This is a genomic window from Streptomyces sp. NPDC037273 (assembly GCF_055603625.1).
Genome location: NZ_JBVJVO010000005.1, coordinates 349,148 through 405,511, shown reverse-complemented (window position 1 = coordinate 405,511; position 56,364 = coordinate 349,148). Strand labels below are relative to the sequence as shown.

Here is a 56,364-nt window from a genome sequence, read left to right as displayed (position 1 = left end):
GGCCGTCCAGCGCCGCGGAGTCGGGGCCGTTCTTCGGCAGGATCGCGCCGTACGACTCCCCGGTCGCGTACTGGCCCACAACGCTGAACACCCCCTTCGACTTGGCCGCCTGGCCGAGCAGGATCGCCGTGTCGGTCAGGGCGGCGTCGATGCGCCCGGACTGGAGCGCGGCGAGCATCTCCGGGTCGCCGGGGAAGACCGACACGGGCTTCCCGGGCTTGAGTTCGTCCTTGACGAAGGCCGCGCCGGAGGTGGCCTGCTTGACCCCGAGGCGCAGCCCGCGGATGTTCGCGGCGGTGACGGAGCCCGGCTTGGCGAGCACGCCGATGTTCGAGTCGAAATACGGGGTGGAGAAGTCGACCACCTTGCGCCGGGCGTCGGTGATGGACACCTCGGCGAGCGCGAGATCGTAGCCTTGCGCCTTGCCCGCGACCATCGCGTCGAAGGAGACATTGCGGATGGCGAGGCTGTCGAGGCCCGCGCGGTGGGCGATCTCGGCCGCCAGACAGTACTCGAAGCCGCTCTTGATGTCGGCGACGGTGTTGCCGTTCCACCACCCGGGGGAGGGCAGGTCCCCGGCCACGGTGAGGGTGCCGGGGGTGACGGTCTTCAGCTTGATCTCGCCCCGCTTGCCGCTCACCGTGCAGTCGCCGTAGCGGTTGCCCTGCGCCTTGGTGACCGCGCTGGTGGCATCACCGCCGGGGCCGGAGGAGCAGGCGGTGAGTGTGAGGGCGGCGGCTGCGAGGAGAGCGGCGGCGTGGGCTGGGGCGCGAAGGAAGGCGGGTCGGGGACGGCGCACGGGGGCTCCCGGGGCTCGAAGCGAGAGAAGGGGATGAAGGTCCCAAAACCTTTTGGGTGCGGGAATGTCGAGTATGCTGACCCAAAAGGTTTTGGGAGTCAAGGGTGAGGGGAGACCCGCGATGCACGGACCCGAGGACGCCACCGGGCGCCCGGCGGGCGGGAAGCGCGGCCCGCGGCGTGCGGCCGACCGGCCCGCGGACGCGGAAGGGCTGCAGGACGCGGGGCTGCCGGACGCGGGGGGGCCGGCGGGCACGGAGCGGCGGCCGGAGGCGGGGAGGCCCGCGGACATGGAGCGGCCTACGGGCACGGAGCGGGGGCCGGAGGCGAGGCGGCCCGCGGACACGCAGGGGCCTGCGGACACGGAGCGGCTGCCGCACGCGGGGCGGCCCGCGGACACGGAGCGGCAGCCGGACGCGGGTCGGCAGCCGCAGGCCGGGCGGCCTGTGGAGGGCGCCCGCACCGTCGGTATCAAGGACGTCGCCCGGGCGGCCGGACTGTCCATCACCACCGTCTCCCACGCCCTTAACGGCAAGGGCCAGGTCAGCGCCCGTACCCGTGAGCGCGTCCGGCTCGTGGCCGAGGAACTCCGCTACCGTCCCAACCCCGCCGCCCAGGTGCTGCTCTCCGGCCGTACCGGAGTCATCGGCCTCGCCGCCGGACACCAGAGCTCCGAACCCTGGGAACGCACCTATCGCCCCTACTACGCGGCCATCACCGCCGGCGCCACGGTCGAGGCCGTGGACCGCGACTACGCACTCGTCGTCGTGCCCGTCGGGCCCGGCACCGACCTCTGGACCCGCATCCCCATGGACGGCCTCATCGTCGTCGACCCCATCGCCGGCGACCCCGTCATCGACGAAGCCCTCCGGCGCGGCCTCGCCGTCGTCACCGACGGCCGCCCGATGGACCCCTCGCACGCCGAACTCCCCTACGTGCAGAGCGACATCGTCACCGGCATCCAGAGCGTGATGGACCACCTGTACGAGGCGGGCGCCCGGCGGACAGGACTCCTCACCGGGCCCGAACTCGACTCGTTCACCGTCGACAGCGAGCAGACCTACGCGGCGTGGTGCGCGGCGCGGAACCTGTCCACCGCAGTCGAGCGCACCGGCCCCGGCGAACCCGCCCTCGACGCCGCCCGCCGCCTGCTCGATACACGCCCCGACGCCGTCCACGCCCTCAACCGCACCTACGGCGAAGCCGTCCTCGCCGCCGCCCGCGAACGCCGGCTCACCATCCCCGACGACCTCATGGTCACCGTCGTGGACGAGGCCGAACCCGGCACCGTCCCCGCGCTCACCACCCTCACCCTCGATGCCCGACAAGTCGGAACGATGTGCGCGGCCGCCCTCATCGACCGCCTCACCGGCCGCAACCCGGCACCGGTCACCGTCCCCTCCCGACTCGTCCCCGGAAACTCCACGCGCCACCTCTGAACGAACCACGGCGACGGCGGGCAGGCCCTGGGCCGCGCACCCGATCCTCACCGCCGTTGCCGTAGAGGAAGGAACACATGCATCATCTCGACGTCCTCCGGCTGCTGGGTCTCGACGCCCCTGTGCGGCCGGAGGGAGAGGGATACGGCCAGATCGTCCCCCAGGACTTCGAGTCGCTGGTCCAAGCCCTGCCACAGGGGGTGATCGCGTCCTCCGTGCTGCTCGGAGGAGCCGACCATCCGGTGCGCTCGCTGGAGGACTTCACGCGAGACACCGCACTGCGCCTCGCGGACATGAAGGCGGCTCTGGAGAGCCGCGAGCAGAAGGTCTGGCTGCCCCTACACCCGCGCCCCCGCGGCATGGTGCCCTGGGGGCGCACCGCCAACGACGGCGTGCTGCTGTGGGACACCACCTCCGCGGACACCGCGGACTGGACGACCGTCCTCACCGACTCCGACTTCCAGTTCTGGCTGGACCTTCCCTTCTCCGCATCGGAGTTCGTCGCGCGGGCCGTCGCGGGACGCGCGGACGGGACACCCGCCTTCGAGACGTACGAGGAGTACCAGGAGTACGAGGCCGGCACGTTCTGGAAGGTGGCCGAGGACAAGCGCGCGACAGCCATGGTGCTGGCCGACCGTGACATAGGGGCGGTCGAGGAGATCGTCACCCGCGTGCGGAGCATCGGCGTTCCCGGCGTCCGGCAGTACGCGGAGGAGCTGCTCGGCCGGGCGGGCGAGTCGTTCGGCGCGCTTCCGGCGGACTACCTGGCGATCATGAGGGAGTTCCCCGGCGGCGTCGTCGCCGGTGTACGGGTCTTCCCCGTCGCGGCCGGTCCTGGCACCCCGGGGCTGCGCCGACTGGACGAGGACGGGCTGTTCCTGCAATGGGGGGAGGCTGGTGGTCGTGCGCTCGGCTGGCTCAGCGCCAAGGGTGCTCCCGAGGAATGGCGCGTGGCCTACGTCGAGCCGGAGACGTCGGCGCTCACATGCCTGGAGGACCAGACGTTCGCCACGTTCCTGCGACGCCGGCTCCGGGGTGAACTCTCGCTGTTCTGACCGCCGATCCCCGAAGCTCGCGGTCCTGGCGTCAGGACCCCCACTACGGCGCTTCCGCGACCGTCTTCAGATCGTGGATCGCGAAGTGCAGCTGTGTGTCGTCCAAGGAGTCTGCCCAGAGGCCCTCCGTGTCGAGCACGGAGGCTGCGACCATTCGTGCCTCGGCGCCGAGTTCGGGATCGGAGCGGAAGCCTGGCCACGGCAGCACCGGAAAGCCGTTCTCATGAGGGTCTGCCGTGAGCGGGCCCGCTCACGAGCCGCGAGCACAACCCCGTCCCAGTCGGGATGGTCGTGCGGCGAGCCGTCCTCCACCTTGCCTCCTCGCGCCGGAGTTCTCGGCAAGATCTTCCCATCCCCCTTCGGGCCGAGCCTTACAGGGGGCGAGCCTCATGCCGCGGGCGCGGGCGCGGCCGCGGGACCGACCTGGACCTGAGTTCTTCTAGGGTCTGCTGGCGGGGTGCGACGTCAAGGCAACTGCATGGGCCTCGAAGAACTCGACCCGTGGTCGGTATGGATCACCTCGACGCGGAACGCCCCACCGGCGCGCTGCTGGAAGATCGACCGGACTTCGAGGTGAGGAGCAGGGGCCACGCGCGGCGCCACGCGTGGCCGTCCCGTCCTCGGTGTGTCACCGCCGAAGCGTCCTCCCGGCCAGCCAGTTGCCCAGGAACTGGGCCAGTTGGACGAGGAGGACGATGGTGAGGACGGCGATCCAGGTCACCGTCCAGTCGAAGCGCTGGTAGCCGTAGGCGATGGCGAAGTTTCCGAGGCCTCCGCCGCCGACGGCGCCGGCGATGGCGGTCGCGTCGACGACGGAGACGAAGACGAAGGTGTAGCCGAGGATGAGTGGGCCCAGGGCTTCGGGGATGAGGAGGGTGGTGATGATGCGTGTGGGGCCGGCTCCCATGGAGCGGGCGGCCTCGATGACTCCGGTGTCGATGGTGACGAGGTTCTGTTCGACGATGCGGGAGATACCGAAGGTGGCGGCGATGATCAGGGGGAACGTCGCGGCGGCGGTGCCGATGGTGGTGCCGACCACCTTGAGGGTCAGTGGGCCCACGGCGGTGATGAAGATGATGAAGGGGATGGGGCGGATGAAGTTGACGAGGACGTTCAGGGTCGCGTAGAGCGGGGTGTTCTGCAGGAGTCCTCCGCGGCGCGTCGTGTACAGCAGGATGCCGAGGAGCAGACCGAGGAAGCCGCCGACGACCATGGTCACGGCGACCATCCAGAGGGTCTGGCCGATGGAGGTCGTGAAGACCGGCCAGAGGTTGTCCCAGTCCGTGCTCACGTGAGTACCTCCACCGTGGCGACCGTGCGGAGCCGTGCCACTGCCGATTCGATGTCCGGCTCCGCACCGGACAGTGCGAGCGTGACGCTGCCGTACGAGCGTCCCTGGAGGGTGTCGATCCCGCCGTGCACGATTTCGAAACGGAGGTCGTGCCGCCGTACGGCGTCCGTCAGGACGTGGCCCATCACGGCGTCTCCGTCGACGGTGACGGACACGAGGGAGCCTTCGTACTGCTTCCTGAGCCGCGCCACGTCGTCCGCGTCCGGGCGGTTTCTCAGAACCGTGTCCACGAAACGGCGGCCGGTGTCGGACCGGGGGGCGGAGAAGACGTCGTAGACCGTGCCGAGCTCTGCGAGCCTGCCCGAGTCCAGTACGGCGACCCGGTCGGCGATGCTCCGTACCACGTCCATCTCGTGGGTGACGACCACGACGGTCACTCCCAGTTCGGAATTGACGCGCCGGAGGAGCCGTAGAACGTCCTGGGTGGTCTCGGGATCCAGTGCGCTGGTCGATTCGTCGGCGAGGAGGATGGCGGGGTCGTTGGCCAGTGCCCGTGCGATGCCGACGCGCTGTTTCTGTCCACCGCTGAGCTGGTCGGGATAGGCCCATGCCTTGTCGGTCAGGCCGACGAAGGCGAGGAGTTCGGCGACCCGGGCCCGCCGGGTCTCTTTGGGCCAGCCCGCGAGCTTCAGCGGGTAGGCCACATTGCCGAACACCGTCCGGGAGCGGAACAGGTTGAACTGCTGGAAGATCATGCCGATCCGCGAACGGACGCGGCGCAGCTCCCGCTCGCTCTGCTCGGTGATCACCAGGCCGTCGACGCTGACCGTGCCCGAGGTGGGGTGTTCGAGCGCGTTGATCAGCCGCACCAGCGTGCTCTTCCCCGCGCCGGAGTGTCCGATGATCGCGAAGATCTCCCCCGCTTCGATCTCCAGGTCGATCGAGTCGAGCGCGGTGACGGTCGTCGACCGTGAGGAGAAGGTCTTGCTGACGTCGCGCAGTTCTATCAGTGGTGGTGCCATGAGTCCCTGTTTCGAGTCGGAGCCGGGGGAGACGGGGCGACGGGGGAGAAGGGGGAGGAGGGGCGTCCGCGTCGGACGCCCCTCCTCCGCGCTGATGTCAGTGCGCCGCGCGCACCGTCTCCTCCAGAGAGGCGAGGATGCGTGCGAGGTCGGCCTGCGGACGGTCCACGGCCACCGCCGTGCCCTTGGAGGCGTCGATCGCCGCCTTCTTCACCGCCGCTTCGTGGTAGAGCTTGGCGATCTTCAGATAGGTGGGGTTGTTCTTGTCGGCCGCCCGGGAGACGAAGACGTTGATGTACGGCTCGGCCTCGGGCTTCGACGGGTTGTCGCCGTACAGGGCCTTCGACGGGTCCAGCTTGGCGTCCAGGGCGAAGTTGTTGTTGATCACGGCCGCGTCGACGGACGGCAGCGAGGCGACGGTCTGGGCGGCGTCCACGGGGGTGACCGCGACCTTCGACGCGGCGGTGTCCACGTCCGCGGGCGTCGCGAGCACGGACCCGCCGCCCTTCAGCTTCAGCAGGCCGGCCTGCTGGAGCACGAGGAGCGCCCGGGCCTGGTTGGTCGGGTCGTTGGGGATCGCGATCCGGCCGTGCGCCGGGATGTCCTGCAGCGCGGTGTGCTTCTTCGAGTAGAGGCTCAGGGGTACGACGACGGTCGAACCGATCGGCGTCAGGGTGTCCTTGTCGGCGACGTTGTGGTTGGCGAGGAACAGCAGGTGCTGGAAGAGGTTCAGGTCGATCTGCTTCTGCGACAGCGCCGGGTTGGCCTGCGTGTAGTCGCTGAAGTTGACCAGCTCGATGTCGATGCCCTCCTCGGCGGCGCGCCGGGTGAGGACGGGCCAGAAGTCCGAACTCTGGTCGGTCGTACCGATCTTCACGGTGACCCGCCCGGACGCGTCGGCCCGTGAGGAGCCACCTGTGAGGTGGGAGATCAGTACGGCCACCGCCGCGATCACGGCCACGGCGGCGATGGAGAGCCAGGTGATCAGACCGTTCCTTCTCGCCGCCGGGTTGTCGGGAAGGTCGGGGACGGAGTCGGAGTCGGGCTCGGTCGGGGTGTTCGTCATGGGGGCTCCTTGGGCTACTTGTGCCGGGTGAGAGGTGTGCGTCCCGTCCGTGACGGGGCCGTGGTGGGATCGGGCGTGATTCCGTCGGTGACGGGGCCGTGGTCGGATCAGACGTGATCCCGTCCGTGACGGGGCGCGGTCGGATCAGACGTGCTGCGCGGGCCGGCCCGCATCGGCCGGGAGAGCGTGCGGGAACGCGGCCAGTAGTTCCCTCGTGTAGGGGGCGGCCGGTGAGTCGAAGACGGTGTCCCGAGGACCCACCTCCACCAGCTCGCCCTGGTTCAGGACGGCGATGCGGTCGCAGAAGTGCCGTACCACCGCCAGGTCGTGGGAGATGAAGAGCAGCGACAGGCCGAGGTCTTCCCGCAGGTCCATCAGGAGGTTGAGGACCTGCGCCTGGACCGACACGTCCAGTGCGGACACCGGCTCGTCGGCGATGACCAGACGTGGCCGGACGGCCAGCGCCCGGGCGATGCCGATGCGTTGACGCTGACCGCCGGAGAACTCGTGCGGATGGCGCGAGAGGTGGGAAGGGGACAGGCCCACCTGCTCAAGCAGTTCCGCCGCCCGCTTCCGGCGTTCCGTCCGGTCCAGGTCCGTGTGGATGCGCAGGGGCGTGGTGACGATCTGCTCCACCGTGTGGCGCGGGTTGAGGGACGCGTACGGGTCCTGGAAGACCAGCTGGACGTCCCGGCTCAGCTCCCGGCGCAGCCGTGTGTCCGTCGCGGCGCCGGAGACGTCCCGGCCGTCGAAGCGGATCTCCCCGCTCGTGGGACGGCGCAGGCCGGTCAGGGCTCGCGCGATGGTGGATTTGCCCGAGCCGGACTCGCCCACCAGGCCGAGGGTCTCCCCGTGTGCCACGTGGAGGCTCACGCCCTTCACCGCTGTGTGGGGGCGGGAGCGGCGGCGGCCGGGGTAGTCCACGCGCAGGTCGCGTACTTCGGCCAGGACTCCGGGGTCGGGGGCGGCGCGGAGACGGGCCTTGGCGCGTGGCTTCGGTTCCGGGGCGTCGACCGTGGGAAGGCGGGTGCCGGGGACGGTCGCCAGGGTGGGGGCCGCTCCGATGAGGGCCTTGGTGTAGGGGTGGGCGGGGGAGGTCAGGAGGCGCGCGGTGGGGCCTTCTTCGAGCGCCTCGCCGTCGCGCATCACCAGCATGCGGTCGCACGTCCTCGCCACCACGCCCACGTCGTGCGTGATGAGGAGCATGGCCGTCCCGGTCTCCGACTGGAGTTCGCGGATCAGGTCGAGGACCTGGTGCTGGACCCGGGCGTCCAGTGCCGTGGTGGGTTCGTCGGCGATCAGGACGGCCGGATCGTTGACCAGTGCCATGGCGATGACGACACGTTGGCGCATGCCGCCGGAGAGCTGGTGGGGGTGGTCCGAGGCTCGGGCGGCCGGGATGCCCACCCGCTCCAGCATCGCCGCGGCCCGTTCCCTCGCCGCCCCGCGGCCGGCCCGTGGGTGATGGATGCGGTACGCCTCCGCCACCTGGGCGCCGATGGTGTGGAACGGCGACAGCGCGTCCAGGGCGTCCTGGAAGACCATCGCGACACGGGAGCCCCTGACCGTCTTCAGGACCGATTCGGGCGCGCTCACGAGGTCGAGGCCGTCACCGCCGAGCCGGATGCTGCCGTCGACGTGGGTGCGTACCGGATCGTGCAGGGCCAGGGCGGCCAGGCCGATCGTCGACTTGCCCGAGCCCGACTCCCCGACGAGGCCCAGGACTTCGCCCGGTGCCACGTCGAACGAGATGTCACGGACGGCGGAGACGGGGCCCCGCGCCGTGCGGAAGGCGACCGCCAGGTCGCGGACGCTCACTGCGGGTCTATCGCTCATGCGAGCCTCACTCGGGGATCAAGCCAGGCCACCACCAGGTCGGCCACGGCCACGAACACGACGACGAAGAACGCGGCGACGAGGACGGTGCCGACGACCGTGGGCAGGTCGTTGCCGGTCACCGCGTCCACGGCCAGCTTTCCGACGCCGCCGAGACCGAACACGGTCTCCGTGATGAACGCGCCTCCGAGCAACGCCCCGACCTCAAGGCCGAGCAGCTGCACGAGCGGGCCGGCCGCTCCGCGCGCCGTGTACCTGAGGTGGGTGCGCAGGGTGCCCAGGCCCTTGGCGCGAGCCGTGCGGACGTACCCGTGGTGCATGGTCTCCAGCATCTGCGCGCGGGTCAGTCGGGCGTACACGGCGGCGTTGACGAAGCCGAGGACCAGCCACGGCAGGATCAGGCCGAGGGCCCACTGGCCGGGCCCGTCCGCGAAGGGGACGTAGCGCGGGGGCGGGAACAGGCCCGTGGAGTAGACGAGCAGGAACAGGACCACGTAGCCGAGGAAGTAGATCTGGACGCTGGCGCCCAGCAGGTTGAAGCCGGACAGCAGACGGTCGGTCGCCCTGCCCCGGCGCAGGGCCGCCGCCAGGCCCGAGCCGACCCCGAGGAGCAGGATCACCGTGAGCGCGCCGACCGCGATGGAGACGGTCACCGGGAGGCGGTCCTCGATGGCGGTGAGCACGGGCTGGTGGAGGGTGTAGGAGTAGCCGAGGCACGGGGCCGGGCAGGGGATCGGGGTGCCGTCGACGTCCGCGATGGTGCGGCCGGCGACGATGCCGCCGACGTAGTCGGTGAACTGGGAGACGATCGGCTGGTCGAGCCCCATGCTCGTGCGGACGGCCGCGAGCTGTGCGGAGGTGCACCTGGGGCCGCAGGCGATCAGAGCCGGGTCGGAGGGGGCGGCGTGGAAGAGCCCGAAGGCCGTGGCGGTGATCGCGAAGAGCACCGCCACGGCCTGCGCGACCCTCTTGAGGAGGTATCGGATCATGGTCGCGGAGGTCAGGAGTTCTTGACGTACACGTTGGCCAGGGCCGTGACGCCGTAGATCGGGTGGATGGCGGCGCCGCCGATCCGCTCGCCGCGGAACTGGGAGACGCTCTTGTAGAGGAAGGGCACCAGCGGGACGTCCTTCATGACCGTCTGCTCCAGGGCGATCAGCTCCTCGGCCTTCTTCTGTGCGTCGCCGATCTCCGCGATGCGGGCCAGCTCCTTGTCCACCTGCGGGTTGCCGTAGCGGATGGTGTTGGACACCGCGTCCAGGTGGCTCTCGTAGCCGAGGGGGAGCAGGGTCGACGGGGTGGGCCAGTCAACGGAGTTGGTGGAGAGGAAGAGGTCGTACGGGCTGTCCTCGCCGCCGAAGACCTGGTCGTTGAAGGCGCCGGGCTGGAGGCCCTTCAGCACGAGCTTGATCCCGGCCTTGGCGAAGGCGTCGGCGAGGACCTGGGCGACCTGGTCGTCCGCGGGGCTGTCGGTGGGGTAGGCGTACGTCAGCTTGGTGACCTTCGTCTTCGCCTTGGCCAGGTGTTCCTTGGCCTTGGCGATGTCGCCGGTGGGGGCGACGGGGTAGAGGTCGTACTTCTTCCAGCCGACGACGGCCGGCGAGGAGAGGGTGGTGGCGATGTCGCCGGCGTAGCGGCCGCCGAGGACCTGGCGGGCCTGCTCGCGCGGGAAGAGGTAGTGGATGGCCTTGCGGACTTCGGGGTCGGTGACGCGGTCGTTCCTGATGTACAGGTCCTGGGTGTAGGCGCCCTTGCTGCCGGAGACGACCAACTCGCGCTTGGCGGGGTCTCGTTCGACCGTCGAGATCAGCTCCGGCGGCAGCAGGTCCTTGGTGGTGAGCGTGGTCGGACCGGTGCCCTGGCCGGCCAACACCTCCTGCGCGGTGTTGAGGGCCTCCTTACCGAAGGTGAACTCGAAGCGGTCCGGGTAGGCGTGCCGGATGGAGTCCGTCTCCGGCTTCCAGTACGGGTTGCGCTCCAGGGTGAGGCTCTGGTTCTGCTTGTGCTCGACGATCTTGTACGGCCCGGTGGCGAAGGGCTTCACGTCGTAGCCGGTGCCCGTGTCCTTGTCCTCGCGGACCGGGGAGGAGGAGGACTGCGCGGCCATGTACGGCACGTCGGACTGCGGCTGGGGGAAGTGGAAGACGATGGTCTTGTCGTCGGGCGTCTCGATCGCCTTGAGATCGCCGTCCTTCTTGGGGCCGCCGTACTTCTTCACCGCCGCGGTGAGGTCCTTGGTGCCGGTGAGCCAGGGCTGCCAGTAGGCGGGGCCGACCTCGAAGCCGGGCGCGAAGGTGCGCTCGATGCCGTACTTGACCTGCTGTGCGGTGACGGGCTTGCCGTCCTCCCAGGCGATGCCGTCCTTGAGGTGGTATGTCCAGGTCCGGCCGCCGTCGGAGGAGGTGCCGGTGTCGGTCGCGAGGTCGCCCACCAACCGGGGCCTGCCGTCGACGATCTGGTACTGCGTCAGCTGCCGGCCCCATAGCAGGGAGGTGCTGTACCGCTCGCCGGCGTAGATCTTCTGCGGGTCGAGGTGCGGGAAGTCCGCCTGGTTGGCGACGGTGACGGTGCCGCCCTTGCGGGCGCCGGGGACCTCGGGGGCGGGGCCCTGGCTGTCCTTCGCGGTGCCGAGGGTGGTGGTCAGCCGCTGGCCGCTCTTGGCGGCGGTGTTGCTCTTTCCCTGCCCGGCGCCTGTGCCCGCGCCCGCACCCGCGGAGCAGGAGCACAGCAGTAGGGCGGTGGTGGTGGCGAGAACCGGTACGGCTGCGGCGCGCAGGGTGATTGCGGGCATGACGAACTCCGTTATGTGGTGCGGGTGTTGCCGATGAGGGTGAGAGAAGGTACGGGGCTCAGCGGACGGTGTGCGGGTCGAGCGCGTCCCGCACGGCGTCGCCGAGGAGGTTGAAGGCGAGGACGAACACGAGGAGCGCGGCGCCGGGGAAGACCATGTAGGTGGGGTCGTCGTAGAAGACGTCTGCGCCCCGGGAGATCATGCGGCCCCAGTCGGGGATGGGCTCGTTGATGCCGACCCCGAGGAAGGACAGCGCGGCCTCGGTGGTGACCATCGCGGGCACGGTGAGGGTGATGTGCACGAGGACCGGCGCCCAGACGTTCGGCAGCAGCTCGCGGAACACGATGTGCCGCCTGCTCGCGCCGAGGGCGCGGGCCGCCTCGACGAACTCCCGCTCCCGCAGGGACCGTACGACCGTGCGCAGCACCATCGCGAGCGGCACCCAGCCGAAGGCGGAGAAGACCAGGATGAGGACGGTGAACTGCATCCAGGAGGGCTCGTTCTCGTCGGGTGCGACGAAGCGGGTCTGGATGACCGGTCCCAGCGTGAGCAGGAACAGCAGGCTGGGAAAGGCGAGCAGGACGTTGCAGACGAAGGTGAACGCCCGGTCGGCGAGTCCGCTGAGATAACCCACGGCCACTCCGACGACCACGCCGATGACGGCGACAATGGCGGCCGAGGTGACGGCGATCAGCAGCGAGGTGCGGATGCCGTACAGGAGTTGGGCGAGGACGTCCCGTCCGAGGCCGGGCTCGATGCCGAACCAGTGCTCGGCCGAGATGCCGCCGTTGGGCAGCAGGGGCAGGCCCTCCGGACTCAGCAGGCCGACCCCGTTCTGGCCGTAGTGCTCGGTCGGGTTCTTGCCGTAGAGGGTGGTGATCAGGGGCGCCGCGAGGGCGAGGAGCACGAAGAACCCGACGACGTGGAACGAGACGATCCCGACCCGATCACGCCGGAACGCGTCCACCACCGATACCGCTGCCACGCTGCCGTACTCCCGCTCGTTCGGGGCGCGCCGACTGTGGGGGAACGCCCTGGATCACCTCGGAGACGGGGTGACCGCTCCGGACATCGAGCATTAGATCGAAAGATCGATGCGGTCGCAAAGCGCCAGATTCGAAGGCTGGCAAGCGATATTGCCTTGGATGTCCAGAGTGTTTCTCTGTTCATGTCGCCGCAATGGAAATCCCCTCCAATCAGCGCGAATCGCCCCAACGTGAGAGACGGGCATCACAGTCCGCATCCCTGCCCGGGGTCCGCCCGCGCACCGGGCGCGGCGTGCGCCCCTCCGCAATCCTTTCGCCGGCGTTTCCGAATTCCGTGCCAGCGTGTCCGCGTGTGTCGCGAGCTCGTCCATCTCGTGAAGCGAGCGGCGGCAAAACAGGCGCGACCGGGTCGAATCTCCTTATGTCACCCGTGACATGTGCGCGACGGGCTGCGAATGTCCCTGCCCAGCAAGGCAATCCGCCTCGAACGGGTGGGCGGCGATCCCGTCCAACTCCCCACGAATCCCTGGAGAAACACATGTCCTCGCTTTCCCCCGCCAGCGGCACCGCGCGGCGTCTCGCCCTCACCTCCGGCGCCGTCGTCCTCACCGGCGCCCTGATCGCCGCCGGTGCCGCCACCGCGTCGGCGGGTGCCGCGCCGCAGCCGCACGACGGCACCTCCGTCACGGCCACCCCCTCGCCGCTCGGACTCGGAGCCAAGGAGCAGCTGGTCGTCAAGGACGTCGTCACGGACGCCGACGGCACGGTCCACACCCGCTACGAGCGCACCTACGCCGGCCTTCCCGTCCTCGGCGGCGACCTCATCGTCCACCGCGCCGCCGACGGCGCCGTCAAGGACGTCACCAAGGCCGTCAAGGCCGCCATCAAGGTCGCCTCGCTCACCCCGAAGCTCACTCCGACCGCCGCCAAGTCCGCCGCGGTCAAGGCCGCCAAGGCCGCACGCGCCACGGACTCCGCCACCGGCGACGCCCCCCGCAAGGTCATCTGGGCCGCCGACGGCAAGCCCGTCCTCGCCTACGAGACCGTCGTCAGCGGCACCCAGGACGACGGCGTCACCCCGAGCCTGCTGCGCGTCGTCACCGACGCGAACACCGGCAGGAAGCTGTACGAGCAGCAGCTCATCGACGACATAGCCGACGGCATCACCACCAACAGCGGCTCCACGGCCGCCAAGCCGGGCACCCCCCAGGCCGGCGCGACCGGCACCGGCGCCAGCCAGTACAGCGGCACCGTCGCACTCGACACCACCACGTCGTCCAAGGGCTTCAGCCTCGTCGACGCCGTGCGCGGCGGCTCCAGCGTCCTCGACTTCCAGCACCGTACGGGCGGCAAGGGCGTCCTCTTCACCGACGCGGACAACGCGTGGGGCGACGGCACCCCCGGCAACAACCAGACCGCCGCCGTCGACGCCGCCTACGGAGCCGCCAAGACCTGGGACTTCTACAAGGACGTCCTGCACCGCAACGGCATCAAGAACGACGGCCGCGCCCCGGTCTCCCGGGTCCACTACGGCAACGCCTACCAGAACGCCTTCTGGGACGACCGGTCCTTCACCATCACCTACGGCGACGGCGCGAACAACCAGCACCCCCTCACCCAGCTCGACGTGGCCGGCCACGAGTTCAGCCACGGCGTCACCTCCGCCACCGCCAACCTGACCTACTCCGGCGAGTCCGGCGGACTCAACGAGGCCACCTCCGACATCTTCGGCACCGCCGTGGAGTGGAACGCGAACAACCCCCAGGACCCCGGCGACTACCTCCTCGGCGAGAAGATCGACATCTTCGGCAACGGCAAGCCCCTGCGCTACCAGGACCAGCCCAGCAAGGACGGCCGCGGCTCCGCCGACTACTGGACCTCCGGCGTCGGCAACCTCAACGTGCACTACTCCTCCGGCGTCGCCAACCACTTCTTCTACCTCCTCTCCGAAGGCAGCGGCGCCAAGGACATCAACGGCGTCCACTACGACAGCCCCACCATCGACGGCTCCACCGTCACCGGCATCGGCCGCGACAAGGCCGTACAGATCTGGTACAAGGCGCTGACCGCCTACTTCACCTCCACCACCGACTACCACGGCGCCCGCGAAGGCACCCTCAAGGCCGCCGCCGACCTCTACGGCGCCGGCAGCCCCGAGGCCCGCGCCGTCGACGCCGCCTGGGCCGCGGTGAACGTCAAGGCCTGACCCACCCGGCGGTGAACCGCCGGACGCGTAGGAGGCGGTGGCCACGCCACCGGCCGCCGCCTCCCTGTCCACCGGCCCGGCGTCGAGCAACGCGTCGACCGCGACCGCGCCCGCGACCGCGATCAGGGGATGCAGGCCTGGGGCCGGAACGCCGGGTCCCGCACGCCCCAGACGGCCGGAGTCGCTTTGTCACCGAGCCGCGCGGGCACCTCGCGGGCGAGTTCCTCCAGCAGGGGCCGCGCGGCGCGGATCTCCCCGGGCATGACCGCGAGGCCGCGCCGGGCCTCCTTCGTGGGCTGCACCATGCGGTAGTGGTCGGCTTCGGCCGCGGTCAGAGCGGGACCGGTTCTGCCGAGCAGGAACTGTTCCACGAGAAAGTTCCGTTCGAGGATGCGCCGTTGCATGGGGCGGCTGCTCATGATCGCGCTGAACGCCCGGTTCGCCCGCTGCTCGATCGGCCAGAACGCCGTGTTGCCCAGCACGATCCCCCTGACGCGGTCCGTCCGCGTGATCGCCGCACCCAGCCCGATGGGACCACCCCAGTCCTGCCCCATCACCACGAAGTCGTCAAGGCCCAGATGGTCCATCAGCTCTCCCAGGACCGCCGTGTGCTCCGCGACCGTGTAGCCGAAGCCGTCCGGGCGCTCGGACATCGACGTAGTGGACCCGGCCCGCGGACGAGTCGAACCACCGTGACGCGAACGGGTAAAGCTCCGGATCGGGAACGAAGTCGATCATCATGGCGCTCTCCTCCATGTCCGGTGCACGTGTCCTGCGGGCGAGGCGGCACACGCCCGCGACAGATGTAGAGCCCCCGGGAGGGAGGCACTACGCCTGTAGTGTCGAGTCGTTTCCCGGACGTGCCAAGGTGAACAGGCCTTCTCCCCAAGTGACTTGTGCGACAGGGCGGTGTCGGACCTCCTGCCCCAGGCTTCAGCGAGGGTCGCCGAAGGCGAACTCCACCCAGTTCGAGAACTCGATGGCCAGGTGCCGACGGTGCGCGGAGAGCATGTGAGGGAACGTCGCCCGGGGGAACTCGACGCACAGCCGCGCGTGGAAACCTCCCGGGACGTCGCGGAACTCGTGGCGTACGCCTCCGATATGGATGCCCTTGCCGCTGATGGCGACGCCGGCGGCCTCGGTGTCCGCACCCGGGTCGCGCGGGGTGCTGAGCGTGGAGAGGTCGCTGTAGTCGACGAGGAACCGGGTCGCCAGAGGGCTGCCGCCGGTGGTCTCGATGACTTCCTGCCTCCCGTCCGGGAGAGCCTGGATGAGGAAGTGCTCGGGGTGGGCCGCGGTCATGGAGCGGGCGTAGTCGTCGCGCGAGGTGTCGTCGAACCACTGGACGAAGTCGTTCGCGCTGCCGCCGGCCACGTGGAGCTCGCAGACGGACGTGGCGCGCCGGCCGCGGGACAGCCAGATGCTGGCGTCCGCCACGATTGCGCTGGTGCGGAGGTCGCGTGCCAGGCGACGCTTGATCTCCTCGGCGCCCAGGGAGAGCTTGCTCTCGGCGAACGCCCGCCGCTGGTAGGCGAGTTCCCCAGCCGGTACCGGAAGGCCGATCTTCGAGGCCGCGACGGGCAGCCGCTCGGCCTCCCAGCCGAGCACCCGGTCGCGGGTGAACCGGCGGCCGTCGATGATCGCGTAGACGGTGGGTGGTGCACTGCTCATGGGTGGTGCTCCGTTCCTGTGAAGGGCGGTCAGCGGTGGTCGTCCGCGGCCTCGGCTCGGCGGTCGGTCGACGGTGATGCGCGAGGCCCGGAGCCCGCCGTGCTCCGGATGCCCTGCCGGTTCAACGCGAGCTCGACGGAGCGATCGACGAGACGGCTGTCGAGCGGACGGCCCGTGACGAGAACCCGGAAGTACGCGGGAGCCGCGAGATCCTCGATCAGCTCGTAGGGGTCGACGTCAGGCCGGAGTTCACCTCGCTCCACAGCCCTGCTCACGATGTCGGCAGCACCGGCGAACCGCGCCTCCCAAAAAGCGTCCTTGGCCCGCACCACCTCGTCGTCGCGCGCCGCGAGAGACACGACGGTCAGGATCACCCTGTGCACCTCGGGGCGTTCGACCAGCGCGATGACCTGGCTGAGCAGTGCGCGCAGATCACCTTCGAGCGTCCCGGTGTCCGGAATCGGATTCTCGTCCCTCGCCAGCTCCGACAGCGCGTCGGCCACCAGGTGCACCTTGCTCGGCCACCGGCGGTAGACAGTCGTCTCCGCCACTTCCGCCGCGGCGGCGACCCGGGCGATCGTGAGCTGCTCGTACCCCTCGTTCAGGAGCAGGTCGGCGGTCGCGCGCAGGACGTTCTCACGATTCCTGGCAGTGCGTCCGCCGGGGCGCTGCCGGCCGGGCTTCTCAGTCATGCGTTCCCTCGTGTACGCCGCACGGCGACCACCGGCCTGGCGACGACCGACAGCCTTAATGAAAGACATCTTGCATTAGGTTACCCATGTGCAGGCGCTCGGCACCAGAGCTGCGGCTCGTCGCCACGGGAACGGCGCTTCGGGTCCGCTGAGTCGCTGCCTCATGGGCTACGAGTTCTTCGGGGGTCAGGGAGCGGGGTCCGCGGACAGGTGGATCCGGGCCGCCACCGGAAGGTGGTCGCTGGCCGTCGCGGGGAGGGTCCAAGCCGATGCGGCCCCGACGCCCCCGAGAAGGATCTGGTCAATCCGTACGGCCGGCAGGCGCGCCGGCCAGGTGAAGCCGAAGCCCGCGCCCGCCGCGGCCTGCGCCGAGACGAGACGGTCAGTGAGGGGCCGCAGCGCGCGATCGTCGGTGGCGCCGTTGAGGTCGCCCATGACGACGACGCGCCGCACGGGCTCGGCCCGTACCTCCGCCGCCAGCAGGCCCAGCGCCTCGTCCCGCGCCCCGGCGGTGAATCCGGCCGGACCCACGCGGACGGACGGCAAGTGGGCGACGTACACGGCCAGCCGCCCGCCGGGCGCGTCCACCGTGGCCCGCATCGCCCGCGTCCACGGCATGATCGGCACGGCCCGCGCGTCCCTGAGCGGATGGACGCTCCACAGGCCCACTGTGCCCTGGTAGAAGTGGTACGGGTAGGCCTCCGCCAGTGCCCGCTCGTAGGCGGGCGCCCTGGCCGGGCTCAGCTCCTCCAGGGCCAGTACGTCCGCCCCGGCGGCGAGCAGGCTCCGCACGGTTCCCTCGGGGTCGGGGTTGGCCTCGTTGACGTTGTGGCTGACCAACGTGAGGTCCCCGCCGGGGGACGTCTTGTCGGCGAGGGCTCCACCGAAGACCGCCAGCCACGCCGCCGCCGGCACCACCAAGGCCACCGCCGCCGCCACCGGCGCCCGCCGCAGCAGGGCCGCGGCCACCAACACCGGCACGGCCAGTGCGCTCCAGGGCAGCAGGGTCTCGGCCAGACTGCTCAGCCGACCGGGCAGTGTGGGCAGCAGCCCATGGCCCGCGACGCTCACCGCGAGGAGGACGGAGCAGCCCATGACCGCCGCCCCGCGGCGCCGCCACCACCGCCGACGCGCCCCGGCGTCCGTCGGGCGGTCCGTGGCCCCGGGGGCGCGGTCCGGGCCGACTGCCGTGCCGTCCGGCCTGGGGGAGGGACCGGTCTGTGTCGCCGTGCCGTCGGGCTTGGCGGAGGGACTGGTCGCCGTCGCCGTCGCTGTCGCCGTGCGGTCCGGCGGCGCGGCGGCAGCGTCTGGGCGTGTCGCCGTGCCGTCCGGCGCCGTGACGGCGGGGTCCGGGCGTGTCGTCGCTGTCATCGTGCCCGGCCCGCCGTTCCGGCGGTGGCGAGCCGGTCGCGGACGGCGGTGAGCAGCCCGCGGCTGGAGTCGACGGCGGCCCGGAGTCCCTCGGCGGGCGTCGTGTTCGCCCGCTGGTGCAGGACGGCTCCCACCAGCAGCCGGGGCGTTCCGCCGACGCGCACCTCGCAGGCCCACAGGAGGTTCCCGCCCGCCGGAGTGCTGGAGCCGGTCTTCACACCGAGGACGCCCGGGGTGTCCAGCAGGGGATTGGTGTTGGTGATCGTCCCGAGGCCGGGGACGGTGGTCTCGCGGGTGGCCACGACCGCCCGGAAGACCGGGTCCTCCATCGCGGCCCGCGTCAGCCGCACCTGGTCGACCGCGGTGCTAATGGTCGTCGGCTCGATGCCGCTCGCCCCCGTGTAGACCGTGTCCTTCATGCCGAGCCGTCCGGCGGCGCGCCGCATCTTCGCCACGAACGCCGCCTGGCTGCCGGAGTCCCAGCGGGCCAGCAGCCGGGCGACGTTGTTTCCGGAGGGGATCAGGAGCAGTTGCAGGAGCCGGCGTTGGGAATAGCGCTCGCCATGCCGTACAGGGACGGTCGACTCGCCGCCGACCCCCACCTCCTGCGCGGCCGTCCGATCCACTTCGATCAGCGGGCCTTCCTCGCCGGGCCGCAGCGGGTGCTCCTTGAGGATGACATAGGCGGTCATCACCTTCGTCAGGCTCGCGATCGGTACGGGCCGCCGCCCGCCCCGCTCGCCCAGCGAACCGGTCCCTTCGAGCTCGACGGCGCTCTGGCCGTCCTGCGGCCACGGGAGCGCGCCGATGCCGGAAACCGGCAGGCGCGCGTCACCCGACAGGCGCTCGTCGCCCTGCACCGGAGGCGCGCCCGAGGGGGAGGCGACGGCGATGCCCAGGGCCGTCAGCAGGGCCAGGGCCAGGGCACCGCCGACGAGGCGATGCCGGGGGGTACGGGGAAGGGACACGGGCCGCCTCCAGGGGCTGCGGTACGGGATCGGTACGGCAGCAAGACTCCGGGGACGAGGTCTCCGCCCCACGGTCGGCAGAGCGCGGCCCGTGCTCGGGAACCCATCGGTCGTGTATCAGCGGGGGCGGCGGCGAGCGGACGCGCGTCGGCCGGCGAGTTCGACGCATTGGTGGGCGGCGAGTTCGACGCATCGGCGGGCGGGGCGGGGGGCCCGGCCGGGGACGCGGAAGGAGTCTCCGAGGAGCGGGGACGTACCGACGGGTGACCGTCCCGGGACGGCGAGGGTCGTGCGCCGGCAGGCAGGCAGTCCCGGTGCGGCCGGGCGACCCGCCCCGGTGCGGCTGGGTCCCCGGTGGGCCACCCCCGTTGCCGGGGCAGGCCGTCCCAAGGACGGGGTCACGCCTCGGGCGCCGGCGGCCCGTCCTGGGGCAGGGTCAGGGTCGCGACCGCCCCGCCGTCCGGGGCGTTGGCGAAGTCCAGGGTCGCCCCGATCACCCTCGCCTGGCCGGACGCGATCGTCAGGCCCAGGCCGTGCCCGTGCCCCCGCTCGACCGTGCCCGTACGGAACCGCTGGGGGCCGTGGGACAGCAGGTCGGCCGGGAAGCCGGGGCCGTGGTCCCTGACGGTCACTGTCCGGCCGGTGACGGCGATGTCCACCGGGCCGGCGCCGTGCCGGTGGGCGTTGACGACGAGGTTGGAGACGATGCGGTCGAGGCGTCGGGGGTCCGACTCGACCACTGCCGTATCCCGTTCGGTCACCCGCGCCGCGAGGCCCGTCCGCGCCACCGAGTTCCGGACGAGGGCGGCCAGGTCGAGCGGTCCCGGCTGGGACGTCTCGGCGCCCGCGTCGAGCCGGGAGATCTCCAGGAGGTCCTCGACCAGGTCGCGCAGTACCCGCACCCGGCTCTGGACCATGTCCGTCACTTCGCCCTCGGGTAGCAGTTCCGCAGAGGTGACCAGACCCATCAACGGGGTGCGCAGCTCGTGTGCGACGTCGGCGGTGAAGCGCTGCTCGGTGTCGATCCGCTGCTGGAGGCTGTCGGCCATCGAGTCGACAACGGCCGAGATCTCGGCGACCTCGTCGCCCCCGCGGACCGTCCCCGTCCGGGCGCCGAGGTCGCCCGCCGTGATGCGGCGGGCCGTGCGGGCCACCCGGCGCAGCCGCCGGGCGGGAAGTTCCGTCGCCAAGGCCGTTGCGGGGATGACGACGGCGAGCGTGAGCAGCGAGTACTTCCACATGTGGCGGTCCAGGGCCTGCCGGGTCAGCAGGTCGGCGGTCATGTCGACCTCGACCGCGTACAGCTTTCCCCCCTCCCGCCGGGCCGCCCAGAAGACGGGGGCCGGGGGCCCGTCCTCGTAGAGTGTGGCCTCGCCGCCGTGCTCGACCTGCCGCAGCAGCGCCTCGGGCAGCTCCCCGGGGGTCACCCGGGGCCCGTCCCCACCCGCGGCCGTGGCGTCCTCCAAAGCCGTGGCCAGCGCCACGTGGGCCCTGCCCGCGCCCTCGTTCATGGACCGGCGCAGCACCGAGTCGTGCACCAGCACCCCGACCGTCAGCGCCATCGACGCGCAGGCCAGCGCCGCCAGGAGGACGACCTTCCAGCGCAGCGAGCGGAAGTGCGGCACCAGGCCCGTGACCGCCCCCCAAGGACCCCGGCTCACCGCTTCCACTTGTAGCCGAAGCCCCGGACCGTCTCGACGCGCTCGGCACCGATCTTCTTACGCAGTCGCTGCACGCACAGGTCGACGACCCGGGTGTCGCCGTCCCAGCCGTAGTCCCACACTTCCCGCAGCAGGGTCTGACGGTCCAGCACGATCCCGGGGTGCGCGGCGAACTCGAGCAGCAGGCGCAGCTCGGTGGGGGCGAGCGCGATCCGCTCGCCGCCCTTGCGAACCTCCAGGGCCGCCGGGTCGAGGGAGAGGTCGCCGAAGACCAGCGGGCCGGCCGGCTCCGCGGGTCCGGCCGGTTCGGCCACCGGGACCACGAAGGACGCCCGGCGCAGCAGCGACCGGATCCGCGCCACCAGAACCGCGGTGTCGACGGGCTTCACCACGTAGTCGTCGGCCCCGGCCTCCAAGCCGGACACCACGTCGAGGGCGTCGCCGCGCGCCGACATCATCAGGATCGGGTCCGTCGCCGTCTCCCGGATCCGCCGGCACAGCCCGATGCCGTCCAGGCCCGGCAGCATCACGTCGAGCAGCACCACATCATGCCGCCCCTCCCGGAAGAGTTCGAGCCCGGTCAGCCCGTCGGCCGCGACGAGCACGCGGTAGCCGTAACGCTCCAGCGCCATCGCGACGGACCGCCGGATCACCTCGTCGTCCTCGACGAGCAGGACCGTCACGGGCGCGGGCGCGGGCGCGGACGCCGACACGGAATCAGACATGTACATCTCTCGGGCACGGGACGGGACAGGTCCTTCATCATGCCTCACCCGCACCCACCCCCGACGCCCCCGGACGGCTGTCGTCACGCCCCCGACCTGCGCTGATACCCGCCTGATACACCACCGCGCGGTCACCGACACACATCCGAGCCGGTACGGAAACGGAGACGGCGCGCCCTGGGGAGCCCTGGTCCGGAGACGGTCCGGATCTTGGTTCGGCGGGGCCGCCTCCGGTCACGTCGTGACTGCGATGCACGGCGTGACGGTGTGGTCCCGCATGAGGGTGCGTTCAGGCGCGGGCCCGGTGCGTCGCCCGGGGCGTCGAGCCGTCCGGTGGTATCTGCTGGTCCTTCGCCGGCCTGCCTGGCCAGGACGAGGCGCTGCGGTGGCTCACGGAGCGGCTGCCGGCCGGGGCCCGCGTCCTGGACGTCGGCTCCGGCACCGGGCGACCGGTCGCCCAGGTGCTCGCCGAGGCGGGCTTCCGGGTGACCGGCATCGATGTCTCCGCCACCATGGTCGAGCTGGCCCGCTCCCAGGTGCCCGGCGCCGAGTTCCGGCTCGCGGACGCTCGCACGTACGAGCTGGCGGAGCACTTCGACGCCGTCTGCGCGTTCTTCCCGCTGCTGCTCATGTCGCAGCGGGACGTGGTGGCCTCGCTGGAACGCATCGCGTCCTGGGTGGCCCCCGGCGGCTACCTGCTGTTCGCCACCGTCCCCGGCGACCTGGACGACACCACACTGACGTGGATGGGCCACCGCGTGAACGTCAGCAGCCTGCCCGCCGACGAGTTCCCCGCCCGCCTGGAGAAGCTCGGGCGGACCGTGCTCCACCGGCACGTCGCCGCGTTCCAGCCCGCCAGCCGCATCGCCGGCCCGGAGGAGCACCTGTTCCTCCACGCCCGCCGCGCCGGACCGGTCACCCCGCCCGCCCACGCGCTCCTCGGCCCGTACCCCCATCCCGACCGCTACCGCGGCCCGCACGCCCTCAGCACCGCCGCGTGGGCCGCCTTCGAACCCCACTTCCGACGCCACGACGTCGACGCGGTCGTCGACGCCCTCACCGGCTGCCGCCGCATCCTCGACGTCGGCGGCGGCACCGGCGCCGGCGTCCGCGCCATCTCCCCTATGGGGGTACGACGCGGTCACCGCCAGCTGGGTCCTCCACTACACCGCCGATCCGGGGGCGGCGATCGGCGAGATGCTGCGCGTACTCGACCGCGACGACCCGCACGCGCGGATCGTCCTCATCCAGGGAGCTCCTGACAACCACATGGTCGAACTCCTCAACCGGCACTGCGTCACCACGGTTCAGGAGCAGATCGACCACCAGGGCCACCTGCTCCACCTGGCCGCCGAGACGGCACGAATCCTCGCCGACTTCTGGCACGCCCACCACCCGGACAACCAGTCCATGCGGAAGTCCCTGGAGCAGGACCTACTGGCCCACTACGCTGCCGGACACCAGGCCGTCGACGACAGCGCCGTACTCCTCACGGCCCGACGCCCCTGAACGCCGGGGCAGCCGCCTGCGACCCCTCATCGCCCCGCCGGCGTCGGCGGCAGGAGGCCGGCCCGTGCGGTTGGCGCTGCTGACGTACGGCACCCGGTGGTCGTCCAGCAGGGTGTGCGGCGGCTGATGGGCCGGGCCCACAGGGCGACGGGCTGGCCGGCGGGCAGCGACGGCGGTGACGACGCGAGTGCCGGCGAGCTGGGTGAGGACGACGCGCGGATCGTTCCCCAGCACCTCGCGTGGATCGTGCGGCTGGAACAGCTCGGGGCGGACGAAGGGCGCCAGGCCGAGACCGGGGTCGTCGTGCCGGTGGGAGGCGAGTACCACGTCCGGACCGCATGCGGCCCGGACGTGGGTGAACATGTCGCGGCAGGCGTAGGAGAGTTGGCATCCGACGGTGTCCGCCAGGGTGCGGTGGACCCTGACCTGTGCCATCGCGCCCGAGGCGGGCACCACGACCCTCACCCGCGCGTGCCGGCCGCCGCGTACCGAGGCGACGGCCTGCTCCACGTCGCGGTCCACGCCCCGACAAACCGCGGCCACGCTCACCGTGCCTTCAGCCTCCACGGCGACCGGGCGTACGGCCTCGAACTCCTCGGCGCACACAGTCGGGAAGCCGGCGGGGAAGACCGCGTGCCGAGGACCGTCGGCACCGAAGATCCGGCCCGTCTCGCGGGCCGGCCGCACCCGGAACCCGCCCCGCGTGGGTGACAAAGGGCGCGAGGTCAGCCGTTCTCCCGGCCCGGCAAAGACGCGCCCTCCAGGAAGGAGCGATAGGCCTCGACGGCTTCCGGCTCGATTTCAGGGTGGGAGGGGCCGTAGCGGGTGTCGGTGCGGTCCCGCTTCGGCCCGGAGACCCAGAACTCCTCGTCGGTCTGGACGTCGTAGAAGTTCGCATCGAACATCCCGCCTGCCCGGCGCAGTGTCCTCCCGCGAAAGTACGCAGTGCTCCAGGTCTTCGAGAAGTCCACCCAGCCGATCCACGAGGGTCCGCGGTCGGTGTTGTAACCGGTCTTCAACTGCACGAACATGAGACGTCGAGGCATACGCTCAGGGTCCTGCACGGACCGCACCGGTGACCAGCCATTTTGCGGGCGCTTACGAGACCCCTCGCCCGCTTCGCTTGATCCGCTCGTGAGGCGGGGCTGAAGCCGAAAGGCGCGATCAGGAGACGCGCTTGAGGGTCCAGGCGTTGTTGTTGAAGCCGGAGTTCGGGAAGGCGACGCAGGAGCTGGAGTAGTAAGAGCTGGTCGCGGTCCAGCCGGCGGGGTAGTACGTGGACCCGCATGCCTGGACGACGGTGCCTATGGGCAGGCCGGTGAGCTGCTTGATCTGCTTGATGTTCGGGTTGAAGTTCTGGGTGCCGCAGCTGGCGCTGTAACCCCAGCTGACGTCGACGTAACCCGCCGGGGTGACGGTGTTCGCGCAGGTCGTCGTCACGTCACCGGGAGCCGCCTGGGCCGGCGCGGCGGCGAGAGCGAGCATCGCGGCGGCGGCGAGGGCCATGGTGGTGGTCCGGAAACGGGCCATGGTGGGCTCCTTGGGTCGGAAAGCGATCAACGGGAAACAACAGCTCGTTTTTACGGTGCGGCCGAGAGCCGGAAAAGTCCCTTTCCGGTCTCAGAGATCAGGCCACGACAACGGCCGCGCAGCCAGGAGCGCTGCTGACTCGCCCGCCGCACTCGGAGGACTCCAGGCACTCAGGGCTTCTGTCACCCTGACGTCGTCGATCTGGAACGGACCTGGCCGATCGGGGCTCCCCTGTCCCCCTGTTGGCAGACCCTTCCGGGGCGCCTCGCCGAAGAGGCTCAGAAGAAGCTGAGCTTCTTCGGCGAGTCGCCTGAATGATGGGGCGCCGGCCACGCTGATCGGCCGGAAATCCCACTACCGCAGGCCACACCACGCCCTAGACTGCGACCGCTCCAAGACCTGGAGATCATCGGGAGGGCGTGCAAGATGAGACGAGCACTGATCAGTGCGTTCGCGGCCGCGGCGTTAGTGGTGTCCGGGGGGAGTGTCGCCACCGCTTCCGACAGTGCTCCGCCGCGCACCACGCACGGTCCTTGCCAGTACAGCGAGACCCCGGACGAGCCGCCGGCGCGCCGTGTTCCGCTGCCGCCCGACCCACGGCGCACCCCTGGTCATGGCACGGTCGACTTGGCCGTACCGACCAGTCAGGGCCCGCTTCCGCTGCGCTTGGACCGGGCCAAGGCGCCGTGCACGGTGCAGAGTTTCCTGCACCTGGCACGGCACGGTTTCTACGACCGTACGGTGTGCCACCGCCTGACGGCGTACCCGACGCTGAAGGTCCTGCAGTGCGGCGACCCGACCGGCACCGGTGAAGGCGGGCCCGGGTACAAGTACAAGGACGAACTGCCGGTGGACCTGCCGCCCGCTGCCACCGATCCCACGGGCGCGCGCCGGCTCTACGGACGCGGCTTGCTGGCGATGGCCAACGCCGGCCCGAACACGAACGGCTCACAGTTCTTCGTCGTCTACGGCGACTCCGCACTGCGACCGAACTACACGGTGTTCGGCACGGTCGGCCCCGCCGGTCTGGCGACACTCGACAAGGTAGCCGCAGGAGGCATCGAGCCGACCGCGGAGAACCCGGCACCAGTCGACGGCACACCCACCCTGCGGACCGAGCTGCTCCACGTCCGGCCGTCCTGCCGGCACTGACGCACCGCGATGTCGCCGCGTCCATGACCAACATGCCTGGCGGGCATGCGGGGTCGGCTTGCGGCGACACTCGCAGGCCCAGGGAGTCCCCTGGCTCCTGCGCCGGCTCCCGCGCACGGATCACGGATTCCCGTGCCCGCCGGGTGGGGCTGCCCGGCTCTCGGCGGTGCCGGGGGAACCCGGTGAGGACTCGCCCGCCGCGAGGTGCTCCAGGACCTCCGCCAGTTCCTGGCAGGCGCGGCGTACCGACCGGCGGGTCGCACGCTGCTCGGTGATGACGGAGGCGAGAAGCAGGGCGGTCAGGGCGGCGGAACCGTTGAACGCCTGGAGCTTGACCATGATCTCGACGTCCGTGAGGTGGAGGAACGCGCCCCGCCCCGCGGTCGCCTCGAACGTGGTGAGCACGGAGGCGAAGAGCGCACACAGCATGCTTCCGGCGAGCTGGAAGCGGAGCGCTGCCCAGATCAGCAGGGGGAAGACGAGGAAGAGCATGCTCATCGGGCTGAGCACGGCCATGGGCATGAGGACCAGGGTCGTCAGCCCCAGAAAGGCCGCCTCCTTCCAGCGCCGTACCCGAAACCGTCCCGCCGGCCCCGCGAGGACGAGCAGGAGCGGGGCGACGAGCAGCACTCCCATCGTGTCGCCCACCCACCAGGCCAGCCAGACCGGCCAGAACTCGCTCTTGTCCAGGGAGCCCCTCGCCACCTGCAGTCCGACCCCCGCGGTCGCGCTGATCAGCATGGCGCCGAACCCGCCGAGGAAGACCAGGAAGAGTCCGTCCCGCAGACCCGCCATGTCGAGCCGGAAGCCGGCCCGTCTCAACAGCAGGAACGCGCAGAGCGGCGCGACGGTGTTGCTGGCCACGATGACCACTGTGGTGGGCCCGGGTGTGGTGAGCGAGGCGATGACGAGGAACGAGCCGAGAGCGATCCCAGGCCAGACCCGCGCGCCGAGCAGCAGCAGGGCGGCGACGGCGACGCCGGTGGGCGGCCAGATGGGGGTGACCACCACGCTTTCGACGACGAGGCGGCCCAGCAGGCCGATTCGTCCGGCCGCGTAATAGCAAACCGCCACGGCCAGCGACATCAGAGCCGCCCCCGCAGAGGACCGGAACTGCCGAATATCCAACACGTCAGCCATCAGACACCGGCCGGGCCGCCACGACCGGGCAAGGCCCCTGCGTGTCGGGCGGCGTCGCCCGGCATGGTCCCGGGCGGGTCCGAGGACCGGTCCGGCCCGAGGACTGGCTAGGCCCGAGGACTGGCCCGGCCCGCGGACCGGTGCGGCCCGCAGACCGGCTCGGCCCGCGGCCTGGCTCGGCCCGAGGACAGGCCCGGCCCGAGAGCCGGCTCGGCCCGAGGCGAGCCCCCTCCCCTCAATCCTCGGCCGCCGGCCGGGCCGGAGCGCCGTCATGGCCGACGACCAGGACGGCCGCGTCGTCCTCGTGCCCCACCGTGGCCGCCAGCTTCATGACGGCGGTGGCGAGCGCGTCGACGTCCAGCCCGGCGACGGCGGTGATCCCGGCGAGCCTCGTCACCCGGTCCAGACCCTCGTCGACGTGGAGCGAGGGCCCCTCCACCACTCCGTCGGTCAGGAGGACGAAGACACCGTCGGTGGTGAGCCGGTGGCGCGTGGTCGGGTAGTCGACGCCGCGGAGCACACCGAGAGGAGGCCCGCCCTCGCTGTCGTCGATGCCGGAGCGGCCGTCGGTGGTGGCCCAGATGTGGGGGATGTGACCGGCCCGGGCGCACTCCAGGGTGCCGGCAGCGGGGTCGAGCCGCAGGAAGGTGCAGGTGGCGAAGAGGTCGGCGCCCAGAGAGATCAACAGGTCGTTGGTGCGACCGAGCAGCTCTCCAGGGTCTCCGGTGACGGAGGCCAGCGCGCGCAGGGCCACGCGGACCTGTCCCATGAAGGCGGCGGCCTCGATGTTGTGTCCCTGTACGTCGCCGATGGACATGCCGATCCGCCCGCCGGGCAGGGAGAAGGCGTCGTACCAGTCACCGCCGACGTTGAGACCGAGGTTGGCGGGCTCGTAGCGGACGGCCAGCCGGGCGCCCGGAAAACTGGGCAGGTCCGAGGGCAGCATGCCGCGCTGCAGGGCCACGGCGAGCTCGACACGGGAGCGCTGCGTCTCGGCCAACTCCCGCGCCCTGGCGGTCAGCGATCCGAGCCGGACCAGAAGGTCCTCGCTGTTGTCGGCCGGCCGTCTGCGGAACATCGATCACTCCGGCGTCACGACAATCCACGCATCCCTTCGTCCCGGTCTCCAGCACGCGGGACCCCAGGGGACCACCTCGGTACGAACAGGTCCTTCCCACTCTGCCTGGAGGGGACAGGGTCCGCATCTCATCGGCGGAGAACTCGGCGGCCCGAGGACGCCAGGCACTCGCACGAACCGCACCCTCGTCCCCCGGCGCGAAGAGTTCTGCGCCGGTCCTCGTTGCAGCCGGTGCGGCTGCGTGCCTCCTCGGTGACCACCCGCAACCGGGTCGATGTCGTACGTCTGGACGGGGACGCGCGCCCCCGTCGCGTCCAGAGTGCGGCCGTCCGTGCCGAACGCGAGCGACAGGACGGCGCCCCCCCCCGCACCGGGCAGGGTGGTGCCCGGCGGCTGCTGGGGGCCACGTCCCACAGCCGCACGGTGCCGTACGACCCGACCGAGGTGCGGACGGAGCCGTCGGGCGAGAAGGCCACGCCGCCCGAAGGCAGTAGACCCGCTGCCGGTGCTCGTGCTCGGGCGCCCTGCGGATGCGACGCGGGGGCGCTGCTTGGCCTCGTCAGCCCTGCCGTCCCGTCCGGCGGCCGCCGTCCCTGCTCGCCGTGCGCGCGGGAGCCCTGCGATCCCCGTCAGTGGGACGCGCATGCCACGAGTGCCGCCTTCCATGTCGGCACGGGCCAGACCGGCCGCCCGAGGCGCAGGCTTTGGCCGTATGCCTTCGTCGGGGCTAGGGTGTGCCGCCGTACTCGGCGGAACGCTCCCTGGAGAAGGTGGGAATGGGGCTCATTGACGCAGACCACGTGGGGCTGGTCGTCGCGGCGCAGGCCGGTGACGATCGGGCGCGCGAGGAGCTGATCGCCGCGTACCTGCCGTTGGTCTACAACATCGTCGGGCGAGCGCTGGACGGACATGCCGATGTCGACGACGTCGTCCAGGAAACGCTGTTCCGCTTGGTGCGCGACCTGCCCGCCCTGCGTGCCCCCGAGAGCTTCCGGTCCTGGCTGGTGTCGATCACGCTCCGCCAGATCAATACCCATTGGCACCGGCAACGCGTCTTCGCCGACCGGACCACGGTCATCGACGAGGCACGCCAGATACCGGACGCGGGCGCCGAGCCCGTGGACGTGACGATCCTGCGGCTGCATGTGTCGGACGAGCGGCGCCGGGTCGTCGAAGCCGGCCGGTGGCTCGACCAGGAGCACCGGGTGCTGCTGTCGCTGTGGTGGCAGGAGTGCGCCGGTCTGCTCAGCCGGGAGGACATGGCGGCCGCGACGGGGCTCACGGTCGCGCACGTCGGAGTGCGCCTGCAACGCATGCGCGAGCAGTTGGAACTGTGCCGGACGATCGTCGCCGCGCTGGAGGCCGATCCGCGCTGTCCGGAGCTGAACGGGACGGTCGTCGGCTGGAACGGTGACCATGCGTCGGTGTGGCGCAAGCGGATCGCGCGGCACACGCGTGACTGTCCGGTCTGCGGGGTGACGTCGGCAGAACGGGTTCCGGCCGAACTGCTGCCCCTCAGCCTCACGACGCTGGCCGTGCCGGCCGCACTGATCGCCGCGCTGGCCGCCAAGGGCTTGCTGTCGGGTACGGCAGCGAGCGCCGCCGGGCTCGCCGCGGCCCCTGTCGCCGTCGGCATGGCGACGGGGGGAGGCGGTCTGCACGGCGCTCTGATCGGCAAATTCCAGGCGGTGACCGCTCATCCGCTGGTGAGCCTCGCGACCGGCGCGGTGCTCATCGCCGGAACCGCCACGTATGCGACCTGGCCCGAAGCGGCACCTCGAGTGCCGGGCGTCATCGCCGCTCCCACGGTCGGCACTCCCACGCCCTTTCCCTCGCGCACCACCACCTCGGCCGTACCGTCCCCGGCGAGTCCGTCTCCGGTGAGTCCGGCCTCGGCGAGTCCGTCCCCGGTCATCCCGCCCTCGCTCGGCCCGTCCGCCGTCGCGGGCACCGTTCCGCTGGGGGCGCGGTCGCTGGAGGCCGCGGACAGTCCCGGCCTGTTCGTCACGTACACGGGCGATTTCGCGGCGCTCGGCAGCATCGCCGCGTCCAGCGGCGCGCAGGAACGTCAGCGGGTCACCTTCACGGTCGTCGGGGGACTGGCCGACACACGGTGCGTCACCTTCCGCGCCGCGGACGGCCGGTACCTTCGCCACTACTACCTGCGGCTGCGGCTGAGCGGCGACGACGGCAGCGCACTGTTCCGTGAGGACGCCACCTTCTGTCCCCGTCCCGGGGCGGTCGCCGGGTCCGTGACCCTGCACGCGCACAACTATCCGGGAACGGTCCTCCGCCACCGCGACGGCGGCATCTGGCTCGACGGCTCCGACGGCACGCGGGCCTTCGCCGGCCAGGCTTCCTTCATCGTGCGCAGCCCCGGGGCCTGAGCACCGCTCCTCGGGCGATCCCGACCGAGTCGCACAGTCACAGCCCGGCGCTTCTCCAGCCTGATCCTCCTCCAGCCTGATCCTCCTCCGGCCTGGTCCCCGACGGTTCCTGTCCCACGCCACGGCCGACGTTCCCCGCGGATCAGTGCGGCGCCCCTTTTCCACGGGCGCGACCAGGCAACGGCGTCCCGCATAACGCTTTGTGCCTGCGAGATGCATCACGGGGCAATCCTGCGGACGGCGCGACTTTTCTGTTACGCGACCGCGAGCTCGGAAGCCTCCACTTCAGGGGTGTCCTTCCCGCCGCCCGTCACGACGTGCCGGCGCGGCAGGGTCCCGACTTCCCCCACTGACGTATCCCCTGAAGAAAGCCCCTCACATGACGCACCACACCCACGAACCCAGGGCGACCGGAACGCGGAGCCACCGAGGCATGAAGGGCCTGCACCGGCTCCGCCGCCGACGCCGGACATGGGCGATAGGACTGTCGGCCACGGCGCTGGTGGCCGGGGTCGTGACGCTCCTCCCCAGCTCCGCCGGAGCCGCGGGCCTGGGCACCCAGGCCGCTCCCTCGGGCAGGTACTTCGGCACGGCCGTGGCCGCCGGCAGGCTCGGCGACTCCGCGTACACCGCGATCGCGGACCGGGAGTTCAACATGATCACCCCGGAGAACGAGATGAAGTGGGACGCCATCGAACCGTCCCGCGGCAATTTCACCTTCGGCCCCGCGGACCGGATCGTCGATCGCGCCCTGGCGCGCGGCCAGCGCCTGCGCGGACACACCACGGTCTGGCACTCGCAGCTCCCCGCCTGGGTCGGCTCCATCCGCGACGCGAGCACCCTGCGCGGCGTGATGAACCACCACATCACCACGGAGATGACCCACTACAAGGGCAAGATCTACGCCTGGGACGTCGTCAACGAGGCGTTCGCCGACGGCGGCAGCGGCGGGCTCCGCGACTCCGTCTTCCAGAAGGTGCTGGGCAACGGCTTCATCGAGGAGGCGTTCCGCACCGCCCGCGCGGCCGATTCCGCGGCCAAGCTCTGCTACAACGACTACAACATCGAGAACTGGTCGGACGCCAAGACCCAGGGCGTCTACCGCATGGTCAAGGACTTCACGTCCCGCGGCGTTCCCATCGACTGCGTCGGGTTCCAGAGCCACTTCGGGACGAGCGGCCCGCCGGCGAGCTTCAAGACCACCCTGGCCGCCTTCGCCGCCCTGGGCGTCGACGTGCAGATCACCGAGCTGGACATCGCCCAGGCATCACCCGCCCACTACGCGAACGCGGTCAGCACCTGCCTGTCCGTGGCCCGGTGCACCGGCATCACGGTGTGGGGCGTCCGTGACAGCGACTCCTGGCGCGGCGGCGAGAGCCCGCTGCTGTTCGACGGCGGCGGCAAGCCCAAGCCCGCGTACACCGCCGTCATGAACGCTCTCCACTCCGGCTCCGGTACCACCCCTGGCAAGCCGACCGACGGTACGGGGGAGATCAAGGGCGTGGCCTCCGGCCGCTGTGTCGACATCCCCGGCTCCACCGCCGCCAACGGCACCCGCGCGCACCTGTGGGACTGCGGGGGACAGGCGGGCCAGCGCTGGACCTACACCGCCGCCAAGCAGCTGAAGGTGCACGGCGACAAGTGCCTGGACGCCCAGGGCAAGGGCACCACCAACGGCACCCCGGTGATCGTCTGGGACTGCAACGGCGGCGCCAACCAGCAGTGGAACGTCAACAGCGACGGCTCGATCGCCGGCGTCCAGTCGGGGCTGTGCCTCGACGCCGTCGGCGCCGCCACCGCGAACGGCACCACGATCCAGCTGTACGCCTGCGCGTCCGTCGACAACCAGAAGTGGACCCGGACCGCCCCGGCCGGGACGGGCAGCGGCACGTGTGATCTCCCGACGACGTACAAGTGGCGTTCGACGGGTGCCCTCGCCCAGCCGTCCAACGGATGGGCCGCGGTGAAGGACTTCACCCACGTGACGCACGACGGCAAGCACCTCGTCTACGCGTCGAGCGCGTCGGGAACCTCGTACGGCTCGATGGCGTTCCGCCCCTTCACGAACTGGTCCGACATGGCGTCGGCCGGCCAGACGAAGATGAACCAGAACGCGGTGGCGCCCACCCTGTTCTACTTCGCACCCAAAAAGATCTGGGTGCTCGCGTACCAGTGGGGTGCCGCGCCCTTCAGCTACCGCACGTCGAGCGACCCCACCAACCCCAACGGCTGGTCCGCGCCGCAGCCGCTGTTCACCGGCAACATCCCCCGCACCGAATCCGGCACCGGACCGATCGACCAGACCCTGATCGCCGACGAGAAGAACATGTACCTGTTCTTCGCCGGTGACAACGGCAAGATCTACCGGGCGAGCATGCCGATCGGGAACTTCCCGGGCAGCTTCGGCTCGTCGTACACGACGGTCATGAGCGACACGGTGAAGAACCTCTTCGAGGCGCCGCAGGTCTACAAGGTCCAGGGCCAGAACCGGTACCTCATGATCGTCGAGGCTCGGGGTGCGAACGAGCGGCGCTACTACCGCTCGTTCACGGCCTCCAGCCTGAGCGGTGCGTGGACCCCGCAGGCCGGCAGCGAGAGCAACCCCTTCGCGGGCAAGGCCAACAGCGGCGCCACCTGGACCGACGACATCAGCCACGGTGACCTGATCCGCACCAACCCCGACCAGACCATGACCATCGACCCCTGCAACCTGCAGTTCCTGTACCAGGGCAAGTCCCCCACCGCGAGCGGACCCTACGACCAGCTGCCCTACCGGCCGGGCGTCCTCACCCTGCAGCGCTGACCTGCCCGATCCACGGTTGCACAAGGAGTAACACCCCCCATGAACAACCCCACCAACGCCGGACGCCGCGGACGTCACCGCCGTCGCGGGACCGCCACCGCCCTGCTGCTCGGCGTGCCCGCCACCGTCGTGCCGTACCTCCTGTTCGTGCAGGACGACTCGCAGGCCGCGACGGTCGACGGCAGTGCCTACTACAAGCTGGTCTCCGTGCGCAGCGGAAAGGTGCTGGACGTCAACGCCTTCTCCACCGCCGACGGCACCCGTATCCAGCAGTGGACCGACCAGAACACCGCCAACCAGCAGTGGAGGTTGCGCTCCACCGGCGACGGCTACTACGAGCTGGTGAACCGCAACAGCGGCAAAGTGCTCGGCATAGCCGGCGATTCGACCGCGCAGGCGGCTGCCGCCGAACAGCAGACCGACAGCTCCTCCGCCTCCCAGGAGTGGCGGATCGACGAGGTCGGCGGTTCCGACGCCGTCACTTTCACCTCCCGCGGTAGCGGCCAGGTCCTGGACGTCTCCGGAGGCTCCACGGCCGACGGCGCGGCGGTCATCCAGTACGGCGGCCATGGCAGCACCAACCAGCAGTGGAAGCTGGTGAAGACGGCCGAGGCCCCGGCCACCGGGACCGGGCCGTACGCGTGGAAGAACGCCCAGGTGGTGGGCGGCGGTTACGTCACCGGTCTGGTGTTCAACCCACGGGAGAAAGGCCTGCTGTACGCGCGTACCGACATGGGCGGCGCCTACCGCTGGGACGCCGCGGCCGAGCAGTGGATCCCGCTGACCGACTGGCTCGGCGAGAAGGACTGGAACCTGCTGGGCATCGACGCGCTGGCCACCGACCCCGTCGCCCCCGACCGGCTCTACCTCGCGACCGGCACCTACACCAACGACTGGGCCGGCAACGGCGCCATCCTGCGCTCCACCGACCGCGGCCGCACCTTCCAGCGCACCGAACTCCCCTTCAAACTGGGCGGCAACGAGGACGGCCGCGGCGCGGGCGAACGGCTGGTGATCGACCCCTCGGACAACCGCACCCTGCTGCTCGGCACCCGCAAGAACGGCCTGTGGCGCAGCACGGACAGCGGTATGACATGGCGTCAGGTCTCCTCGTTCCCCGTCAAGGACGGGGCGAGCAGCGGCGGCGGCATCTCCTTCGTGACGTACGGTCCGGCCGGCAGTAACACGGTCTACGTCGGCGTCGCCGACAAATCCACCTCCTTGTACCGCTCCACGGACGGCGGCAGCACCTGGCAGGCCGTCCCCGGCCAGCCGACCGGCCAGTTGCCGCAGCACGGCGTGCTCTCCGGCGACGGCTCGCTGTACCTGACGTACACCAACGCCCTCGGACCCAACGGCGTGACGGACGGCTCGGTCTGGAAGTACACGCCGTCCGGCGGGACGTGGAAGAACGTCTCTCCGTCCCAGGGCGGCTACGGGTTCTCCGGCCTGGCCGTCGACCCGCGCCGGCCGTCCACGGTCATGGTCACCACCCTCGACCGCTGGTGGCCCGAGGACGAGATCTACCGCACCACCGACGGCGGCACGACCTGGAAGGCACTGGTGGACAAGTCGGTACGGAACGCCTCCGCCGCTCCGTACATCACCACCCACACCGGGCACTGGATGACCGCCCTGGCCATCGACCCCTTCGACTCCGGACACGTGCTGTACGGCACCGGCAACGGCATCTGGCGCAGCAAGGACGCCGACGCCACCGACAGCGGCGGCACCAGCCACTGGACCGCCGGCGCGCGCGGCCTTGAGGAGACCGCGCTGATGGACGCGATCGCCCCGCCCGGCGGCGCCACCGTCGTCACCGCCATGGGCGACCAAGGAGGTTTCCGCCACGACGACCTGAACAAGGTCCCGGTTGGGCGACTGAGCAATCCGATGATGACCAACAGCACGGACATGGACTTCGCCCAGGCCAACCCCTCGCTGATGGTTCGCGTCGGTCGGGGTGGCGCGCAGGACGGCGCCTACTCCACCGACGGCGGCAGCAGCTGGAACGGCTTCAAGGCCGAGCCGGTGGCCGGGGCCCAGGACGGCCGCGTCGCGCTCGCGGCCGACGGCTCGACCATCGTCTGGACCGAGGCCGGCCAGGCCCCGTACCGCTCGACCGACAAGGGGGCGAGCTGGTCGAGGGTCAGTGGCCTGGGCACCGACGCGGTCGTCGTCGCCGACCGTTCCTCGGCCAGGACCTTCTACTCGCTGAGCGGCGGCACGCTCCACGCCAGCACGGACGGCGGCGCGACCTTCACCGCCCGCGCCTCCGGCCTGCCCTCCGGCAAGCTCACGGCCGTCCCCGGTGTCGCCGGCGACCTGTGGATCGCCGGCGGCGGCCAGGGGCTGCTGCACTCCACCGACGGCGGCCGCACCTTCACCACGCTCACCACCGTGAAGTCCGCCTCCGCGCTCGGCTTCGGCAAGGCCGCACCCGGAGCCTCCTACCAGGCCCTCTACCTGATCGGCACCGTCAAGGACGTCACCGGCGTCTTCCGCTCCACGGACAAGGGCGCCACCTGGCTCCGCGTCAACGACGACGCCCACCAGTGGGGCAGCATCGGTGGCGTCGGCGTCATCACCGGCGACCCGGACATCTACGGCCGCGTCTACGTCGGCACCAACGGCCGTGGCCTCCAGTACGGCGACCCCTCCTGACCCGACACCGGGTGCACTCACGCTCCACGTGAGCTGACGCGCGATTGCCAACGCGCTGCCGCCCTCTTGACCGTTGCGACATCTCGGTCGGAGGGCGGCTTTCCGCTGTAGAGGGGCCCGAGTTCGATGGAGAGCACCCGTTTCGGGAACAGGCCGCTCGCGGCTGACGGGCGCTCTGTGCGTGTAACGGGCATTCCATATGGCGCCGAGAAGTGCTTGAGTGTAATGATTGGTACTGGTGGGCAGGGTGGCTGCCCCAGAGAGACCGGAGGCCGCGACAGTGAGTTCGCCGCGCACAGAGCACGACCTGATCGGTGACCGCCTAGTGCCGGAAGACGTCTACTACGGCATTCACACACTGCGCGCCCGCGACAACTTCCCGCTCACCGGCATCGCCCTGTCGGCGCATCCCGAGCTGGTGGTGGCACTCGCGGCGGTCAAGGCGGCCGCCGCCGCGGCACACCGGGATCTCGGCGTGCTCACCTCGGAACAAGCGGACGCCGTCATCCGGGCGTGCCAGGAGATTCGCGAGGGGCGGCTCCATGACCAGTTCGTGGTCGACGTGTTCCAGGGAGGGGCGGGCACGTCGGCGAACATGAACGCCAACGAGGTCATCGCGAACCGCGCGCTGGAGCTGCTCGGCCGCGAGCGCGGAGCCTACGGCCACCTGCACCCCAACGACGACGTCAACCGTTCGCAGAGCACCAATGACGCCTTCCCGACCGCGGTCAAGCTCGCCCTGTACGCGGCCGCGGGCCGGCTCCTCGACGGCATGAGCGAGCTGGCCGGCGCCTTCACGGAGCGCGGCGGCACGTTCGCGAAGACGGTGAAGCTCGGCAGGACGCAGCTCCAGGACGCGGTGCCGATGACCCTGGGGCAGGAGTTCGACACATTCGCTCTCACGGTCCGGGACGACGCCGAAGTGATCACCCGGGCCTCGGGCGTCCTGCTCGAGGTCAATCTGGGCGGGACGGCCATCGGGACCGGTCTCAACGCGGAGGCGGGGTTCGCCCAGGCGGTGATACCGCACCTGGCCGCGATCACCGGCCTCCCCGTGCGCCCGGCCCGCGACCTGGTCGAGGCCACGCAGGGCATGGGCGGTTTCCTCCAGCTCTCCAGCGCGCTGAAGCAGTACGCGGTCCGGCTGGCGAAGATCTGCAACGACCTGCGGCTGCTGTGCTCCGGCCCCAGAGCGGGCCTGGGCGAGATCAGGCTGCCGGCCCTCCAGGCCGGTTCCAGCATCATGCCCGGCAAGGTCAATCCCGTCATCCCGGAAGCCGTGAACCAGGTGTGCTTCGAGGTGATCGGCGTCGACGCCTCCGTCTGCGCGGCAGCCCAGGCCGGCCAGCTCCAGCTCAATGCCTTCGAGCCGCTGATCGCGCACCTGCTGCTCAACTCCGCGAACCGTCTCGACGCGGCGAGCCGCCTGCTGGCCGAGCGGTGTGTCCAGGGCATCGAGGCGAACGAGCAGCACCTCCGCGAGCTGGTCGAAGGCTCCGCGAGTCTCGCCACGGCCCTCAATCCCGTCATCGGTTACCAGCGTGCGACCGAGCTGGCGCGGGAGAGCCTCGACACCGGCCTGTCCGTGAGGGAACTCGCCAGGCAGCGGGGACTGCTCCCCGAGGAGGAGCTCGAAGCGCGCCTCGACCCGTGGACCCTGGCCCATCCCTGCTGACCGGCGACGCGGAAGGAGGTCCACGGCGACCCGCCGCCCCGCGCCGCGCGGAACGGTGGCACTGACCGGCAGTCGACTGCCGGTCAGTGCCACCGTGCGTCCTCGTGGAGTGCGGAGGGGTCAGCCCTTGGTCACGCCGCAGCTGTAGGAGGCGGTTCCCGAGCCGGCGTATGCCTCCAGTTCGAGGTAGTACGTGCCGGCGCCCGCGGAGGTGCGGGTGAACGAGATCGACTCGTCAGAGCCCGCGCCGTTGTTGACGGAGCGTTCGAGGGTGCTGCCGGTCGAGTCGAGCCAGTACAGGTCGGCGTCGTAGGCGCTGGGTACGGCGCAGTTCACCGAGGCGGTCTGGCCGGAGTTCAGGCTGACCTTGAAGTAGTCGCGGTCGGTCGTGGACTTCATGGATCCCGTGACGGTGCCGGGCGACGCGAGCGTCGTGGCGTCGTTGGCGGAGTCCCGGGTGTCGTTCGGCTCGGTCTCCGTCAGCGTGCCGCCGCCGCCCTGGCTGCCGCAGTTCGTCTGGGGGGTGCCGGTGTAGAGGTTGGCGTCGGCGACGCCGTTGTTCACGCTGCGGAGGTAGTAGCCGCAGGTGGGCCGGTTCTTGAAGTCGAAGGTCGAACCCGGCGTCAGGCGCCAGATCTTGAAGCCGGAGTACGTGAGGGGCTTGCGGTCGACGGCCTGCTCGGGCTGGTGGTCGGCGAGGACGACGTAGGCGTCCTTGCCGTACTGCGTGGCCATGCCGTTGCGGTCGAGGTACAGCGAGCCACCGCCCTCCTCGACGCCGACGCCCCAGGCCGCGCCGCCGGGGGCGAGACCGTCCTTCACCGCACGGGCGAGGAAGGACATGGTGCGGCCCATCCGGTCACGGGTCACGAAGTGGGAGTCGTTGACGACGCCTGCGTAGTTCGGCCACTGGAACATGCCGGTGGTGAAGCTGATGTACCGGTCGTAGGGGTTGGCGAGCGCCTCGGCGCTGGTGACGCTGCCGTTGCAGGCGTCGTAGACGATGGGGCTGTTGATGTGGTGGCCGGCGCTCCCGCCGCCGGAACCGCCGCCCTTGGCGACGACCGACTCGACGGAGGCCTCCAGCGCGGTGCCCTTCCACGCGGAGTACTTGCACTGGTCGCCGCCGGCGAAGTAGACGAACTCGGCGTTGCGCACGTCGGCGTTGACCTGGCTGTTGTTGCCGTCGTTGGCGGCGGTGAGCGTCCAGGTCGTACAGGAGTTCACGCCCGTCAGGGTCATGACCGTGTCGCACTCGGGCGTCGCGCTTCCCGAAGTCGGCGCCGAGCCCGCGAGTACGACCACGTCCATCGTTCCCGTGCCGCCGGTGATGTCGCTGACGGCCCGGCTCATGGAGGCGGGGATGACGGCTCCGGCGCCGTTCATGGTGAAGGCCGGCCCGTTCCAGGACGTCCGGCTGGTGTCCGAGGTGCTGCCGAGACGGATTCTGTTCGCGCTGGCGTGGACGGGCTCCTGGGCGGTGAGCGTGATGGCGACCGACAGCAGCGCGACCGTCGCGGCGGTGGTGCCGAGGGACAGGCGTGACGACATGGGGGCTCCTGGGGCAGGGGAAAGGGTGTCTCGTCGGTCGGCTGGATGTCGCTTGGCCGAGAGTCGATGAGATTGGTAGCGGAACTTACAAGTCATCGCGTCTGACGGGAAGATGTATGGCGACTTTGCTCAGTCATGGCCGTTCGTGAGCGACGAATCCGCAGTAAGGAGCCATGTAAAGGCGAGGAAGCGGCCGCGTTACGTGAACGTAATGTGAAGTACATCTAGGCAATCAACGGATTGATCTGTAACGTCACTGGCGTGCGGCTGACGGCTGGAATCCGTCGGCAGAGTTCCCCGTTGAGAGGTTCCACCGCGATGAACGCTCGCCTTGCCCACCGCGTCGTAGCCACCGCCCTGGCGGCCACGACCCTCGCCACGCTCTCCGCCTGCGGAGGTGGTGACGACACCGCCGCGGCAGTCGGCGGAAAGGTCGTCGTCGCCGGCGTGGAGATCAAGAAGGATCAGGCGCTCCACGACCTGCTTCCGGCCAAGGTCAAGAAAGCCGGTACCGTCCGGGTGGCGACCGATGTGCCCTACCCGCCGTTCGAGATGTTCGTGAAGGAGGGCGAGAGCGCCCTCACCGGCCTGGACTACGACCTGGGCCAAGCGCTCGGCGCGAAGCTCGGCGTCACCTTCGCCTTCACGCCGCAGAAGTTCGACGGGATCGTCCCGGCCATCCAGGCCGGCAAGTTCGACGTGGCGATGTCCGCCATCACCGACAACAAGGACCGCCAGAAGGTCGTCGACTTCGTCGACTACTCGCAGTCCGGTTCCGGCCTTCTGGTCGCCGATGGCAACCCCGGCAAGATCGGCACGCTCGACGACCTGTGCGGCAAGAAGGTCGCCGTCCAGGCCGCGACCCATCAGCTCGACCTGCTGAAGGCCCATCAGGACGCCTGCGGAAAGGCGGGTAGGGGGAAGATCGACATCCAGACCTTCCCCAAGGACTCCGACGCCCAGCTCGCCCTGCGCTCAGGAAAGGTCGTCGCCCAGGTCCTGACGAAGCCCGCCGCCGGCTGGGTCGCCAAGACCGCCGACGCCGGCAAGGCCTTCGACCTGGTGGAGGACCCGGCCGCGCCCGGCGGCTACGACGCCACTCCCAACGGCATCGCGATCAGCAAGCAGCTGCCCGAGCTGACGGACGCGATCCAGAAGGCGCTGCAGTCCCTCATCGACGAGGGCACCCTCCTGCGGATCTACAACAAGTACGGCGTCGGCTCCATTCTCGTGGGGGAAGCCACCAAGAACGCGTCGGTGGACTGAGCATGATCGACACCGAGTCTCCCACCGACCGCACGACCACCGGCGCGACGAACACGCGTGATCTGGAGATCGTTCCCGTCCGTGACTACGGCAGGTGGATCGCTGCCGTCGCCTCGCTCATGGCGCTGGTGGGCCTGATCGGCTCGCTGGCGAAGAACGACAACCTGCACTGGGACGTCGTCGGCGACTACCTCTTCGCCGACCTCATCTTCGACGGTCTGACCACCACGCTCTGGCTGACCGCCGCCGCCATGCTCCTGGGCCTGGGCCTGGGCACGCTGATCGCCGTCATGCGCCTGTCGGCCAGCCCCGTGCTGTACGGCCTGGCGAACGCCTTCGTCTGGGTCTTCCGCGGCACCCCCCTGCTCGTGCAGATCATCTTCTGGGGATACGCGGCGGCACTCTACAAGTACGTGAAGATCGGCATCCCCTTCACCGACGTCACCTTCTTCCAGGCCGAGACCAACACCCTGCTGACCCCGGCGATCGCGGCCCTCCTCGCCCTCGGGCTGAACGAAGCCGCCTACGCCTCCGAGATCGTCCGCGCCGGCATCCAGTCCGTCGACCCCGGCCAGGCCGAGGCCGCGCACTCGCTCGGCATGCGCCCCGCGCTCACCATGCGCCGGATCGTGCTGCCCCAGGCGATGCGCGTGATCATCCCGCCGATGGGCAACGAGACCATCAACATGCTCAAGATGACCGCACTGGTCTCGGTCATCTCCGCCCACGACCTGATGTCCAACATCCAGGACGTCTACGCCCAGAACTACCAGGTCATCCCCATGCTGATCGTGGCCAGCATCTGGTACCTGGCCCTCGTCACCCTCCTCAGCGTGCCCCAGGCATGGCTGGAACGACGCTACGGACGCGGCACCACCCGCGCCGGACACGTCTCGCCGTTCCGCCGCCTGCTCGGCGGAACCGTGGAGCGGCTCGGCAAGAAGAACAAGGAGCACAACCGATGAGCACCCCCATGGTGCGCGCCGAAGGTGTCCGCAAGCACTTCGGGAAGCTCGAAGTCCTCAAGGGCATCGACCTCACCGTCGAACGGGGGCAGGTCTGCTGCCTCCTGGGGCCCTCCGGCTCGGGCAAGTCCACCTTCCTGCGCTGCATCAACCACCTGGAGAAGGTCGACGGCGGCAAGCTCACCGTCGACGGGCAACTCGTCGGCTACCGCCAGCACGGCGACCAGCTCCACGAACTCCGGGAACGCGAGGTCGCCGAACGCCGCCGCGACATCGGCATGGTCTTCCAGCGGTTCAACCTCTTCCCCCACATGACCGCCCTGGAGAACGTCACCGAGGCACCCGTGAAGGTCGGCGGCGTGTCCAAGGCCGACTCCCGCGAGCAGGCCCACGCCCTCCTGGAGCAGGTCGGACTCGGCGACCGTGCCCACCACTACCCCGCCCAGCTCTCCGGCGGCCAGCAGCAGCGGGTCGCCATCGCCCGGGCGCTGGCCATGAAGCCCAAGCTGATGCTCTTCGACGAGCCGACCTCCGCTCTCGACCCCGAGCTCGTCGGAGACGTCCTGGACGTCATGCGGCAGCTGGCGGCCGGCGGCATGACCATGGTCGTCGTCACCCACGAGATCGGCTTCGCCCGGGAGGTCGGCGACACAGCCGTCTTCATGGACGAAGGAGTCGTCGTCGAGGCCGGCGATCCGCGCCAGGTCCTCGTCGAACCGGAGCAGGAACGCACTCGCGCCTTCCTGTCCAAGGTCCTGTGAGCGCGCCTCCGCGCCGGCGGCTCGCCGCGGAACTCCTCGACGGCGCCCGCTCCCTCCAGGCCCGCTACCTGCACGACCTCGAAGAGCTCGTCTCCATAGACTCCGGCTCGTACACGCCCCACGGAGTCAACCGGGTCGCCGACTGGGTCCAGAGCCGGCTCATCGGCATCGGATTCGCCGTCGAGCGCGTGACCTTTCCGCCGGGGCGCCAGGGCTTCCAGGCGGGTGACGCCCTCGTCGCCCGTAAGAAGGGCGCCCTCGCGGGGTCCGACGGCGGCCAGCGGATCCTCCTCGCCGGCCACATGGACACCGTCTTCGAGGAGGGGACCGCGGCCGCGCGTCCCTTCGGTCTGACCGGAAGCATCGCCAACGGCCCCGGGGTCAGCGACGACAAGGGAGGCCTGCTCGCAGGCCTCACGGCCCTGGAACTCCTCCACCAGCACGGAGTGGACACCTACGACGAACTCGTCCTCCTCGCCACACCAGACGAGGAGATAGGCTCGCCCGCCAGCCGGGAGCTCATCGAGGAGACAGCCCGCGGCATGCACTACGGGCTCGGCCTCGAATGCGCCCGGGAGAACGGTGACCTCGTCATCGCCCGCAAGGGCGTGGCCGACTTCCGCCTCACGGTCTCGGGGCGCGCCGCCCACGCCGGGATCGAACCGGAGCGCGGAGCGAACGCCGCACTGACCGCGGCCCACCTCGTCGTGCGGATCCAGGCCCTCAACGGGCACTGGGACGACGTCACCGTCAACGTCGGCGTGGTACGCGCCGGGACCAGGGCGAACATCGTCTGCCCCGAGGCCGAACTGCGCATCGAGGTCAGGGCCGCCACGACAGCCGACGTACGGCGCGTCACCCGGGCCATCCAGGAAATCGCCGACCACCCCGTGGTGCCCGGCACCACGGTCGAGGTCGAGCAGCTCGACCTGTGCCCTCCGATGGAGGACACCCCCGTCTCGCGCCGCATGCTCGACCACGCCTGCCGGGCCGCCTCCGCCGTCGGCGTCTCGCTCGGCGCCGCGGCCACCGGGGGAGTGGGCGACGCCAACCTGATCGCCGGCATGGGCGTACCCATCCTGGACGGCCTGGGCCCCATCGGGGGCGCCGACCACAGCCCGCAGGAATGGCTCGACGTCTCCAGCGTCCCGCACCGCATCGCGCTGCTCGCCGATCTGGTCGCCTCGCTCGGCGACGCGCGCAACTCCGCCTGACCCCGCAGTCCCTCCGGCGCCGCCTCCCCGCGCGATGCCGGAGGCGACCGGGCCCGAAGCCGGCCGACGGGCCCCGTCACCCCACCACCTCACCCATGGAGAGCCCCATGCGCGCACATTCCGGCACGCCACGCCGCACCGTCCTCGCGGGCAGCATCGCCCTCGCCCTCCTCGCCACCGCTCCCACGGCGCACGCCCTGAGCGAGCGCCCGCGGCAGCCGCACGGCTCCCTGGTCCTCGTCGGCGGCGGTCTGAAGGACGACAACAAGCAGGTGTACGGGGAGATCATCAAGCGGGCCGGCGGCCCTGCCGCCCGCATCGGCGTCATCACCGCCGCGTCCGTCCCCGAAAGCCAGGACCCCCACGCGGGCGACCCCGAACGGTGCAGCAACTCAGCCTGCAACGGCGCCTACTACGCCGACCTCTTCAAGCGCCACGGCGCCGCGGACGCCCAGTGGATCCCCCTCGACATCGACCACGTCGCGAACGCCGACTCCGACGCCGTCGTCGCCCGGATCAACTCCATGAGCGGCTTCTTCTTCGGCGGTGGCGACCAGTACCGCTACCTCACCACCCTCCTGCACGGCGACCGGCACACCGACTCCAAGGTCCTCGCCGCCATCCGCGCCAAGCTCGCCCACGGCGCCGTCGTCTCCGGCTCCTCCGCCGGCGCGCAGATCGCCTCCGGCGCCGACATGGTCAGTGGCGGCGAATCCTACGAGGGCCTCCGCGACGGCAGCGCCCCCGGCTACTACGAGGACCCGGCCCGGCTCGCCTACATCCCCGAGGGAGGCTTCGGCTTTCTGCGCTCCGGACTCATCGACACCCACACCGGAGCCTACGGCCGCGAAGGACGGGCGCTGCGCCTCGCCGCGGACACCGGGCACGACCGCGTCTACGCTCTTGAGGAGAACACCGCCCTGGTCGTCGACGATCCCGGCACCCCGCGCGAGCACCTCACCGTGCTCGGGCCCAACGGCGTCGCCGTCCTCGACCTGCGCGGCGCCCGCGCGCACACGTCCGCCGCCGGCTGGACCCTGCGCGGCGCCCGCTACACCTACCTCACCGACCACGACCAGTACGACGCCCGTACCTGGGCCCCCCGGCCCGCACCGGGCAAGCGGCCCCTGCACCCCGTGAGCACGACCCCGGTGCCCGCCAACACCGACGTCTTCTACTCCTCCGCCAACCCGGACGGCACCCCCTACTCCTTCCGCACCACCGCCCGCGCGCTCGCCTCGACCCGCGCGCAGAACACCGCGACCGCCACCACCTTCGAGTCCGGCCCGCGCTTCGACGTCACCTTCGGCAAGGTCGGAGGCTTCTCCGCCTGGACCGGTGACGGCGCCACCGCGCAGACGCTGATCGGGATGAGGATCAGCATCACGCCCAGGTAACCCCACGCCCACCGAAGGAAGAACCGTCATGCGCTCGCACGTCACTCAAGCCGTCGTCCTCACCGCGGTCGCCGCCCTGGCCGTGTCCGCCTGCACCACCGGCACCACCACCGCCGACTCCCGGCCGACGGCCGGCCCCGTCGCCGTACTGCCGGACCTCACGGTCGAGCCCGACCCGAGGCTCCACGCGATGCTCCCCGAGAGCATCCGGACCACGAACACGGTACGCGTGGCCACGGACATCCCCTACCCGCCCTTCGAGATGTACGCGAACGAGGGCAGCAAGCAGATCACCGGCATCGACTACGACCTCGGGCAGGCCATCGGCGCCCGGCTCGGCGTGCGGTTCGACTTCAAGGCGCAGAAGTTCGACGGCATCCTCCCCGCCGTCCAGGCCGGCAAGTTCGACGCCGTGATGTCCGCGATGACCGACAAGAAGGCGCGGCAGAAGTCCGTCGACTTCGTCGACTACCTCAACGCGGGGCCCGGCTGGCTGGTCGCCAAGGGCAATCCGGCCGGGATCACCGTCGTCACCGACGTGTGCGGGAAGCCGGTCGGCGTGCAGACGGGCACCAACCACCAGAAGCTCCTGCAGCAGCGTCAGCGGCTCTGCGAGGCGAAGGGCCTCCCGCCCATCCGTATCCTCACCTTCTCGAAGGACTCCGAGGCCCAACTCGCCCTGCGCAGCGGCAAGGTCGTCGCCGACTACCTGGACGAGGTCACCGCCGCGTACGTCGCCTCCACAGCGGACGGCGGCAACGCCTTCTCCACGGTGACGGGCCGAGCCGCCGTCGGCGAGTACAGCGCGTCACCCATGGGGATCGGGATATCCAAGGACCAGGCCGGCCTCAAGGAAGCGGTGCGGGCCGCGCTGCAGTCGCTGATGGACGACGGCTCCTACCGGAAGATCCTCGACAAGTACGAGGTCCCGAACATCGCGATCCCGAGGGCCACGGTCAACGGAGCTCTCGACTGATGCCGGACCGCCTCCCTCACAGCAGCCCGGTGCGCCGCGCGACGGCCTCGGCGTCCTTCATCCGCTGGTGCGCCTCGGAGCCCAGCTCGCCCAGGGTGGAGGCGACGAGGGACTCGATGAGCGCGAGGGTGGGCGTGAGACTGTCGTAGGGGGAGGCGGAGTTCACCTGGCTGGTGAGAACGACGTCGGCGTGGCTGGCGCTCGGGGACAGCCACGGATCGGTGAAGACGATCACCTTCCCGCCGCGTTCCCGCGCCAGCTCCGCGATGACCGCCTTGTCGGCCTCGTAGCGCCGGTAGTCGAAGATGACCGTCACGTCGCGGCGCGCCAGCTGTGTCAGGAACGCCGCCCGCTCGACGTCCCGCTCCGGGACGAAGGCGACCTGATCGCGGAACTGCATCAGGTGGAGCCCCAGATACTCCGCGAGCAGGTGGGTGAAGCGCCCGCCGGTGAGGTGGATCCGACGGCGCGGGTCGCTCAGGAGCTTGACCGCGAGGCCGAACTCATGGGGGGAGACCTCACGGAAGGTCTGGGACAGGGCCTGCTGTACGAGAGTGAGCGACTGCCCCGCGACCGGCTCGCCGTCGTCGCCTCCTTGCCCGGCGGACGGCTCCTGCGCCTTCGCCGAACCCGCGCTCTCGTACAGGGTGATCGGTGAGGCGTGCCGCGCCTCGAGCTCGGCACGCAGGGCCGCCTGCAGGTCGGGGAAGCCGCGGTAGCCGAGCCGGGAAGCACAGCGGAGCACGGTGGGGGCGGACACGGAGGCGCGCTCCGCGATCGTGGCGACCGTCTCGAAGATCGCCGCGGGATATCCGGCCAGCAGGACCCGCGCGACCTTGCGCTCGGCAGGGCTGAGCTCCCCGAGTCGACTGCGGATCTCGTCGGCCAGTGTGCCGCCCATGTCGGTCCCTCCTACCCGCAGCGCCGGCTCCGGCGAGCGTCCGTGGTCTCGGGCCGTCCGGCCGCCCATCGCTACAGAAACGGCCTACCCGGTGCCCGAATGTACCGCACGTTACACGGACGGGTGAAGTCACCACATCGACCATGCCGCCGTCATGCCATGCCATGCCAGTGGCCCTGCACCCTCCCGCGGAGGGAGAGTGCAGGGCCACCGTGGTGTGCGGACCGTGTGCGATGGGCTACTTGGGCATGAGGACGGTGTCGACGATGTAGACGTTGGCGTTGGCGGTCTTCACGTTGCCGCAGACGACCTTGGAGACGTCGTTGACGGTGTAGTTCTCGCCGGAGCCGGTGGTCGTGATCATGCCCTTCTGGAGGGTCTCGAAGCTGCCGTTCTCCAGCTGCTCGGGGGCGAGCTTCTGGCCGACGACGTGGTAGGTGAGGATCTTGGTGAGGGTGGCCTTGTCGGCGAGGACCTTGTCGAGGTCGGCCTTCGGGATCTTGGCGAAGGCGTCGTTGGTCGGGGCGAAGACGGTGATGTTCTCGGCGTTGTTGAGGGTGTCGACGAGTCCGGCCTGCTTGACGGCGGTCACGAGGGTGGACAGGGCCGGGTTGTTCGACGCGGCGGTGGCGACCGGGTCCTTGGCCATGCCGTCGAAGGAGCCCGCGCCCTCCTTCGGCACCCCGGCGCAGGCCGGGCCGAAAGGCTGGTCGTCGGTCATGTTGTCGCCTGCGGGGGTGCTCTCGCTGGTCTTCGCACCGTTCTCGGCGCCCGCGCTCGGGGCGGCCTTGGTGTCGCTGCCGGAGTCGGAGCACGCGGCCAGGGAGAAGGGCAGCGTGGCTGCGGCGACGACGGCGATCGCGGTGCGGCGGATCTTCATGCTGTTCATGACCAGTTGCTCCTTGGGAATTTCTCTGGGGATGGAGGTGGTTGGTTGTGCTGCCCGGTGAGTGCCTTGCGGCCGTCCGGGTGGTCTAGGGGACGGTGACGAAGACGCTGTGCCAGCCGCTCGCTCCGTCGGGGATGGTCCGGGTGCGCTGTTCGGTCTGGACCTGGCCGGTGCCGTCGGTGGCGCGGACGGTGATGGTGTGTCCGCCGGGGGTGGCGTTCCAGCGGTAGGACCACTGGCGCCAGGTGTCGACGCCGACCTGGGCGGCGAGGTCCGCGTCCTGCCAGGGGCTGTCGTCGACGCGGATCTGGACGCGGGTGATGCCGCGGCGCTGGGCCCAGGCGACACCGGCGATGGTGACGGTGCCGGCGGCGGGGCGGGCGAAGGGCTTGGGAGTGTCGATACGGGCCTGGGTCTTGATGGGCGCGCGGCGTGCCCATGTGCGCTTGACCCAGTAGGGGTCGTAGGCGTCGAAGGTGGTGAGTTCGATGTCCTCGATCCACTTGCAGGCCGAGACGTAGCCGTAGAGGCCGGGGACGAGCATGCGGACGGGGAAGCCGTGGTCGAAGGGGAGCGGCTCGCCGTTCATACCGACCGCCAGGATGGCGTCCCGGCCGTCCATCAGATCCTCGACGGGCGATCCGAGCGTCATGCCGTCCACGGAGCGGGCCACCAGCTGATCCGCCGGGCCGCCCTTCGACGGCGGCCGGACGCCGGCTTCCTCGAGGAGGCCGGCGAGGGGTACGCCGAGCCAGCGGGCGTTGCCGATGTAGGGGCCGCCGACCTCGTTGGAGACGCAGGTCAAGGTGATGTCGCGCTCGATGAGCGGGCGGGCGAGGAGCTGGTCGAGGGTGTAGGTGCGGGGGCGGGCGACGCCCTTCCCGTGGATCCGCAACCGCCAGGTGCCGGCGTCGACCTTGGGCACGGTCAGGGCGGTGTCGACGCGGTAGAAGTCGGAGTTGGGGGTGGTGAAGGCCGTGATGCCCGGCACCTTCAGCTGGACACCGGCCGGGACGGCGGGGGCCGGGGAGGAGGGCTCGGGCAGGACCAGGTCCTCGCGGGAGGCGACGGCGCCTTGGCCTTGCCGGCCGGTGAAGTAGCGGCCCAGTGCGCCGGCCGAGGTAGCGGCGACGGCGGTCACACCGGCCGCGGTGAGGAACCCGCGACGGTTCCACGCCCCGGGGGCCGTCTGACCCTCCGGACCGTCAGGGGTGGGAACGGGGGCGGCTGCGGTCGCCAGCACGTACAGGGCGACAGCTCCCGCGACCGCTCCGGCGATCGAGGGCAGTACGTCTCCGGCGCCGGTGGAGTCCGGACGGCTGAGAGCCGCGGCGGCGCCGACGATCCCGAACAGCAACACCCCCGCGGCACCGGCGCGACGGTACGACAGGGCGAGGACGCCGAGACCGATGGCGATGAGCGCGAGAACCGCGAGGATGCCCAGCTGGAGAACGATCTTGTCGTCCTCTCCGAACGTGCGGATCGCGAAGTCCTTCACCGCGGCAGGCGTCCGGTCGATCACCGCTTCGCCCACCACAGTCACCGGCCCGGCCGCGGGCCGGACCAGTCCGGCCACCAGCTCGGCCACTGCCAACGCCGTGAACGCGGCCAGGAGTCCAGCCAGCGCGCCGAGTGCGGCGCGGACGAGTTTGCTGCGGAGGCTGCTCACGTTGCTGCATTCGGCAGCCCTCGCCCGGCGGATGGGTCCAACCCTCGAAAGAGTGAACTCCCTTGCCGGTGTTGCCCCACAGCGCGGGCGTGGAGGCGTCGGCGCGGCCAGTGGTAACCAGCCCTCAGCGGACCCGGCCCCCGGCCGACGAGCCGCGCAGCCGGGCCACCGTGTGCCGGGCGCGGGTGGGCTGGCGGTGCCGGGGGCGGCCGGCAGGGCCTGGTGGAGAGGGACGCCGGTCGGGGCGAGCGGCGGCTCCAAAGCCGCTCCGGCGGCGAGGAGGACGAGCCAGCCGCTCCAGCCCCGGCGCGGCCGGTGCTCGAGCGCACGAGCCGACCGGTCCCACCCGTCACCGGGTGTGCCCGCGTGTGGCCGCGGCACGCTGCTGTTCACCCGGCGGGAGACCGGCCGTTCGGCGAGCTCCTCGCGGGCGCGGGCGGTTCGGGGGTCAGGGCTCCGTTGACGGCCTTGCCCTGGACGGTACGTGCGTCCGGGGCACGCCTGACCCGGCGCTCAGGTCATCGACTGCCATCAGCGTGATCGCCGCGCGGTTTCAGTGTGTTTTTCCGGGATCTGCGGGTAGCGGACCGGTAGTTCCTTTGGAGGCGACTGGGATGGCCACAGGCAAGAAGGTCAAGAACATGGGCAAGACCGTCAAGGGCAAGACCAAGGAGGTCACCGGCAAGGCCGTCGGCAACGAGAGCCTTGAGGCGAAGGGCCGCGCCGAGCAGGTCGCAGCAGATGCCAAGCAGACCGTGCAGAAGGGGAAGGACACCCTCAAGCACTGACCGAGGGCGGCACTGAGAAGGCCGACGGCTCTGGCCGTCGGCCTCTCCATGACCCTCCCCGTGCCCCTCGGTGCCCCCGTGCCCCTCGGCGGGCGGGAACGGCTGTGGCCGCGCAGCGCCGGCGCGGCCACACGCGTGAGGATCGATCCGCTGACTCAGCGTCGACGCCCTGTCGGGGCGGGCTCCTCTTCGTCGTAGGCGTCTTCCTCGTACTCTCCGTCCTCTGCGTCCTCTCCGTCCTCTTCGTACTCCCCAGCCCCTTCGTCCTCCTCGCCGGAGTACTCCTCCTCAGGCTCTTCACCCTCTTCCTCCCAGCCTTCCTCCGTCGACTCCTCGTCGCCTTCGGACCCCTCCTCCTCGACGGCCTCCTCGTGGGTGACGACGACCTCGCCGTCCGCGATCTCCCCGCGCCAGCCCTCCGGCTCCTCCGTGGTGAGGGTGACGAAGCGGCCGAAGTTCTTCAGGTCCAGGCGCATGCGCCGGCCCTGGGCGCGCCACAGGTTGCCGGTCTTCTCGAAGAGCCCGGCCGGGTAGTACTCGACGACCAGGAGGATGCGCGTGAGGGAGGGGGCGAGTTCGTGGAAGCTGACGCAGCCGCGCGTCGACCCCTTGGGCCCGTCGGACGTCCAGACGATTCGCTCGTCAGGTATCTGTTCCTGGACGGTGGCTTTCCAGTTGCGGGTGGACGGGCCGACCTTGACCTTCCAGTCGCTGGTCGTCTCATCACCTTGTGAGACTTGCCGGACGCCCTTGGCGAAGCTGCTGAAGTTCTCGTACTGAGTCCAGTGGTCGTAGGCGGTGCGCAGCGGCACACCCACGTCGATGGCCTCGATGATGTTCATGGCCTTGGCACCGGCCTTGCGGCCCTTCTTCTTGCCGCCGAGCAGTCCCGAGTCCTTGACCTTGTCCTTCAGTTCGCCGAACGTATGCCCGAGCACGGCCTTCACAGGGGAGTCCCCCCTTGAGCAGGCGGCCGCCGAGATCGCCGAGACCGCCGCCGTTCTCCGCGACGTCGTAGAGCCCGTCGGTCACTTCGCCCAGCTTGTCCACTGCCTTGTCGGCGACGCGGTCCGCCTGCGTCGCCAGATACGCGGACGCTTCGTCCATGAGCCGGTCGAACCCGGAGCGGGTACCGCCGGCCGCATGTTGGGTGGCCATGGCCTACCTCCCCGTGGTCGACTTGCGGCGGGCCGTCTTGGCCGTGGTGGTCTTCTTCGCCGCCCGTTTCGACGCGGGAGCGCGCCCGGCGCCTGCCGCCGTCGTCCGCTTGGCCGTGGTCTTCTTCGCGGCCGTCTTCTTGGCCGGTGTCTTCTTCGCGGCCGGCTTCGAAGCCGTCTTCTTGGCGGCCGTCTTCTTCGCGGCGGGGGCCGGTTTGGCTGAGGAGCTGCGCTTTGCCGCGCTCGATGTGCGCTTCTCTGTCGCCCCGGCGCCTGCCTTGCGGGCGGAAGTACTCGATGCGGTGCTTGAGGTCCTCTTCGCGGCGGCCGTCCTCTTCGTGGCGGCCGTCTTCTTCGCGGGGGTCGCCTTGCGGGCCGGGGCACGGCCCTGGGCCGCCTTGGACGAAGCTGTGGAAGCGGGGCGGCGGGCGGGTCGGCGCCGAGGTGGTGGTGCTTCCTCTTCCTCCTCCTCGTCCCCCTCGCCCTCCTCTTCGTCTTCCTTCTCCTCTTCTTCCTCGGCGGAGGATTCTTCGGGGCCGAGATCCTCGTCCTCCTCAGGTCCCTCCTCGTCCTCATACGGCTCCTCGCCGTCTTCGGGCTCCTCCTCGTAGCCGCCTTCCTCGTCCTCGTACTCCTCTTCCTCCTCGGACTCCTCGTCGCCCCTGCCCAGGGCGAGGGTGTGTTCGCGGAGCGAGTCGGCGAGATCGGCCATCCGGCGGTTCGCGGTCGCTACCAGGGCCTTGCGTCCGGCGTCGAGCGCCTCTCCCTTGATCTGCTCTCCGAGCTCTGCCACCTGCGGCATCTCGCTCAGCTTCTTCAGGCCCTGCGTCGCGATCTCCTTCGGATCCAGGCCGAGACGGCGCCCCGCGGCGTAGGTGATCAGGCTGAAGGCGAGGCGTCCCTTCTTCGCCCGGCCCAGTACCTAGCCTCCGGCGACCGCGGCCGCCAGGGCGATCTTGGTCGTGTCCTCCATGGGCCCTTCCCTTCTCCTGGCGGCTCGCCAATGGCCCGGCGGCCATACACCGCTTTCACCTCACCACTGGACTGCTCGTCCTGGTGCCAGATATGCGCGGAAGGTGCCGAAAATAGAAATGTCATACGAATTGATGCGTTTGCTGGCGATCTCGCGGGGCAGGCGTACGGATCAGTTCGCGAGGGGAGCAGGTCCATGGCCGCAGAGAAACCGGCCCGCAGCCGGCGCGCTCCGGCAGACCAGGAGGAGGCTCAGGACAGCGACGTACGCGCTGACGGGCAACCTCGGAAGCCCGCCGCGCGCAAGGCTCCCGCCCGTAAGACACCCGCGCCCAGGGCAGCTGCGCGGCGTGGGGCGACGGGCGCGGCAGCGGCGATCCGCGCGGCGGTGGAGCAGCTGTCGGCGCTGCTGGGGCGCGTCCCGGAGTCGGTTTCTTCCCTGCGGCCGAGCGAGGACGGCTGGGAGGCTCAGGTCGAGGTGGTCGAGGTGGAGCGGATCCCGGACACCACCAGCATCCTGGCCAGCTACAAGGTCGTCCTCGGCGAGGAAGGCGAGCTGATCTCGTACGAGCGGACCCGGCGCTACAGCAGGGGCATGATCGACCGGCCGACCTGACCGGGTCGGCCCCAGGGAGGGAAGCGGCCATGACCGTGGTGCCGCAGGGCGGAAGCAACGTCAGCAGAAGTGCCGGTGGAGGCACGAGCCTCTATGACGTCCTGGAGCTGATCCTTGACCGCGGTCTCGTGATCGATGTGTTCGTCCGGGTCTCTCTCGTCGGCATCGAGATCCTGAAGATCGACGCACGGATCGTCGTGGCCAGTGTCGACACCTATCTGCGCTTCGCCGAAGCCTGCAACCGTCTCGACCTGGAATCTGGCCGGAAGGCCCCCGCTCAGTTGACCGACGTCGTCGGAAACGCGGTGGAGAGCGGGGCTGCCGGCAAGTCCAAGGGAGCCATCAGCGGCGTCGTGGACGCTGTGACCCAGTCGCTCACCGGCGGCACGTCCGACGAGGAGGAAGAGTCGGAAGAGGAACCGGAAGAGGAAGAGGCTCCCCGCCGCCGACGGCCTGCGCGGCGCCCCGCGCGCCGAGAGAGGGAGTAGACGATGCCTCTCTACGTGTACTCCATCACCCATGCCACGCATCCGTGCCGCCTGGACGGGCTGACCGGCGTCGGGGCCGAACCCGCTCCGGTGCGTGCCATCACGGCCGGGCAGCTGCGCGCGGTCGTCTCGGACGTCGAGGAGGAGATACGGCCCAAGCGCCGAGACCTGGCCGCCCACCAGGAGGTGCAGGAACGGCTCATGGCCGACGGATCGGTGCTGCCGCTGCAGTTCGGATACACAGCCCCCGATGATCAGGCGGTCGCGCAGGTGCTCCAGGAGCGTGCGGATGCCTACCTGGACGCACTGGTGCGGCTGCGGGGCTGCGCCGAATTCCACGTGAGGGCCTCTCGGGACCAGGACACCCTCCTGCGGGAGATCCTCCAGGACTCGGACCGGGCGCGATCGCTCAACGACCGGATCCGGGGCGGCGACGCCGACCCGCGGCTACCGCTGGAGCTGGGGGAGATCGTCGCCGCCGAAGTGCAGGCGAGGCAGGAATCCCTGGCCGCCGAACTGGCCCAGCCGCTGGTCTCCCTCGCGGAGGATCACCGTGCCCACGCTCCGGCCGACGGCGACCTCCTCAACCTCTCGCTCCTGGTCCGAGACGACGCCCAACACGACTTCCTCCAGGCAGAGGCCCGGCTCACCGAGCGGGTCGAGGGCGTCGAGTTCCGCTTCAACGGACCGATGCCGCCCTACAGCTTCGTGTAGCCGGACCGATGCCTGGCCGGGCGGGCCGGAAGGCCGGACGGGGAGCGGGGGAGAGCTGGACGAGCAACGGGGGAGGGCCGGCCGGGCGGGAAGCCGGGCACTGGCCGGGCGACCGGGCTCGGCACGAAGGGCGCGACGAGGAGGAGAGATGGGGATGCTGACCAAACTGCTGGGCGCGCCACTGCTCCCCATGCGACTGGTGACGTGGGCGGCGCAGCAGGCTCTGGACCAGGCCGAGCAGGAGTACTACGACCCCTCGCCCGTCTACTCGGCCCTGGCCGAGCTCGAACGCGAACTACGGGACGGGGAGATCGACCAGGCCGAATTCGACCGCCAGGAGGACGAACTCCTCGACCGGCTCGACGAGATCGCGAGCTTCCGACAAGGCCGTACGTGACCGAGGAGGCCGCGAACCGTGACTGACCCGCTTGCCCACCGGATCGCCCCCTTGCCGTCCCGGGCGGCATCGGCTTCGTACCCGCCGTCCTCATCGGCGAGCCTGGCGGACATCCTCGAACGCGTCCTGGACAAGGGCATCGTGATCGCCGGAGACATCCGCATCAACCTCCTCGACATCGAGCTGCTGACGATCAAGCTGCGGATTCTGATCGCGTCCGTGGACAAGGCCAAGGAGATGGGCATCGATTGGTGGGAGCACGACCCCTCGTTGTCCTCCCGCCACAGCGGCGGCCCCCTGGCGGAAGAGAACCGCCGCCTGCGCGCCGAGCTGGATGCCCTGCGCCGCGACCGCCTCGAAGGCCGGCCGCTCACGGAGGAGAGCCCCGAGCGCGACGAGACGACGCGACCCCGCGAGAGCCCCGAGCGCGACGAGGCGACGCGACCCCGCGCCGCCAGGCGGCAAAGGCCCGCACCATGACCGGCGGGCCGAGCCTCACCTACGTCTATGCCGTGGCCGCCGCCGGCCCGTGGCTCGACGGACTGCCGGCCGACCTGCGCGGCGTAGGCGACGCGCCGGTCACCTTGCTCTCCCCAAGTACCTTTCCGTCCGGCCCGACCTTCGTCATCAGTCGGGTCCCCGCTGACGAGTGGGGGGAGGAGGCCATCAGGTCCCGCTTCGAAGACCTCGCCTGGCTCGAGGAGACCGCCAGGGCCCATCACCATGTCGTTCAGGTCCTGATGGAGGACACGGTCGTCCTGCCCCTGCGGCTGGCGACCCTCTACCAGAACGACGACCGCGCCCTGGAGGCCCTGCGCGAGCAGCAAGACGCCTTCGCGGCCCGGCTGGCACTCCTGAACCGCCACACCGAGTACGGAGTCAAGATCTACGTGGTCCCCGAGGCAGAGTCGTCCGACGCGCCCGCGGGTAGCTGCGCTCAGCCCGCCGGCTCCCCCGCTGCTGCAGAGCCGAGCCCCGGGAAGGCCTATCTGCAAGCCCGCCGGGCCCAACGCCGTGCCAGGGAGGACCGCTATCTGCAAACGAGGCAGGCGGCGGACCGTATCGCCGCCGCGGCGGCGCGGCACGCCACCCAGACCGTCCGTCACCCCCCGCAGACCGGACCGCTCACCCGCCGCGAGGACGGTGAGAACGTCCTCAACGACTCCTATCTCGTCCCCGACGATCAGACCGAGGACTTCCGCATCGCTCTCCAGGAGGCCGGCCAGGACCTGCCAGGCATCCGCATCGAAGTCACCGGTCCGTGGGCGCCGTACTCCTTCGCCACGCTCGCGGCCCAGCCACCGCTCCCGGCCAGGGAACAGCCCACGGACCAGCCCGCCCCGCCCAGGGCCGCGCCCACGGACCAGCCCACCGAGACGGACTTCCCCGGCGCACGATCATGACGCGCGCGGAACGCGACGAACCCCTGCCAGGTCGGCAGATCGCCCTCGTGGACCTTCTCGACCGGCTCCTGGCCGGTGGGGTGGTCATCACCGGAGACATCGTGCTGACCATCGCGGACATCGATCTCGTACGCATCTCCCTGCGCGCACTCATCACCTCTGTCACCGCCACCGACGACCCCTTCGCCTCGGGTGACCGGCCATGAACGACGATCGCACTCCTCGCACCCCCCAAGCGCGGCGACGCGACCTGGGAGACGTCGGCGCTGACCTCGCCCAGGCCTTCCGGCTGGTACAGGCCCCGCCGGAGACTCCCGGCGGGCCCAGCCTCCCGGCCCACCGCATGCGCACCGATCCCGAGACGGTCGGTGAGGACCTGCTCAAGCTCGTCCTCACCGTCGTGGAGCTCCTGCGCCAGCTGATCGAACGCCAGGCCCTGCGCCGCGTCGACTCGGGCGATCTCACCGACGCACAGGAAGAGGAACTCGGAGCCACCCTCCTCGCCCTGCACGAGCGCATTAGCGACCTGTGCGCCGAGCACGGATACCGCCTCGAAGACCTCAACCTCGATCTCGGACCTCTCGGTCACCTGCTGCCCCCCGCACGGTGAACGTGGCGGGGGGGGGGGGGGGGGGGGGGGGGGGGGGGGGGGGGGGGGGGGGGGGGGGGGGGGGGGAGGGGGGGAGGGGGGGGGGGGGGTGGGGGGGGGGGGGTGAGGAGGAGG

Annotated in this window: 51 protein-coding genes and 1 pseudogene (1 of these 52 running past the window's edge); 25 read left to right on the top strand and 27 right to left on the bottom strand. The window is 70.7% G+C overall.

All coding sequences use genetic code 11. The features are described 5' to 3' along the window. Positions 1 to 799 carry the 5' portion of an ABC transporter substrate-binding protein gene (locus tag ACZ7G1_RS16740; RefSeq protein ID WP_470877271.1) on the bottom strand. 107 nt of this gene lie to the left of the window's left edge, so the window shows 799 of its 906 coding nt (coding positions 1-799); its start codon is at positions 797 to 799; its stop codon lies off the left edge, out of view. A 121-nt stretch (positions 800 to 920) separates the two neighbouring features. Between ACZ7G1_RS16740 and ACZ7G1_RS16735 the strand changes: the two genes are divergently transcribed. Both ACZ7G1_RS16735 and ACZ7G1_RS16730 read left to right on the top strand, forming a co-directional pair. Further along, positions 921 to 2,237 carry a LacI family DNA-binding transcriptional regulator gene (locus ACZ7G1_RS16735; protein ID WP_470877272.1) on the top strand — a complete coding sequence of 439 codons (1,317 nt, stop codon included), beginning with the start codon at positions 921 to 923 and terminating at the stop codon, positions 2,235 to 2,237. 77 nt (positions 2,238 to 2,314) lie between these two features. Then, a complete protein-coding gene (locus ACZ7G1_RS16730) occupies positions 2,315 to 3,292 on the top strand; it encodes a hypothetical protein (RefSeq protein ID WP_470877273.1) in 978 nt (325 codons plus the stop codon). A 43-nt stretch (positions 3,293 to 3,335) separates the two neighbouring features. On the opposite strand, the gene ACZ7G1_RS16725 is transcribed toward ACZ7G1_RS16730, so the two are convergent. From ACZ7G1_RS16725 to ACZ7G1_RS16690, 8 genes are all read right to left on the bottom strand, one after another. Beyond that, positions 3,336 to 3,500 (bottom strand): hypothetical protein, encoded by a 165-nt coding sequence (locus tag ACZ7G1_RS16725; RefSeq protein ID WP_470877274.1) that lies wholly within the window; start codon positions 3,498 to 3,500, stop codon positions 3,336 to 3,338. A 420-nt stretch (positions 3,501 to 3,920) separates the two neighbouring features. Beyond that, a complete protein-coding gene (locus ACZ7G1_RS16720; protein ID WP_470877275.1) occupies positions 3,921 to 4,583 on the bottom strand; it encodes a methionine ABC transporter permease in 663 nt (220 codons plus the stop codon). Then, the gene (locus tag ACZ7G1_RS16715) at positions 4,580 to 5,605 is read right to left on the bottom strand and encodes a methionine ABC transporter ATP-binding protein (protein WP_470877276.1); all 1,026 of its coding nucleotides are present in this window, start codon (positions 5,603 to 5,605) and stop codon (positions 4,580 to 4,582) included. The genes ACZ7G1_RS16720 and ACZ7G1_RS16715 overlap by 4 nt, the downstream gene beginning before the upstream one ends. Before the next feature lie 97 nt (positions 5,606 to 5,702). Continuing rightward, positions 5,703 to 6,671, bottom strand: coding sequence for a MetQ/NlpA family ABC transporter substrate-binding protein (locus ACZ7G1_RS16710; RefSeq protein ID WP_470877277.1), 969 nt, complete (start codon positions 6,669 to 6,671; stop codon positions 5,703 to 5,705). A gap of 144 nt (positions 6,672 to 6,815) precedes the next feature. Further along, positions 6,816 to 8,507 (bottom strand): dipeptide ABC transporter ATP-binding protein, encoded by a 1,692-nt coding sequence (locus ACZ7G1_RS16705; protein WP_470877278.1) that lies wholly within the window; start codon positions 8,505 to 8,507, stop codon positions 6,816 to 6,818. Then, the gene (locus ACZ7G1_RS16700; protein WP_470877279.1) at positions 8,504 to 9,496 is read right to left on the bottom strand and encodes an ABC transporter permease; all 993 of its coding nucleotides are present in this window, start codon (positions 9,494 to 9,496) and stop codon (positions 8,504 to 8,506) included. Before ACZ7G1_RS16700 ends, ACZ7G1_RS16705 begins: the two co-directional genes overlap by 4 nt. Positions 9,497 to 9,507: 11 nt before the next feature. Further along, the gene (locus tag ACZ7G1_RS16695) at positions 9,508 to 11,298 is read right to left on the bottom strand and encodes an ABC transporter substrate-binding protein (RefSeq protein WP_470877280.1); all 1,791 of its coding nucleotides are present in this window, start codon (positions 11,296 to 11,298) and stop codon (positions 9,508 to 9,510) included. A gap of 58 nt (positions 11,299 to 11,356) precedes the next feature. Continuing rightward, on the bottom strand, positions 11,357 to 12,283 hold the full coding sequence (locus ACZ7G1_RS16690; protein ID WP_470877281.1) for an ABC transporter permease: 927 nt from the start codon (positions 12,281 to 12,283) through the stop codon (positions 11,357 to 11,359). A gap of 539 nt (positions 12,284 to 12,822) precedes the next feature. Here ACZ7G1_RS16690 and ACZ7G1_RS16685 point away from each other — a divergent pair. Further along, positions 12,823 to 14,490 carry a M4 family metallopeptidase gene (locus ACZ7G1_RS16685; protein WP_470877282.1) on the top strand — a complete coding sequence of 556 codons (1,668 nt, stop codon included), beginning with the start codon at positions 12,823 to 12,825 and terminating at the stop codon, positions 14,488 to 14,490. A gap of 122 nt (positions 14,491 to 14,612) precedes the next feature. Here the strand turns inward: ACZ7G1_RS16685 and ACZ7G1_RS16680 are convergent, their stop codons facing one another. The 7 genes from ACZ7G1_RS16680 to cseB all read right to left on the bottom strand — a co-directional run bounded on the left by ACZ7G1_RS16680 (position 14,613) and on the right by cseB (position 21,578). Continuing rightward, complete coding sequence (locus tag ACZ7G1_RS16680; protein ID WP_470877283.1) at positions 14,613 to 15,143, bottom strand: alpha/beta fold hydrolase; 531 nt, start codon at positions 15,141 to 15,143, stop codon at positions 14,613 to 14,615. A gap of 280 nt (positions 15,144 to 15,423) precedes the next feature. Further along, a complete protein-coding gene (locus ACZ7G1_RS16675; RefSeq protein ID WP_470877284.1) occupies positions 15,424 to 16,161 on the bottom strand; it encodes a hypothetical protein in 738 nt (245 codons plus the stop codon). Positions 16,162 to 16,190: 29 nt separating this feature from the next. After that, a complete protein-coding gene (locus ACZ7G1_RS16670; RefSeq protein WP_470877285.1) occupies positions 16,191 to 16,853 on the bottom strand; it encodes a TetR-like C-terminal domain-containing protein in 663 nt (220 codons plus the stop codon). A 186-nt stretch (positions 16,854 to 17,039) separates the two neighbouring features. Then, positions 17,040 to 17,948: an endonuclease/exonuclease/phosphatase family protein gene (locus ACZ7G1_RS16665; protein ID WP_470877326.1), complete on the bottom strand. Its 909-nt coding sequence runs from the start codon at positions 17,946 to 17,948 to the stop codon at positions 17,040 to 17,042. A gap of 272 nt (positions 17,949 to 18,220) precedes the next feature. Next, on the bottom strand, positions 18,221 to 19,192 hold the full coding sequence (locus ACZ7G1_RS16660) for a D-alanyl-D-alanine carboxypeptidase family protein (RefSeq protein ID WP_470877286.1): 972 nt from the start codon (positions 19,190 to 19,192) through the stop codon (positions 18,221 to 18,223). 398 nt (positions 19,193 to 19,590) lie between these two features. Further along, positions 19,591 to 20,853 (bottom strand): sensor histidine kinase, encoded by a 1,263-nt coding sequence (locus ACZ7G1_RS16655; protein WP_470877287.1) that lies wholly within the window; start codon positions 20,851 to 20,853, stop codon positions 19,591 to 19,593. Beyond that, the gene (cseB, locus tag ACZ7G1_RS16650) at positions 20,850 to 21,578 is read right to left on the bottom strand and encodes a two-component system response regulator CseB (protein WP_470877288.1); all 729 of its coding nucleotides are present in this window, start codon (positions 21,576 to 21,578) and stop codon (positions 20,850 to 20,852) included. The genes ACZ7G1_RS16655 and cseB overlap by 4 nt, the downstream gene beginning before the upstream one ends. Positions 21,579 to 21,916: 338 nt before the next feature. Here cseB and ACZ7G1_RS16645 point away from each other — a divergent pair, with 338 nt between their 5' ends. Continuing rightward, positions 21,917 to 22,840, top strand: coding sequence for a class I SAM-dependent methyltransferase (locus ACZ7G1_RS16645; protein WP_471204173.1), 924 nt, complete (start codon positions 21,917 to 21,919; stop codon positions 22,838 to 22,840). Beyond that, positions 22,776 to 23,087, top strand: a complete 312-nt coding sequence (locus tag ACZ7G1_RS16640; protein ID WP_470877289.1) for a hypothetical protein — start codon at positions 22,776 to 22,778, stop codon at positions 23,085 to 23,087. The genes ACZ7G1_RS16645 and ACZ7G1_RS16640 overlap by 65 nt, the downstream gene beginning before the upstream one ends. Here ACZ7G1_RS16640 and ACZ7G1_RS16635 read toward each other — a convergent pair. From ACZ7G1_RS16635 to ACZ7G1_RS16625, 3 genes are all read right to left on the bottom strand, one after another. Further along, a complete protein-coding gene (locus ACZ7G1_RS16635; RefSeq protein WP_470877290.1) occupies positions 23,013 to 23,801 on the bottom strand; it encodes a beta/alpha barrel domain-containing protein in 789 nt (262 codons plus the stop codon). The two genes, ACZ7G1_RS16640 and ACZ7G1_RS16635, sit on opposite strands and share 75 nt — an antisense overlap. An 11-nt stretch (positions 23,802 to 23,812) precedes the next feature. Further along, complete coding sequence (locus ACZ7G1_RS16630) at positions 23,813 to 24,133, bottom strand: hypothetical protein (RefSeq protein ID WP_470877291.1); 321 nt, start codon at positions 24,131 to 24,133, stop codon at positions 23,813 to 23,815. 118 nt (positions 24,134 to 24,251) lie between these two features. Beyond that, positions 24,252 to 24,617 (bottom strand): hypothetical protein, encoded by a 366-nt coding sequence (locus tag ACZ7G1_RS16625; protein WP_470877292.1) that lies wholly within the window; start codon positions 24,615 to 24,617, stop codon positions 24,252 to 24,254. A 627-nt stretch (positions 24,618 to 25,244) separates the two neighbouring features. Here ACZ7G1_RS16625 and ACZ7G1_RS16620 point away from each other — a divergent pair. After that, complete coding sequence (locus ACZ7G1_RS16620; RefSeq protein WP_470877293.1) at positions 25,245 to 25,769, top strand: peptidylprolyl isomerase; 525 nt, start codon at positions 25,245 to 25,247, stop codon at positions 25,767 to 25,769. 120 nt (positions 25,770 to 25,889) lie between these two features. Here the strand turns inward: ACZ7G1_RS16620 and ACZ7G1_RS16615 are convergent, their stop codons facing one another. Next, positions 25,890 to 26,855, bottom strand: a complete 966-nt coding sequence (locus tag ACZ7G1_RS16615) for an MASE1 domain-containing protein (RefSeq protein ID WP_470877294.1) — start codon at positions 26,853 to 26,855, stop codon at positions 25,890 to 25,892. A 289-nt stretch (positions 26,856 to 27,144) separates the two neighbouring features. Further along, on the bottom strand, positions 27,145 to 27,987 hold the full coding sequence (locus tag ACZ7G1_RS16610) for a PP2C family protein-serine/threonine phosphatase (RefSeq protein ID WP_470877295.1): 843 nt from the start codon (positions 27,985 to 27,987) through the stop codon (positions 27,145 to 27,147). A gap of 734 nt (positions 27,988 to 28,721) precedes the next feature. Between ACZ7G1_RS16610 and ACZ7G1_RS16605 the strand changes: the two genes are divergently transcribed. From ACZ7G1_RS16605 to ACZ7G1_RS16590, 4 genes are all read left to right on the top strand, one after another. Further along, positions 28,722 to 30,374: a sigma-70 family RNA polymerase sigma factor gene (locus ACZ7G1_RS16605; RefSeq protein WP_470877296.1), complete on the top strand. Its 1,653-nt coding sequence runs from the start codon at positions 28,722 to 28,724 to the stop codon at positions 30,372 to 30,374. A 433-nt stretch (positions 30,375 to 30,807) separates the two neighbouring features. Then, complete coding sequence (locus ACZ7G1_RS16600; RefSeq protein ID WP_470877297.1) at positions 30,808 to 33,177, top strand: non-reducing end alpha-L-arabinofuranosidase family hydrolase; 2,370 nt, start codon at positions 30,808 to 30,810, stop codon at positions 33,175 to 33,177. A gap of 39 nt (positions 33,178 to 33,216) precedes the next feature. Next, complete coding sequence (locus ACZ7G1_RS16595) at positions 33,217 to 35,841, top strand: RICIN domain-containing protein (protein WP_470877298.1); 2,625 nt, start codon at positions 33,217 to 33,219, stop codon at positions 35,839 to 35,841. Between the two features lie 280 nt (positions 35,842 to 36,121). Further along, positions 36,122 to 37,516, top strand: coding sequence for an aspartate ammonia-lyase (locus ACZ7G1_RS16590; protein WP_470877299.1), 1,395 nt, complete (start codon positions 36,122 to 36,124; stop codon positions 37,514 to 37,516). 120 nt (positions 37,517 to 37,636) lie between these two features. Here ACZ7G1_RS16590 and ACZ7G1_RS16585 read toward each other — a convergent pair whose 3' ends face one another. Continuing rightward, complete coding sequence (locus tag ACZ7G1_RS16585) at positions 37,637 to 39,067, bottom strand: pre-peptidase C-terminal domain-containing protein (protein WP_470877300.1); 1,431 nt, start codon at positions 39,065 to 39,067, stop codon at positions 37,637 to 37,639. A 318-nt stretch (positions 39,068 to 39,385) separates the two neighbouring features. Between ACZ7G1_RS16585 and ACZ7G1_RS16580 the strand changes: the two genes are divergently transcribed. The 6 genes from ACZ7G1_RS16580 (at position 39,386) to ACZ7G1_RS16555 (ending at position 45,646) form a co-directional block, all read left to right on the top strand. After that, positions 39,386 to 40,333, top strand: coding sequence for an ABC transporter substrate-binding protein (locus ACZ7G1_RS16580; RefSeq protein ID WP_470877301.1), 948 nt, complete (start codon positions 39,386 to 39,388; stop codon positions 40,331 to 40,333). A gap of 2 nt (positions 40,334 to 40,335) precedes the next feature. Further along, complete coding sequence (locus tag ACZ7G1_RS16575; RefSeq protein WP_470877302.1) at positions 40,336 to 41,298, top strand: amino acid ABC transporter permease; 963 nt, start codon at positions 40,336 to 40,338, stop codon at positions 41,296 to 41,298. 8 nt (positions 41,299 to 41,306) lie between these two features. After that, on the top strand, positions 41,307 to 42,059 hold the full coding sequence (locus ACZ7G1_RS16570; RefSeq protein WP_470877328.1) for an amino acid ABC transporter ATP-binding protein: 753 nt from the start codon (positions 41,307 to 41,309) through the stop codon (positions 42,057 to 42,059). Next, the gene (locus ACZ7G1_RS16565) at positions 42,056 to 43,273 is read left to right on the top strand and encodes a M20 family metallopeptidase (RefSeq protein ID WP_470877303.1); all 1,218 of its coding nucleotides are present in this window, start codon (positions 42,056 to 42,058) and stop codon (positions 43,271 to 43,273) included. The genes ACZ7G1_RS16570 and ACZ7G1_RS16565 overlap by 4 nt, the downstream gene beginning before the upstream one ends. A gap of 107 nt (positions 43,274 to 43,380) precedes the next feature. Then, entirely contained in the window at positions 43,381 to 44,670 is a 1,290-nt protein-coding gene (locus tag ACZ7G1_RS16560) for a cyanophycinase (RefSeq protein WP_470877304.1), read from the top strand. A 28-nt stretch (positions 44,671 to 44,698) separates the two neighbouring features. Then, positions 44,699 to 45,646 carry an ABC transporter substrate-binding protein gene (locus ACZ7G1_RS16555; protein ID WP_470877305.1) on the top strand — a complete coding sequence of 316 codons (948 nt, stop codon included), beginning with the start codon at positions 44,699 to 44,701 and terminating at the stop codon, positions 45,644 to 45,646. A 16-nt stretch (positions 45,647 to 45,662) separates the two neighbouring features. On the opposite strand, the gene ACZ7G1_RS16550 is transcribed toward ACZ7G1_RS16555, so the two are convergent. The 3 genes from ACZ7G1_RS16550 to ACZ7G1_RS16540 all read right to left on the bottom strand — a co-directional run bounded on the left by ACZ7G1_RS16550 (position 45,663) and on the right by ACZ7G1_RS16540 (position 49,105). Beyond that, entirely contained in the window at positions 45,663 to 46,547 is an 885-nt protein-coding gene (locus tag ACZ7G1_RS16550) for a MurR/RpiR family transcriptional regulator (RefSeq protein ID WP_470877306.1), read from the bottom strand. Positions 46,548 to 46,785: 238 nt separating this feature from the next. Next, positions 46,786 to 47,436, bottom strand: a complete 651-nt coding sequence (locus ACZ7G1_RS16545) for a fasciclin domain-containing protein (RefSeq protein WP_470877307.1) — start codon at positions 47,434 to 47,436, stop codon at positions 46,786 to 46,788. Positions 47,437 to 47,521: 85 nt separating this feature from the next. Further along, a complete protein-coding gene (locus ACZ7G1_RS16540) occupies positions 47,522 to 49,105 on the bottom strand; it encodes a molybdopterin-dependent oxidoreductase (RefSeq protein WP_470877308.1) in 1,584 nt (527 codons plus the stop codon). 614 nt (positions 49,106 to 49,719) lie between these two features. Between ACZ7G1_RS16540 and ACZ7G1_RS16535 the strand changes: the two genes are divergently transcribed. Then, complete coding sequence (locus ACZ7G1_RS16535; RefSeq protein WP_470877309.1) at positions 49,720 to 49,893, top strand: CsbD family protein; 174 nt, start codon at positions 49,720 to 49,722, stop codon at positions 49,891 to 49,893. Between the two features lie 155 nt (positions 49,894 to 50,048). Here the strand turns inward: ACZ7G1_RS16535 and ACZ7G1_RS16530 are convergent. Both ACZ7G1_RS16530 and ACZ7G1_RS16525 read right to left on the bottom strand, forming a co-directional pair. Then, positions 50,049 to 51,051, bottom strand: a pseudogene (locus tag ACZ7G1_RS16530) (SRPBCC family protein). A 3-nt stretch (positions 51,052 to 51,054) separates the two neighbouring features. Continuing rightward, a complete protein-coding gene (locus ACZ7G1_RS16525; RefSeq protein WP_470877310.1) occupies positions 51,055 to 51,852 on the bottom strand; it encodes a histone protein in 798 nt (265 codons plus the stop codon). Positions 51,853 to 52,218: 366 nt separating this feature from the next. Between ACZ7G1_RS16525 and gvpO the strand changes: the two genes are divergently transcribed. The 8 genes from gvpO to ACZ7G1_RS16485 all read left to right on the top strand — a co-directional run bounded on the left by gvpO (position 52,219) and on the right by ACZ7G1_RS16485 (position 56,250). Beyond that, on the top strand, positions 52,219 to 52,638 hold the full coding sequence (gvpO, locus tag ACZ7G1_RS16520) for a gas vesicle protein GvpO (RefSeq protein ID WP_470877311.1): 420 nt from the start codon (positions 52,219 to 52,221) through the stop codon (positions 52,636 to 52,638). A gap of 29 nt (positions 52,639 to 52,667) precedes the next feature. Continuing rightward, a complete protein-coding gene (gene gvpJ / locus ACZ7G1_RS16515; RefSeq protein ID WP_470877312.1) occupies positions 52,668 to 53,126 on the top strand; it encodes a gas vesicle protein GvpJ in 459 nt (152 codons plus the stop codon). 3 nt (positions 53,127 to 53,129) lie between these two features. After that, positions 53,130 to 53,840 (top strand): GvpL/GvpF family gas vesicle protein, encoded by a 711-nt coding sequence (locus tag ACZ7G1_RS16510; protein WP_470877313.1) that lies wholly within the window; start codon positions 53,130 to 53,132, stop codon positions 53,838 to 53,840. 154 nt (positions 53,841 to 53,994) lie between these two features. Continuing rightward, positions 53,995 to 54,237 (top strand): gas vesicle protein GvpG, encoded by a 243-nt coding sequence (locus ACZ7G1_RS16505; RefSeq protein ID WP_470877314.1) that lies wholly within the window; start codon positions 53,995 to 53,997, stop codon positions 54,235 to 54,237. Positions 54,238 to 54,255: 18 nt separating this feature from the next. Next, positions 54,256 to 54,717, top strand: coding sequence for a gas vesicle protein (locus ACZ7G1_RS16500; RefSeq protein WP_470877315.1), 462 nt, complete (start codon positions 54,256 to 54,258; stop codon positions 54,715 to 54,717). Next, positions 54,714 to 55,640: a GvpL/GvpF family gas vesicle protein gene (locus tag ACZ7G1_RS16495; RefSeq protein ID WP_470877316.1), complete on the top strand. Its 927-nt coding sequence runs from the start codon at positions 54,714 to 54,716 to the stop codon at positions 55,638 to 55,640. The genes ACZ7G1_RS16500 and ACZ7G1_RS16495 overlap by 4 nt, the downstream gene beginning before the upstream one ends. Next, entirely contained in the window at positions 55,637 to 55,846 is a 210-nt protein-coding gene (locus ACZ7G1_RS16490; protein ID WP_470877317.1) for a gas vesicle protein, read from the top strand. Before ACZ7G1_RS16495 ends, ACZ7G1_RS16490 begins: the two co-directional genes overlap by 4 nt. After that, entirely contained in the window at positions 55,843 to 56,250 is a 408-nt protein-coding gene (locus tag ACZ7G1_RS16485) for a gas vesicle protein K (protein WP_470877318.1), read from the top strand. The genes ACZ7G1_RS16490 and ACZ7G1_RS16485 overlap by 4 nt, the downstream gene beginning before the upstream one ends. Positions 56,251 to 56,364 lie beyond the last annotated feature (114 nt).

Excerpts from the sequence above, each read along its gene's own strand:
- ACZ7G1_RS16735 (WP_470877272.1), top strand. The coding sequence starts at position 921 with ATGCACGGACCCGAGGACGCCACCGGGCGCCCGGCGGGCGGGAAGCGC.
- ACZ7G1_RS16730 (WP_470877273.1), top strand. The coding sequence starts at position 2,315 with ATGCATCATCTCGACGTCCTCCGGCTGCTGGGTCTCGACGCCCCTGTG.
- ACZ7G1_RS16715 (WP_470877276.1), bottom strand. The coding sequence starts at position 5,605 with ATGGCACCACCACTGATAGAACTGCGCGACGTCAGCAAGACCTTCTCC.
- ACZ7G1_RS16710 (WP_470877277.1), bottom strand. The coding sequence starts at position 6,671 with ATGACGAACACCCCGACCGAGCCCGACTCCGACTCCGTCCCCGACCTT.
- ACZ7G1_RS16705 (WP_470877278.1), bottom strand. The coding sequence starts at position 8,507 with ATGAGCGATAGACCCGCAGTGAGCGTCCGCGACCTGGCGGTCGCCTTC.
- ACZ7G1_RS16700 (WP_470877279.1), bottom strand. The coding sequence starts at position 9,496 with ATGATCCGATACCTCCTCAAGAGGGTCGCGCAGGCCGTGGCGGTGCTC.
- ACZ7G1_RS16695 (WP_470877280.1), bottom strand. The coding sequence starts at position 11,298 with ATGCCCGCAATCACCCTGCGCGCCGCAGCCGTACCGGTTCTCGCCACC.
- ACZ7G1_RS16685 (WP_470877282.1), top strand. The coding sequence starts at position 12,823 with ATGTCCTCGCTTTCCCCCGCCAGCGGCACCGCGCGGCGTCTCGCCCTC.
- ACZ7G1_RS16680 (WP_470877283.1), bottom strand. The coding sequence starts at position 15,143 with ATGTCCGAGCGCCCGGACGGCTTCGGCTACACGGTCGCGGAGCACACG.
- ACZ7G1_RS16675 (WP_470877284.1), bottom strand. The coding sequence starts at position 16,161 with ATGAGCAGTGCACCACCCACCGTCTACGCGATCATCGACGGCCGCCGG.
- ACZ7G1_RS16670 (WP_470877285.1), bottom strand. The coding sequence starts at position 16,853 with ATGACTGAGAAGCCCGGCCGGCAGCGCCCCGGCGGACGCACTGCCAGG.
- ACZ7G1_RS16665 (WP_470877326.1), bottom strand. The coding sequence starts at position 17,948 with ATGGGCTGCTCCGTCCTCCTCGCGGTGAGCGTCGCGGGCCATGGGCTG.
- cseB (WP_470877288.1), bottom strand. The coding sequence starts at position 21,578 with ATGTCTGATTCCGTGTCGGCGTCCGCGCCCGCGCCCGCGCCCGTGACG.
- ACZ7G1_RS16640 (WP_470877289.1), top strand. The coding sequence starts at position 22,776 with ATGCTGCGCGTACTCGACCGCGACGACCCGCACGCGCGGATCGTCCTC.
- ACZ7G1_RS16630 (WP_470877291.1), bottom strand. The coding sequence starts at position 24,133 with ATGCCTCGACGTCTCATGTTCGTGCAGTTGAAGACCGGTTACAACACC.
- ACZ7G1_RS16625 (WP_470877292.1), bottom strand. The coding sequence starts at position 24,617 with ATGGCCCGTTTCCGGACCACCACCATGGCCCTCGCCGCCGCCGCGATG.
- ACZ7G1_RS16615 (WP_470877294.1), bottom strand. The coding sequence starts at position 26,855 with ATGTCGCTGGCCGTGGCGGTTTGCTATTACGCGGCCGGACGAATCGGC.
- ACZ7G1_RS16610 (WP_470877295.1), bottom strand. The coding sequence starts at position 27,987 with ATGTTCCGCAGACGGCCGGCCGACAACAGCGAGGACCTTCTGGTCCGG.
- ACZ7G1_RS16600 (WP_470877297.1), top strand. The coding sequence starts at position 30,808 with ATGAAGGGCCTGCACCGGCTCCGCCGCCGACGCCGGACATGGGCGATA.
- ACZ7G1_RS16595 (WP_470877298.1), top strand. The coding sequence starts at position 33,217 with ATGAACAACCCCACCAACGCCGGACGCCGCGGACGTCACCGCCGTCGC.
- ACZ7G1_RS16585 (WP_470877300.1), bottom strand. The coding sequence starts at position 39,067 with ATGTCGTCACGCCTGTCCCTCGGCACCACCGCCGCGACGGTCGCGCTG.
- ACZ7G1_RS16580 (WP_470877301.1), top strand. The coding sequence starts at position 39,386 with ATGAACGCTCGCCTTGCCCACCGCGTCGTAGCCACCGCCCTGGCGGCC.
- ACZ7G1_RS16575 (WP_470877302.1), top strand. The coding sequence starts at position 40,336 with ATGATCGACACCGAGTCTCCCACCGACCGCACGACCACCGGCGCGACG.
- ACZ7G1_RS16570 (WP_470877328.1), top strand. The coding sequence starts at position 41,307 with ATGGTGCGCGCCGAAGGTGTCCGCAAGCACTTCGGGAAGCTCGAAGTC.
- ACZ7G1_RS16560 (WP_470877304.1), top strand. The coding sequence starts at position 43,381 with ATGCGCGCACATTCCGGCACGCCACGCCGCACCGTCCTCGCGGGCAGC.
- ACZ7G1_RS16555 (WP_470877305.1), top strand. The coding sequence starts at position 44,699 with ATGCGCTCGCACGTCACTCAAGCCGTCGTCCTCACCGCGGTCGCCGCC.
- ACZ7G1_RS16550 (WP_470877306.1), bottom strand. The coding sequence starts at position 46,547 with ATGGGCGGCACACTGGCCGACGAGATCCGCAGTCGACTCGGGGAGCTC.
- ACZ7G1_RS16545 (WP_470877307.1), bottom strand. The coding sequence starts at position 47,436 with ATGAACAGCATGAAGATCCGCCGCACCGCGATCGCCGTCGTCGCCGCA.
- ACZ7G1_RS16535 (WP_470877309.1), top strand. The coding sequence starts at position 49,720 with ATGGCCACAGGCAAGAAGGTCAAGAACATGGGCAAGACCGTCAAGGGC.
- ACZ7G1_RS16525 (WP_470877310.1), bottom strand. The coding sequence starts at position 51,852 with ATGCCGCAGGTGGCAGAGCTCGGAGAGCAGATCAAGGGAGAGGCGCTC.
- gvpO (WP_470877311.1), top strand. The coding sequence starts at position 52,219 with ATGGCCGCAGAGAAACCGGCCCGCAGCCGGCGCGCTCCGGCAGACCAG.
- gvpJ (WP_470877312.1), top strand. The coding sequence starts at position 52,668 with ATGACCGTGGTGCCGCAGGGCGGAAGCAACGTCAGCAGAAGTGCCGGT.
- ACZ7G1_RS16510 (WP_470877313.1), top strand. The coding sequence starts at position 53,130 with ATGCCTCTCTACGTGTACTCCATCACCCATGCCACGCATCCGTGCCGC.
- ACZ7G1_RS16505 (WP_470877314.1), top strand. The coding sequence starts at position 53,995 with ATGCTGACCAAACTGCTGGGCGCGCCACTGCTCCCCATGCGACTGGTG.
- ACZ7G1_RS16495 (WP_470877316.1), top strand. The coding sequence starts at position 54,714 with ATGACCGGCGGGCCGAGCCTCACCTACGTCTATGCCGTGGCCGCCGCC.
- ACZ7G1_RS16490 (WP_470877317.1), top strand. The coding sequence starts at position 55,637 with ATGACGCGCGCGGAACGCGACGAACCCCTGCCAGGTCGGCAGATCGCC.
- ACZ7G1_RS16485 (WP_470877318.1), top strand. The coding sequence starts at position 55,843 with ATGAACGACGATCGCACTCCTCGCACCCCCCAAGCGCGGCGACGCGAC.